51 protein-coding genes and 1 tRNA gene (2 of these 52 running past the window's edge) are annotated in these 57,671 nt (G+C 52.0%); 21 read left to right on the plus strand and 31 right to left on the minus strand.

Annotated features, from left to right (window positions below; genetic code table 11):
• From ABXS88_RS01115 to ABXS88_RS01130, 4 genes are all read left to right on the plus strand, one after another.
• Positions 1-780, plus strand: partial view of a ferritin-like domain-containing protein gene (locus tag ABXS88_RS01115; protein ID WP_353673363.1) — the 3' portion only. It extends 75 nt beyond the left edge of the window; 780 of the gene's 855 nt are visible here — the last part of the coding sequence; the start codon falls outside the window, past its left edge; the stop codon is at positions 778-780.
• A 12-nt stretch (positions 781-792) separates the two neighbouring features.
• A complete protein-coding gene (locus tag ABXS88_RS01120; RefSeq protein ID WP_353673364.1) occupies positions 793-1,689 on the plus strand; it encodes a hypothetical protein in 897 nt (298 codons plus the stop codon).
• 70 nt (positions 1,690-1,759) lie between these two features.
• A complete protein-coding gene (hpnI, locus tag ABXS88_RS01125; RefSeq protein WP_353673365.1) occupies positions 1,760-2,917 on the plus strand; it encodes a bacteriohopanetetrol glucosamine biosynthesis glycosyltransferase HpnI in 1,158 nt (385 codons plus the stop codon).
• Between the two features lie 28 nt (positions 2,918-2,945).
• Entirely contained in the window at positions 2,946-3,758 is an 813-nt protein-coding gene (locus ABXS88_RS01130; protein WP_353673366.1) for a creatininase family protein, read from the plus strand.
• Here the strand turns inward: ABXS88_RS01130 and recN are convergent.
• On the minus strand, positions 3,742-5,496 hold the full coding sequence (gene recN, locus ABXS88_RS01135; RefSeq protein WP_353673367.1) for a DNA repair protein RecN: 1,755 nt from the start codon (positions 5,494-5,496) through the stop codon (positions 3,742-3,744). The two genes, ABXS88_RS01130 and recN, sit on opposite strands and share 17 nt — an antisense overlap.
• 280 nt (positions 5,497-5,776) lie before the next feature.
• On the opposite strand from recN, the gene ftsY reads away from it, so the two are divergent.
• Genes ftsY through ABXS88_RS01150 form a run of 3 tightly spaced genes read left to right on the plus strand, consistent with a single transcriptional unit; the run spans position 5,777 to position 9,142 of the window.
• Entirely contained in the window at positions 5,777-7,165 is a 1,389-nt protein-coding gene (gene ftsY / locus ABXS88_RS01140) for a signal recognition particle-docking protein FtsY (protein ID WP_353673368.1), read from the plus strand.
• Positions 7,166-7,173: 8 nt separating this feature from the next.
• On the plus strand, positions 7,174-8,070 hold the full coding sequence (locus ABXS88_RS01145; protein WP_353673369.1) for a lysophospholipid acyltransferase family protein: 897 nt from the start codon (positions 7,174-7,176) through the stop codon (positions 8,068-8,070).
• A complete protein-coding gene (locus ABXS88_RS01150) occupies positions 8,063-9,142 on the plus strand; it encodes a RuBisCO accumulation factor 1 (protein WP_353673370.1) in 1,080 nt (359 codons plus the stop codon). The genes ABXS88_RS01145 and ABXS88_RS01150 overlap by 8 nt, the downstream gene beginning before the upstream one ends.
• Positions 9,143-9,177: 35 nt before the next feature.
• Here the strand turns inward: ABXS88_RS01150 and hpt are convergent, their stop codons facing one another.
• Complete coding sequence (gene hpt, locus ABXS88_RS01155) at positions 9,178-9,702, minus strand: hypoxanthine phosphoribosyltransferase (RefSeq protein WP_353673371.1); 525 nt, start codon at positions 9,700-9,702, stop codon at positions 9,178-9,180.
• A gap of 49 nt (positions 9,703-9,751) precedes the next feature.
• On the opposite strand from hpt, the gene ABXS88_RS01160 reads away from it, so the two are divergent.
• Positions 9,752-10,891 (plus strand): GTP-binding protein, encoded by a 1,140-nt coding sequence (locus ABXS88_RS01160; RefSeq protein WP_353673372.1) that lies wholly within the window; start codon positions 9,752-9,754, stop codon positions 10,889-10,891.
• Position 10,892: 1 nt separating this feature from the next.
• On the opposite strand, the gene ABXS88_RS01165 is transcribed toward ABXS88_RS01160, so the two are convergent.
• The 3 genes from ABXS88_RS01165 to gltB all read right to left on the minus strand — a co-directional run bounded on the left by ABXS88_RS01165 (position 10,893) and on the right by gltB (position 16,719).
• Positions 10,893-11,648 (minus strand): slipin family protein, encoded by a 756-nt coding sequence (locus tag ABXS88_RS01165; protein ID WP_353673373.1) that lies wholly within the window; start codon positions 11,646-11,648, stop codon positions 10,893-10,895.
• A gap of 74 nt (positions 11,649-11,722) precedes the next feature.
• Positions 11,723-12,025, minus strand: a complete 303-nt coding sequence (locus ABXS88_RS01170; protein WP_353673374.1) for a DUF29 domain-containing protein — start codon at positions 12,023-12,025, stop codon at positions 11,723-11,725.
• Between the two features lie 101 nt (positions 12,026-12,126).
• On the minus strand, positions 12,127-16,719 hold the full coding sequence (gene gltB / locus ABXS88_RS01175; RefSeq protein WP_353673375.1) for a glutamate synthase large subunit: 4,593 nt from the start codon (positions 16,717-16,719) through the stop codon (positions 12,127-12,129).
• 332 nt (positions 16,720-17,051) lie between these two features.
• On the opposite strand from gltB, the gene ABXS88_RS01180 reads away from it, so the two are divergent.
• On the plus strand, positions 17,052-17,792 hold the full coding sequence (locus ABXS88_RS01180; RefSeq protein WP_353673376.1) for a DUF561 domain-containing protein: 741 nt from the start codon (positions 17,052-17,054) through the stop codon (positions 17,790-17,792).
• An 86-nt stretch (positions 17,793-17,878) separates the two neighbouring features.
• Here ABXS88_RS01180 and queA read toward each other — a convergent pair whose 3' ends face one another.
• Positions 17,879-18,982, minus strand: a complete 1,104-nt coding sequence (queA, locus tag ABXS88_RS01185) for a tRNA preQ1(34) S-adenosylmethionine ribosyltransferase-isomerase QueA (protein WP_353673377.1) — start codon at positions 18,980-18,982, stop codon at positions 17,879-17,881.
• A gap of 135 nt (positions 18,983-19,117) precedes the next feature.
• Here queA and ABXS88_RS01190 point away from each other — a divergent pair, with 135 nt between their 5' ends.
• Positions 19,118-19,252 (plus strand): hypothetical protein, encoded by a 135-nt coding sequence (locus ABXS88_RS01190; protein WP_353673378.1) that lies wholly within the window; start codon positions 19,118-19,120, stop codon positions 19,250-19,252.
• A gap of 4 nt (positions 19,253-19,256) precedes the next feature.
• Positions 19,257-19,649 (plus strand): hypothetical protein, encoded by a 393-nt coding sequence (locus tag ABXS88_RS01195; protein ID WP_353673379.1) that lies wholly within the window; start codon positions 19,257-19,259, stop codon positions 19,647-19,649.
• 289 nt (positions 19,650-19,938) lie between these two features.
• Here the strand turns inward: ABXS88_RS01195 and ABXS88_RS01200 are convergent, their stop codons facing one another.
• Positions 19,939-20,724 (minus strand): PD-(D/E)XK nuclease family protein, encoded by a 786-nt coding sequence (locus ABXS88_RS01200; RefSeq protein ID WP_353673380.1) that lies wholly within the window; start codon positions 20,722-20,724, stop codon positions 19,939-19,941.
• Positions 20,725-20,845: 121 nt separating this feature from the next.
• Here ABXS88_RS01200 and ABXS88_RS01205 point away from each other — a divergent pair, with 121 nt between their 5' ends.
• Positions 20,846-21,100, plus strand: coding sequence for a hypothetical protein (locus tag ABXS88_RS01205; protein ID WP_353673381.1), 255 nt, complete (start codon positions 20,846-20,848; stop codon positions 21,098-21,100).
• 23 nt (positions 21,101-21,123) lie between these two features.
• On the opposite strand, the gene ABXS88_RS01210 is transcribed toward ABXS88_RS01205, so the two are convergent.
• Positions 21,124-21,195: transfer RNA gene (locus tag ABXS88_RS01210), tRNA-Gly, on the minus strand.
• Between the two features lie 125 nt (positions 21,196-21,320).
• Here ABXS88_RS01210 and rlmN point away from each other — a divergent pair.
• The gene (gene rlmN, locus ABXS88_RS01215) at positions 21,321-22,358 is read left to right on the plus strand and encodes a 23S rRNA (adenine(2503)-C(2))-methyltransferase RlmN (protein WP_353673382.1); all 1,038 of its coding nucleotides are present in this window, start codon (positions 21,321-21,323) and stop codon (positions 22,356-22,358) included.
• Between the two features lie 5 nt (positions 22,359-22,363).
• Here rlmN and ABXS88_RS01220 read toward each other — a convergent pair whose 3' ends face one another.
• Both ABXS88_RS01220 and ABXS88_RS01225 read right to left on the minus strand, forming a co-directional pair.
• Entirely contained in the window at positions 22,364-24,640 is a 2,277-nt protein-coding gene (locus ABXS88_RS01220) for a GspE/PulE family protein (protein ID WP_353673383.1), read from the minus strand.
• 97 nt (positions 24,641-24,737) lie between these two features.
• On the minus strand, positions 24,738-25,958 hold the full coding sequence (locus tag ABXS88_RS01225) for a peptidoglycan DD-metalloendopeptidase family protein (RefSeq protein WP_353673384.1): 1,221 nt from the start codon (positions 25,956-25,958) through the stop codon (positions 24,738-24,740).
• 197 nt (positions 25,959-26,155) lie between these two features.
• On the opposite strand from ABXS88_RS01225, the gene rpmG reads away from it, so the two are divergent.
• Both rpmG and rpsR read left to right on the plus strand, forming a co-directional pair.
• The gene (gene rpmG, locus ABXS88_RS01230; RefSeq protein WP_353673385.1) at positions 26,156-26,356 is read left to right on the plus strand and encodes a 50S ribosomal protein L33; all 201 of its coding nucleotides are present in this window, start codon (positions 26,156-26,158) and stop codon (positions 26,354-26,356) included.
• Positions 26,357-26,465: 109 nt separating this feature from the next.
• Entirely contained in the window at positions 26,466-26,681 is a 216-nt protein-coding gene (gene rpsR, locus ABXS88_RS01235; RefSeq protein WP_353673386.1) for a 30S ribosomal protein S18, read from the plus strand.
• Between the two features lie 154 nt (positions 26,682-26,835).
• On the opposite strand, the gene fusB is transcribed toward rpsR, so the two are convergent.
• The 6 genes from fusB to ABXS88_RS01265 all read right to left on the minus strand — a co-directional run bounded on the left by fusB (position 26,836) and on the right by ABXS88_RS01265 (position 33,355).
• Entirely contained in the window at positions 26,836-28,920 is a 2,085-nt protein-coding gene (fusB, locus tag ABXS88_RS01240; protein WP_353673387.1) for an elongation factor G variant FusB, read from the minus strand.
• Between the two features lie 314 nt (positions 28,921-29,234).
• Positions 29,235-30,626, minus strand: coding sequence for a 1-acyl-sn-glycerol-3-phosphate acyltransferase (locus ABXS88_RS01245; RefSeq protein WP_353673388.1), 1,392 nt, complete (start codon positions 30,624-30,626; stop codon positions 29,235-29,237).
• A gap of 83 nt (positions 30,627-30,709) precedes the next feature.
• Entirely contained in the window at positions 30,710-31,063 is a 354-nt protein-coding gene (gene rplT / locus ABXS88_RS01250) for a 50S ribosomal protein L20 (RefSeq protein ID WP_353673389.1), read from the minus strand.
• A gap of 48 nt (positions 31,064-31,111) precedes the next feature.
• Positions 31,112-31,315, minus strand: coding sequence for a 50S ribosomal protein L35 (gene rpmI / locus ABXS88_RS01255; RefSeq protein ID WP_353673390.1), 204 nt, complete (start codon positions 31,313-31,315; stop codon positions 31,112-31,114).
• A gap of 82 nt (positions 31,316-31,397) precedes the next feature.
• A complete protein-coding gene (locus tag ABXS88_RS01260; RefSeq protein ID WP_353673391.1) occupies positions 31,398-32,909 on the minus strand; it encodes a UbiD family decarboxylase in 1,512 nt (503 codons plus the stop codon).
• A gap of 71 nt (positions 32,910-32,980) precedes the next feature.
• On the minus strand, positions 32,981-33,355 hold the full coding sequence (locus ABXS88_RS01265) for a hypothetical protein (protein ID WP_353673392.1): 375 nt from the start codon (positions 33,353-33,355) through the stop codon (positions 32,981-32,983).
• A gap of 262 nt (positions 33,356-33,617) precedes the next feature.
• On the opposite strand from ABXS88_RS01265, the gene ABXS88_RS01270 reads away from it, so the two are divergent.
• Positions 33,618-34,019 (plus strand): fasciclin domain-containing protein, encoded by a 402-nt coding sequence (locus ABXS88_RS01270; RefSeq protein ID WP_353673393.1) that lies wholly within the window; start codon positions 33,618-33,620, stop codon positions 34,017-34,019.
• Between the two features lie 201 nt (positions 34,020-34,220).
• Here the strand turns inward: ABXS88_RS01270 and metH are convergent, their stop codons facing one another.
• The 4 genes from metH to ABXS88_RS01290 all read right to left on the minus strand — a co-directional run bounded on the left by metH (position 34,221) and on the right by ABXS88_RS01290 (position 41,195).
• On the minus strand, positions 34,221-37,811 hold the full coding sequence (metH, locus tag ABXS88_RS01275) for a methionine synthase (protein ID WP_353673394.1): 3,591 nt from the start codon (positions 37,809-37,811) through the stop codon (positions 34,221-34,223).
• Positions 37,812-37,918: 107 nt separating this feature from the next.
• Positions 37,919-38,392: a CRR6 family NdhI maturation factor gene (locus tag ABXS88_RS01280; RefSeq protein WP_353673395.1), complete on the minus strand. Its 474-nt coding sequence runs from the start codon at positions 38,390-38,392 to the stop codon at positions 37,919-37,921.
• 50 nt (positions 38,393-38,442) lie between these two features.
• Positions 38,443-39,237 carry an MlaE family lipid ABC transporter permease subunit gene (locus ABXS88_RS01285; RefSeq protein ID WP_353673396.1) on the minus strand — a complete coding sequence of 265 codons (795 nt, stop codon included), beginning with the start codon at positions 39,235-39,237 and terminating at the stop codon, positions 38,443-38,445.
• Positions 39,234-41,195: a mechanosensitive ion channel family protein gene (locus ABXS88_RS01290; protein ID WP_353673397.1), complete on the minus strand. Its 1,962-nt coding sequence runs from the start codon at positions 41,193-41,195 to the stop codon at positions 39,234-39,236. Before ABXS88_RS01290 ends, ABXS88_RS01285 begins: the two co-directional genes overlap by 4 nt.
• A 185-nt stretch (positions 41,196-41,380) precedes the next feature.
• Between ABXS88_RS01290 and prfA the strand changes: the two genes are divergently transcribed.
• Positions 41,381-42,475, plus strand: a complete 1,095-nt coding sequence (gene prfA, locus ABXS88_RS01295; protein WP_353673398.1) for a peptide chain release factor 1 — start codon at positions 41,381-41,383, stop codon at positions 42,473-42,475.
• A 372-nt stretch (positions 42,476-42,847) separates the two neighbouring features.
• On the opposite strand, the gene typA is transcribed toward prfA, so the two are convergent.
• The 5 genes from typA to ABXS88_RS01320 form a co-directional block, all read right to left on the minus strand.
• Positions 42,848-44,641, minus strand: coding sequence for a translational GTPase TypA (gene typA, locus ABXS88_RS01300; protein ID WP_353673399.1), 1,794 nt, complete (start codon positions 44,639-44,641; stop codon positions 42,848-42,850).
• 87 nt (positions 44,642-44,728) lie between these two features.
• Positions 44,729-45,511: a YdcF family protein gene (locus tag ABXS88_RS01305; protein WP_353673400.1), complete on the minus strand. Its 783-nt coding sequence runs from the start codon at positions 45,509-45,511 to the stop codon at positions 44,729-44,731.
• 17 nt (positions 45,512-45,528) lie between these two features.
• The gene (locus tag ABXS88_RS01310) at positions 45,529-45,849 is read right to left on the minus strand and encodes a hypothetical protein (RefSeq protein ID WP_353673401.1); all 321 of its coding nucleotides are present in this window, start codon (positions 45,847-45,849) and stop codon (positions 45,529-45,531) included.
• A 138-nt stretch (positions 45,850-45,987) separates the two neighbouring features.
• Positions 45,988-46,548, minus strand: coding sequence for a 5-formyltetrahydrofolate cyclo-ligase (locus tag ABXS88_RS01315; RefSeq protein ID WP_353673402.1), 561 nt, complete (start codon positions 46,546-46,548; stop codon positions 45,988-45,990).
• Between the two features lie 212 nt (positions 46,549-46,760).
• Complete coding sequence (locus tag ABXS88_RS01320; protein WP_353673403.1) at positions 46,761-47,258, minus strand: DUF427 domain-containing protein; 498 nt, start codon at positions 47,256-47,258, stop codon at positions 46,761-46,763.
• A gap of 148 nt (positions 47,259-47,406) precedes the next feature.
• On the opposite strand from ABXS88_RS01320, the gene ABXS88_RS01325 reads away from it, so the two are divergent.
• Entirely contained in the window at positions 47,407-48,324 is a 918-nt protein-coding gene (locus ABXS88_RS01325; protein ID WP_353673404.1) for a tetratricopeptide repeat protein, read from the plus strand.
• Here ABXS88_RS01325 and ABXS88_RS01330 read toward each other — a convergent pair.
• Both ABXS88_RS01330 and ABXS88_RS01335 read right to left on the minus strand, forming a co-directional pair.
• Complete coding sequence (locus ABXS88_RS01330; protein WP_353673405.1) at positions 48,259-48,711, minus strand: BLUF domain-containing protein; 453 nt, start codon at positions 48,709-48,711, stop codon at positions 48,259-48,261. The genes ABXS88_RS01325 and ABXS88_RS01330 overlap by 66 nt on opposite strands.
• A 138-nt stretch (positions 48,712-48,849) precedes the next feature.
• Entirely contained in the window at positions 48,850-50,529 is a 1,680-nt protein-coding gene (locus ABXS88_RS01335; RefSeq protein WP_353673406.1) for a phospholipase D-like domain-containing protein, read from the minus strand.
• Positions 50,530-50,595: 66 nt separating this feature from the next.
• On the opposite strand from ABXS88_RS01335, the gene ABXS88_RS01340 reads away from it, so the two are divergent.
• Both ABXS88_RS01340 and ABXS88_RS01345 read left to right on the plus strand, forming a co-directional pair.
• Positions 50,596-51,030: a hypothetical protein gene (locus ABXS88_RS01340; RefSeq protein ID WP_353673407.1), complete on the plus strand. Its 435-nt coding sequence runs from the start codon at positions 50,596-50,598 to the stop codon at positions 51,028-51,030.
• A 70-nt stretch (positions 51,031-51,100) separates the two neighbouring features.
• The gene (locus tag ABXS88_RS01345) at positions 51,101-52,546 is read left to right on the plus strand and encodes a phosphoglucomutase/phosphomannomutase family protein (RefSeq protein ID WP_353673408.1); all 1,446 of its coding nucleotides are present in this window, start codon (positions 51,101-51,103) and stop codon (positions 52,544-52,546) included.
• Here the strand turns inward: ABXS88_RS01345 and dnaG are convergent.
• The gene (dnaG, locus tag ABXS88_RS01350) at positions 52,543-54,435 is read right to left on the minus strand and encodes a DNA primase (protein WP_353673409.1); all 1,893 of its coding nucleotides are present in this window, start codon (positions 54,433-54,435) and stop codon (positions 52,543-52,545) included. The genes ABXS88_RS01345 and dnaG overlap by 4 nt on opposite strands.
• Positions 54,436-54,495: 60 nt before the next feature.
• Here dnaG and xth point away from each other — a divergent pair, with 60 nt between their 5' ends.
• Complete coding sequence (gene xth / locus ABXS88_RS01355) at positions 54,496-55,290, plus strand: exodeoxyribonuclease III (protein ID WP_353673410.1); 795 nt, start codon at positions 54,496-54,498, stop codon at positions 55,288-55,290.
• A gap of 49 nt (positions 55,291-55,339) precedes the next feature.
• Here the strand turns inward: xth and ABXS88_RS01360 are convergent, their stop codons facing one another.
• From ABXS88_RS01360 to ABXS88_RS01370, 3 genes are all read right to left on the minus strand, one after another.
• Entirely contained in the window at positions 55,340-56,227 is an 888-nt protein-coding gene (locus ABXS88_RS01360) for a hypothetical protein (protein ID WP_353673411.1), read from the minus strand.
• Positions 56,228-56,262: 35 nt separating this feature from the next.
• A complete protein-coding gene (locus tag ABXS88_RS01365; RefSeq protein WP_353673412.1) occupies positions 56,263-56,448 on the minus strand; it encodes a DUF433 domain-containing protein in 186 nt (61 codons plus the stop codon).
• A 113-nt stretch (positions 56,449-56,561) separates the two neighbouring features.
• Positions 56,562-57,671, minus strand: the 3' portion of a protein-coding gene (locus ABXS88_RS01370) for an AAA family ATPase (RefSeq protein WP_353673413.1). It continues 399 nt past the right edge of the window; 1,110 of the gene's 1,509 nt are visible here — the last part of the coding sequence; the start codon falls outside the window, past its right edge — the gene reads right to left on this strand; the stop codon is at positions 56,562-56,564.

Consider the following 57,671-nt stretch of genomic DNA (forward strand, 5'->3'; position numbering starts at 1 on the left):
GAAAACCTGCCTTGGCCCGACCTTAAGGGCCAGGATCTCGAAAAGCTCCGCAGTATTCCCTTCTGGCGAGAGGCTTTGGTAACAGAACAGAGAGCCGGGGCCATGGTGACAGCCTTTGCCCAAAGCCAAGTTGATCCTTGGCTACGCCAGGCTATTACCCTTCAGGGCCAAGAAGAACAACGCCACGCCCGTCTGGTGGCCTTTCTGATTGAGCATTACGGCATTGAAATTCCGCCTGTCCCTGAGTCTCCCGTCCCGGCCCCGGTAGAAACGGCTTTTATCGATTTTGGTTTTGAGGAATGCCTCGATTCCTTTTTTGCCTTCGGTATGTTTGGCATTGCTCGCCAGGCCCAGTATTTGCCGGAGGCTATGTTTCAGATTTTTGACCCAATCCTCGATGAAGAAGCCCGGCATATCGTCTTCTTTATCAACTGGTTAACCTATTGTCAGTGTCACCAGGGCCAGCCCGATTGGTTGCGGGGACTGAATAGTCTATGGCACTATGGCAGAGCTTTGAATAACTTAGCCAAAACCTTCGGCGGTGCCGCTACGGCGGGGGAAAGCACTTCCTTTACCGTTACCGAGGCCCGTCACTTCATGGATGACCTGACCTCCGAATTATTTTTTGAGATTTGTTTGCAGGAAAACCACCAGCGCATGGCCCGCTTTGATTCCCAGTTGTTACAACCTCGTTTGTTACCCCGCCTTTCCCAGATGGCTCTCTCTGTTTTGCGTCTGTTTAAGAAACGTCCGCCCCTGACCATTGCCCAAAAGTCCTAACCCTCTGAACCTGTGACCCCTACCTCGACCCTTAATCCCAAAACCCTAACCCTGTTGGCCCTAATTGTCATGACCCAAGTGTTAGGAGACATCTGGCTTAGTCGAGGCATGAAGTTATTTGGCCCTATCACCAGCTATCAAGGGCCGGCCCTCCTGGCCCTCTTGGCCTATCTGTTCACTAGTCCCTGGATTGTGCTGGGGGTCGCCACCTTGGCCTGTTCACTTCTGCTCTATCTGGTGGCTGTTTCCCGTCTGGATTTAAGCCTGGTTTTGCCCCTCTTGGCTTCTAGTTACCTCCTCAATGCCTGCTTGGCCTGGCTCATCCTTGGCGAACATGTGTCTGCTCTGCGCTGGGTTGCCACCCTCCTAATTGCCCTGGGCGTTTACGTGGTTTTCCAGAGTGAACGTCAGCGACAAAAACAGCAATCCCAAGCTCTGGGAATATCATCGGCCCCACCGCTAGTCGCCTCTACCCGTAAGTCCAACCGACCCCGTCCTAATTCCTGGCTCCTGGCTTTTCCCCTGGGTTTATCCCTGTCCAAGGTTTGGCTGGGGATTTTGCTGGTGGTCTTGGCGGATTCCTGCGGTGATCTCCTAGTAACTCAAGGAATGAAACGCATTGGCCCCTTGGCCCTGAATTCTCCCCGAGCCGTGCTAGGGTTTATCAGTCGTATCCTCCGTCATCCCTGGATTCTAGGCGGGATTAGTTGCCAGGCCATCGCTTTTGTTTGCTTTATTTCCCTACTCAGTTGGGCGGATATTAGCCTGGTGCGGCCAGCGACGGCCCTGGGCTACGGTGTCAGCCTATTGGGAGCCCGGTTTATCCTGCGGGAACACATTACCCCCGAACGGTGGCTGGGCAGTTCCATCATTGGCCTGGGGGTTTTTCTCATTGCACTTGATGTCTAAACTGCTGCGTCAGTTAGTACAATCTCTGGGTTTACTGAATCCTTGTGTCGTGTTTTAGGAGCTTGCCTCTTTGCTAAATCCCGTTGATGCCCTCTCCCTACTCTGTCTTCTGCCCATCCTGGGAGGAGGGGCCTATTCGTTGCTCACGCCCTTCACCACTCAACGGTTTTTGGCCCGCCCTTTGTCGGCATCAGATTTTCAGCCGCCGGTGACGGTACTGAAGCCCGTCCGGGGCCTAGAAAAGGATCTGAAGGTTAATCTCCGTTCCATGGCCCTGCAGGACTACCCCGACTATCAAATTATTTACGCTGTCCAAGACCCCCAGGATCCGGCCCTGCCGTTGTTACAGGAACTCCAGGCTGAATTTGGCCCAGAGAAAGTCACCGTCGTTGTTGAAAACATTCAGGCCGGGGCCAATGGCAAAGTGAATAATCTACTGGGGGCCCTGACCCAGGCCCGCCATGAGGTCTTGGTCATCAGTGATAGCGATACTGTTGTGCGTCCCGATTATCTCAAAACCATCGTGGCTCCCTTGGCCGACCTCCAGGTCGGTTGCGTTTGCACGCCCTTCAAATTAATTCAGGCCGAACGCTGGTTTGAAAAACTGGAACTCCTGGCTATTAATACCGACTTTATGCCCAGTGTTCTTTTTGCGGAAGTGACAGGGGCCTCTAAGGCCTGTTTGGGCCCGTCCCTGGCCCTGCGTTGTTCTACCCTGGAGGCACTAGGTGGCCTGGCTAGCTTAGCAGATTATCTAGTAGAGGATTTTGAACTGGGCCGCCGAGTTTGGACGAATGATCAACAGCTTGTGCTCCTACCCTATTTCATTGAAGCGGTGGTGGACTTGGCTAATAGCCGCGATTGGTGGCGCCATCAAGTCTACTGGGATCAAAATACCTATCTGGCCCGGCCCTGGGGCTTTGCCGCCACGATTATCATTAAAGCGGTTCCCTTTGCTCTGCTACTGGTAGCCCTGCGCCAAGGGGATGCTCTCAGTTGGACGATTTTGGCCGTGACCCTAGCCCTGCGAATCTTAAGCGCTCTAAGTGTGGCCTGGCAACTAAAGGACTGGGAAAGTATCCAGGCCCTGCCCTGGTTACCCCTGCGCGAGGCCCTGGCTATCATTTTTTGGGCCTTGGCCTTTTGTCAACGGACAGTGACTTGGCGAGGCGTTCAATTTAAATTGACGACCCACGGCAAAATGGTTCCCCTGAACCTAGACTCGTAAACTCGTTTTTTTATCGCTGGTCTTGACCATGTTTCACGGTTTTATTCCCCCAGAGCGTTACTTTGCCTACCTAACCTGGCCAAGGGTTCAAAATTTGCCCGATAAGGCCAATACGGTGATCATTCAACCCATTGGAGCCATTGAACAGCACGGCCCCCACCTTCCTTTAATCGTTGATGCGGCCATTAGTGGTGGTGTCCTTGGTCAGGCCCTGGCCCAGTTAGCCCCCGATATTCCGGCCTACGCGCTTCCCCTGTTGTACTATGGTAAATCTAACGAACACCACGGCTTTCCTGGCACCATCACCCTCTCGGCGTCAACACTCCTGGCTATCCTGGGAGATATTGCCGACAGTCTCTACCAATCGGGTTTTCGCAAGTGGATTTTAATGAACTCCCACGGTGGCCAGCCCCAGGTGTTGGAGATTGCAGCGCGGGATCTGCACCAAAAATATCCGGATTTTCAAATTTTCCCCTTCTTTACTTGGCAAGTCCCCCACTGTGCGGCCCAACGGCTTTCCCCCCTGGAGCTAGCGCAAGGCATCCATGCGGGAGATGCAGAAACCAGTCTGATGATGGCCCTCCTGCCCCACCAGGTTGATTCTGAGCAGTTAGTTAAAGAATATCCCCAGGGCCTGCCCGAGGGCCTGTTAAGTCTAGAGGGCCAACTGCCCTTTGCCTGGTTAACCCGCGAAATTAGCCGGAGTGGTGTGATCGGCGATGCAACCACGGCCACTGTTGAAAAAGGGGAGCAACTCCTGTCCTCCTTAGCGGCAGGCTGGGTACAGGCCATTACCGAGGTTTATCATTTTCGTCCCCTAGGGATTAAGGCGATAGACTAGACATCTTGCGACGGGCCGTAGCTTTTTTGAGTAACGAGGCCGCAAAGCTGAGGGCCTCCTGGGCGGAATGGCCCCCGGCGAGTTGGGCTAATTCTTCCTGGCGGCCCTGGGGACTATCAAGGGCCGTAATCCGAACGACGGTACGTAGTTCCGAGGCCAGGTCAATAGCACTCTCTGATGGGGCCGCTTCCAATAGGGTTTTATCCACCCGGAAGTGGACATCGGCTAAGGCGGCGACTAAGGGCTGGTGAGTCACACACAGTACCTGTTGGCTCTGGCTCAACTGGTGGAGTTTATCGGCAATGGCCTGGGCCACCTTCCCGGAAACCCCGACATCAATTTCATCAAAAACCAGAGTTTGCTGGGGGACCGTGGCGCTAAAACAGGCCTTCAGGGCCAGTAAAAAACGACTCATTTCTCCCCCCGATGCCGTGGCGGCCAAGGGTTGCATCTTTTCGCCAGGATTGGGACTAAAGTAAAAAACGACCAGGTCGGCCCCGTGAGCGGTGGGGGTAATGGCACTGAAGTGACAAGCAAACATCACTTTTTCCATGGCCAGGGGTTTGAGTTCCTTTACCAACTGGGTTTCCAATTGTTGGGCCGTTTTTCGCCGCAGGGCCGTTAACTGCTGACAGGCCCGGCCAAGGGCCTGCTGGGCTTGGTCGTAGGCCTGCTCTAGGGCCTCTAGGGACTGGGGGTCACTGGTCAGGTCTAGCCACTCCTGCTCGATCTGGTCTCGGTAGCTGATCACCTCGACTAAGCTGGGCCCGTATTTACGACAGAGGCGTTTGAGCAGTTGAACCCGTTCTTCTACCTCCCCTAAGCGCTGGGGGTCAGCCTCCAAGCGGTCACCGTAGGTATTGAGCTGTTGTCCTGCTTCTACCACCTGGGTCAAGGCCTCCTGCACCATAGTCAGGATGGCGTCTAGCTGGGGATCGTAGCGGCCCATTTCCTGCAAAATCGATTCGGCCTGGGCCAAAAGATCCGCTACCGCCGTTTCGCCCCGGTCATTTTGGTACAAGAGTTGATAGGCCTGGTAACTTAATTGCTGGAGTTCGACCACATGGGATAAGCGTTCCTGTTCCTGGGCCAGGTGTTCAGCTTCATCGGAGTCTACCAAGGCCGCCCCCTGGAGTTCCTGACGTTGGTAGGCTAACAGATCCAGCCGTTGCAGACGATTTTGCTCCGATTGACGACGTTCCGCCAGGGCCTGCTCCGCTTGGGCAAAGGCCCGGTAGGCTGCCTCAACCTGCTGACGTTGTTGAAATAGCGGGGATCCGCCGTACAAATCCAAAAGCTGACGTTGCACCGTACTATCCATCAGTTGGACGGTTTGGCCCTGGGCCGTTATTTCCACCAGTTTGGCCCGCAATTCTCCGAGCAATTGACGATTGACAATGGCCCCATTGACGCGGGAACGGGAGCGGAGACTATCCCCAACCCAGCTTAATTCCCGACTACAGACTAAGTCTTGGTCTTCTAGGGGTTCAATGGCCCGTTCTTGGAGCCAATGGTACAGAGACTCAGAAACATCAAAGCTCGCTTCCAGGAAGGCCCGTTGACAACCTTGACGAATGACTTGGCCCGTTGCCTTACCGCCCAACACCAGATCAATCGCATCTAGGATGATGGACTTACCCGCCCCAGTTTCGCCGGTCAGAACATTGAGCCCCGCCTGAAAGGTAATATCTAGACGGTCGATGAGGGCAAAATTTTCAATATGAAGGGAAGACAACATAGTGCGGTACCAGTACCCATCGTCATTCCATGGGGAGACTAGCCTCCTAGATTACCATGGCCCTCCTAAAGCCGCTGGCGAGCAGAGGATTTTTCTTCCCGTGATGCCTTTCTATCCCGACCCTGTGCTCAAGGCTTCTATCCCTGCTTGACCGGGTTTTTGGAGCGCTTGAATACCCTATCCGCTACACTCTACAGTATATCTACCCCGCGTTTTATCCCTGTACTAGAGTGACAGGGTCTTTTGGATGGCGCCGGGTAACCTCACCCTGTCAGATTCTATGTTTAATTGGTTCCGCCGCCAGTTTGGTAATGCTCCCAGTAGCGAAAACGATACCGCTCCCCCGCCCCCAGCAGCGGCCCCCAGCCCAACGGAGGAGGAGACTAGCCCAGCGGCGGCCACGGAGCCAGACGCCTATCTAACCTGGGCCAAGGAAGCCTATAAAAACATTCAAGAACGCAAGGCCCAGGAGGAAGCCCCTACCGAAACCGAAAGTCTAGAAGAAGCCGCTCCCTCAGAAGTCGCCATTCCTACAGAGGAAACCGCAACCCCAAGGGGCCCGGCTTGGCTCCAGCAGTCCGACCGATTAGAGGTACTGAAGGAAACCGCTGTGGAGGCCGCCACGATTGATGCGCCCCTCTTGGCAAATGCCGATGCCGTTGGTTTGGATGATGATTTTGTGTGGTCGGCTAAGGTGCTGGCGGCCCAGGGCCGTTCTGCCCAGGAGGTTTCCGAGGAGGAAATAAATTGGCTGAGTAAACTCCGTCAGGGCCTGAGCAAGACTCGGCGCAGTCTGGTTAATCAGCTTAAATCCGTCGTCGGCCAAGGCCCCCTCAACGAAGAGGCCGTCGAGGAAATTGAGGCCCTGTTGCTCCAGGCCGATGTGGGCGTCGAAGCGACGGAATACATTATCGAAATTCTGCAAAACAAACTCCGCCAGGAAACCCTGCCACCGGAACAGGCCATTGAATTTCTGAAGCAAATTCTGCGGAATATTTTAGACCAGCCCCTGCAAACCCTCACCAAGATTGACTTTGTTCCCGAACCCAATTGTCTCAATATCTGGCTCCTGACAGGGGTTAACGGGGCCGGTAAAACTACGACTATCGGTAAACTGGCCCACCTGGCCCAAAAATCCGGCTACAGCTGCTTAATTGCGGCAGCGGATACTTTCCGGGCAGCGGCAGTGGAACAGGTGAAGGTATGGGGAGAACGGAGCGGGGTGACGGTAATTGCCAATCCGGGTAAAAATAGCGATCCAGCGGCGGTTGTCTTTGACGGCATTACAGCGGCCCAATCCCGCAATATCAATTTATTACTCGTGGATACGGCGGGCCGTCTGCAAAATAAAAAGAATTTAATGGATGAATTAGCCAAGATTCGCCGCATTATCGATAAAAAAGCCCCCCAGGCCGAAGTAGAATCCCTGCTGGTACTGGATGCGACCTTGGGCCAAAATGGCCTGCGTCAGGCCGAGGTCTTCGCAGAGGCGGCTAAGTTGAGTGGCGTGGTTCTGACCAAACTCGATGGTACAGCCAAGGGAGGCGTGGCCCTGGCCGTTGCCAAGCAGTTAAACTTACCGATTCGCTTTATTGGCGCTGGGGAAGGCATTGAAGACCTCCGGCCCTTTTCCAGCTACGAATTTGTCGAAGCGCTCCTCAACGGCTAGAAGCAAGCATGATGCCTAAAAATCCAGTGCCCTACAGTGGCTGGTCTTTAACGGAGCGCGACCCCGAAACCATTGCGGCCCTGATGCCGGCCTGGGAATGGTTCTATCGTTACTATTTCCGGGTGCAGACCGGTGGCTGGGAGAATATTCCCGAGGGCCGAGTGCTGTTTGTTGGCTCCCACAATGGCGGCCTGACCGCTCCCGACATGGTGATGATGATCTATGACTGGTTTCGACACCAGGGCCTGGAACGGCCGATTTATGGTCTGATGCACCCCACGGTCTGGAAGATGAGTCCCAGTCTGGCGGAACTGGCGGTAAAGGTCGGGGCCATCCAAGCCCATCCCAAAATGGCCCTGGCCGCCCTGCACAAGGGGGCTAGTGTTTTGGTGTATCCTGGCGGAGCCCAAGATGTTTACCGGCCCTTTAGCCAGCGTCACCAGATTTACTTTGCTGGCCGTAAAGGCTTTATTAAAGTGGCCCTGCGCGAGGGAGTGCCCATTGTCCCGGCCATTTCCGTCGGCGCCCACGAAACCTTTTTTGTGATGACCGACTGTTACGAACAGGTCAAATTCCTCCACGAGTTGGGCATGCCTTGGCTGTTGGGGGTTGATCCGGTGGTCTTTCCGGTCTATCTCGGTCTACCCTGGGGCCTGGCCCTTGGCCCCCTGCCCCACTGGCCCTTGCCCCTCACCATGCACACTCGTATTGGCCGACCCATTTGCTTTGAACGCTACGGGATCCAGGCGGCCCACGACCGAGATTACGTTGATGCTTGTTATCGTTTGGTGGTGGCGCGGATGCAGGCGGATCTAGACCAACTGGTGGCCGAAACCCAAACTTGTCCCCTAGCGAACGGCTTCCCCCTATCGAGTCTCTTGAAAACTCCCATTACCCATGAATGAAGCTTCCTTAACGCCCACTGCTCCCCTATCCGATGAAGCGACTGCCGCGCTATTCCAGGCCCTGCTCCATAAGCAAGGGTCTTGGGTCGATTGGGGCCATGCTTGTCAGCAACTGCAACGGGCCGGCCTGAGTGCCGACCGGATTTTTGAAGAGACGGGTTTCCAGAAAGTCCAACAAAACTTGATCATCGTAGCCGCCCAAGTCTACGACAGCCTGGTAAAAGGGGCCGTTGAGGAAAGTGTTTTGGCCTATTACCTCGGCCCCAAAAGTGACGTGCTCTACGAGCTACGGATTCTCAACCAGGAACAACGGGTATTGGTGGCCATCGAGGCTCAACATCACAAACTAGAAGCAGACGGGGCCAAAGAACTAGCCCGGGCCTTCCAAGAATTTGCCTACCTTTCCCAATTACCGACGGGGTTTAGTCATCATCCTGGGGATGCCCTCGCTTACCAGTGCTGGAAACTGGCCCGCCAGAAACGAGACCTCGGAGAACGGACCCGACTGATCGCCAAGGGCCTCAAGTTTGCCCATTCCGCCTCGGCCCGGGCTGCTGTGGAACAACTACTCACGGATATGACCCAGGCCCCTACGGCCAAGGCCCCGCTGATTCCCCTCTACCGATTGGAACAGGATGAAGCGATACCCCGCCTCGTTCCTGTCGTAGGCACCTTGCCCCTCACGGCCGAGGCCCTGAAACAAGTGGCCCCCATCCAGTCTGAGGAACCCTTTGGAGTAGTTACCTATGAAGGGACTGGGGCCCTCGCCCCAATTCCCGGTTGGCAAGCGGTGTTGACGGCCACTGACCCCGTGGTGATTTTTTGTCAAAGTGGTGAAGTAGCAGAATCCCTCAGCCATCAATCGGAGTTGGTATTGGTTGTGGTTGACCGGGCCAAGACCGACTGGAATGACAGTAGCTATTTTGTGATCGATGGGGATGGCCAAGTGGCTATCCGTTGGGCCGCAACCCCTTTAGCAGAAACTATTCTGGGCCAGGTAATCGTTGTTCTGCGTCCAAAACGCATTTTTGATGAAAATAACCTGCGCGAACCCTGGCAAATGGATGATTAGGCCTGTTTTGGGATACCGGCCGCCTGGATCAGGGCCTAGGCCAAAGTATAAATTGCCGGTAACTGGCGGTATTGCTCATCAAAATCTAAACCATAGCCCACAACAAACCGATCGGGGATGGCCTGGCCAATGTAGTCGATGGGAACCGTCACTTGACGGCAACTTGGTTTGTCCAGTAGGACGCAAACCTTGAGGGAGCAGGGATGATGAGCCTGGAGTTGAGCCAACAGGTGGGCCAGAGAGCGTCCCGTGTCGATAATGTCCTCGATCACGAGCAGATGCTTACCTAGAATTTGCTCTGCGGACAGGGCCTGGATAGTTACCACCGTGCCGGAACTTTGCTTTCGAGGGCCATAGCTGGCCAGTTGCACAAACTCGATCCCGGCCACAGGGGTTTGCAGAGCCCGCAGGAGGTCGGCGGCAAAGAATACCGCCCCTTTTAGGACAACAACTGCCGTCAGGCTTTGGCTGTTGTAATCCTGGTCAATTGCTTGGGCGAGGCGTTGAATAATGGCGACAATTTCAAGAGTGCTGAGTAGGGGGGTCAGGGAAAGCGTCATTGGAAATTTTTGATAGGATGGAGATCATTTACCTAAAATGCTAGATCCTATGCAGACTGTTGCTCAAACCGTAGACACTCCTCTTCACACCCCTAAGCACGGGTTGCCCGTCACCATCATCACCGGGTTTTTAGGCAGTGGCAAGACAACACTTTTAAACTATATTCTCAGCAATCAACAGGGATTAAAGACGGCTGTTTTAGTTAATGAATTTGGTGAAATCGGCATCGACAATGAGCTGATTATTGCCACCGGAGACGACATGGTTGAACTCAGCAATGGCTGTGTCTGCTGTACGATTAACGAAGATTTAATTGCCGCTGTTTACAAAGTTCTAGAGCGGCCCGAAAAGGTTGATTACCTGGTGGTTGAAACAACAGGACTCGCCGATCCACTCCCCGTTGCCCTAACTTTTTTAGGAACGGAGTTAAGGGATATGACCCGTCTGGATTCCATCATTACTTTGGTAGATTGTGAAAATTTCAGCCTAGATTTATTCAATAGCCAAGCAGCCCAGAGTCAGATCACCTATGGTGACATCATTGTTCTCAATAAAACGGATTTAGTCGATGAAGCGGATGTAGATGCCCTAGAAGTCCGAATTCGGGATATGAAAGAATCTGCTAGAATTCTACGCACCCAGAAAGCCCAGGTTCCCTTACCCCTGATCCTCAGCGTTGGCCTGTTTGAATCGGATAAATACTATCAACCTAAAGCGGAAAATCATGCCCATGATCACCATAATCACGGGCATCATCACCACGACCATGAGTGTACAGCGGAGTGTAACCATGACCATGAGCATCACCATCATGACCATAGTCACCATGATCACGGGCATTCTACGACCGCTGGCAATAACCATCTAGAAATGGACGGCTTCACCTCCCTATCCATTGAAAGTGATAAACCCTTTTCGATTCGGAAGTTTCAGTATTTTCTTGATAATCAACTGCCAAGCACAGTCTTTCGGGCCAAAGGCATTCTTTGGTTTGAAGAAAGTCCTAAGCGCCATATTTTCCACCTCAGTGGCAAACGCTTTAGTCTGGAAGATGATGACTGGAAAGGCCAGCCGAAAAATCAACTAGTACTCATTGGTCAAAACCTTAACCATGAGCAACTCAAGCAACAAATTGAACACTGTTTCCTCATTCCTTCTCCCAAACGGGGTAAGGGCTTTGGCAAATAGGTCAAGATTTTTCTGACTTGAGATGGGAAAATGCCGTCACCAATTCCGAGGGAATCATAATAATGGTGGCGGTATTATTTTCGGTGCCGATTTCCGTTAGCATTTGTAATCGTCGGAGTTCCAAAGCGGTGGGATTGGCTGCCATAGTTTCCGCTGCTTCGGCTAGGTTTTGCGAGGCTTCGTTCTCAGCGGCCGCTTTGATTAATCTGGCCCGTTTTTCTCGAACCGCTTCGGCTTCCTTGGCCATGGCCCGTTGCATGGAGGAAGGAATTTCCACATCTTTCATTTCAACCCGTTCGATCTCAATGCCCCAGGGTTCAGTAATTTCATCCACAATCTGCTGAACGGTTTGGTTGATTTTGTCGCGATTCTGCAAAACATCATCGAGAATATTTTGGCCCACGACATTGCGGAGCGTAGTCATAGCAGTCTGATAAACCGCCAGACGATAATCTTCGACGCGATTGATGGCTTTAGAGGGGTCTAAAATACGATAGTAGAGAACCGCGTTGACCTTGATGGTGACACTATCGGCTGTAACCGTCTCCTGGGGGGCAATATCAACGGTTTTGGTACGAATATCAATTTTAATTTTTTGGTCAACGACTGGCATGATCCAATAAAGGCCTGGCCCTTGAAGACGACTTAAGCGGCCCAGGCGAAAGATAACCCCTCTTTCATATTCTCGGTCTACCTTGAGACCACTACAAAAAACGGCCAGAAAAGCGATTATCAACGAACTAAAAACTGGTTCCATGGCTCCCGCCTAAGACTTAGCTGAAGATCCCTCGCTAGGTTTAATTATAGAGGTTTCTTTTGGTGTGTTGACCGTCAGAATAGGGCAAATTTTAGGCCGGGATTCCGCCTTAGCAATTTGGCGAGGGCCGTTCGTTGGGCCCGAATCGTAGCCCGCCAACTATTGGTTTGTTTCCAGTGCTGGACTTGCCACTTCAGCAAATGAGCAATTAGTACTGTCAAACGTGATTCTAACTGGTCATAGTGGCGATTACCCAAATCTTGAATCTCCTCTACCAGGTGCTGTAAGTCCAATTGTTCAAATTGTTTTTGAGCTAGGAGTTCGGCCTGGTGCTGGGCCCAGGGATAAAAGTCTTGGTCATAGAGAGCACTAGTCATAAACTGTTCCACCGCCAGATATGGCTTTTGTTTTTTGTATTGCCTCCTGTCCCAGAATAAGGCCGGAGTATCACGAAGAGACCCCAGCCTGAATCTTGTATTTAACTGCCCCCAATGCGAGCCACGTCCTGAGCATTGGCTTCAAAGGCCACATTCAGGGCCTCATCCCCACTTAGGCCGGTTTCCAGGGCCTTTTTAATGGCCTGGAGTACCCGCTTATAATCTCGGGGCATGACTTTCACAAACTTGGCAAGATTGGCCTCCCAATGGTCTAGTACGGCTTTGCCTTTAACACTAGCGGTGCAATCAACGTGCTTCTGGATCAATTCCCGCAGATCGGCAATTTCCTCTGGGTCTTCTAGGGCTTCCAGCCCGACCATCGCTGGATTACAACGACTCGCAAAATCACCGCTTTCGTCCAGAATATAGGCCACGCCACCGCTCATGCCCGCCGCAAAGTTACGGCCCGTCGGGCCTAGGATCACGACCTGGCCACCAGTCATATACTCACAACCATGGTCACCCACGGCTTCCACCACGGCCTTGACACCGGAATTGCGGACACAGAAACGTTCACCGGCCATGCCGGAAATATAGGCCTCGCCACTGGTAGCCCCGTAAAGGGCGACGTTGCCGGCAATGATATTTTCGGCGGCGACAAAGGTGGATTCTTGAGGCGGATAGACGATCAGTTTGCCACCGCTCAGGCCCTTACCGAGATAATCGTTGGCATCGCCTTCCAGCTTGAGAGTTACGCCCTTGGGCACAAAGGCCCCAAAGCTCTGGCCCGCACTGCCTTGGAAATGGAGTTGGATGGTGTCTTCGGGCAGGCCCTCCCAATGACGCTTGGTGATTTCATGGCCGAGAATGGTGCCGACGACCCGGTTAATGTTTTTGATGGGTAGAGTCGCTGTAACTTTTTCTCCTTTTTCAATGGCCGGTTGGCACAAATCGAGAAGAACCGTCATATCTAGGGATTTTTCCAGGCCATGATCCTGAGGCATCTGACAATAGCGACCGACTTCTGGGCCAACTTCCGGCTGGTGCAGAATCGTTGAGAGGTCAATGCCCTTGGCTTTCCAGTGGTCAATGGCCTGTTTCGGCTCTAGGACATCGGTACGACCTACCATTTCATCCACGCTGCGGAAACCGAGTTGGGCCATAATTTCTCGCATTTCCTGGGCAATGAAGGTCATGAAATTGACGGTATGGGCCGGGTCGCCAGTAAATTTGGCCCGTAGTTCAGGGTTTTGGGTGGCAATGCCTACGGGACAGGTGTTGAGGTGGCAGGCCCGCATCATGATACAGCCCAAGGACACCAGGGGAGCGGTAGAAAAGCCAAATTCCTCTGCGCCTAGCAAGGCCCCGATCACCACATCCCGGCCGGTTTTCATCTGACCATCGGTTTCGACCACGATCCGAGAACGCAAATTGTTCAGTACCAAGGTTTGGTGGGTTTCTGCCAGGCCCAGCTCCCAGGGCAGGCCCGCGTGTTTAATCGAAGTCTGGGGAGAAGCGCCGGTGCCACCGTCATAGCCGGAAATCAGCACGACATCGGCATGGGCCTTGGCAACCCCCGTAGCAATGGTTCCCACCCCGACTTCTGAGACCAGTTTGACGTTAATACGGGCCGCTCGATTGGCATTTTTCAGGTCGTGGATCAGTTCCGCCAGGTCTTCAATGGAATAGATGTCGTGGTGGGGCGGTGGCGAAATCAAACCCACCCCAGGAGTCGAGTGACGCACCTTGGCAATCCAGGGATAGACCTTTTTGCCCGGCAGTTGGCCCCCTTCTCCCGGTTTGGCCCCCTGGGCCATTTTGATCTGGATTTCCTTGGCCTGGGAGAGGTACAAACTGGTCACTCCAAAGCGGCCCGAGGCTACTTGTTTGATAGCGCTATTTTTGGAGTCTCCCTGTTCATTGGTCCAGGTATAGCGTTCTGGGTCTTCGCCCCCTTCGCCCGTGTTGGATTTGCCGCCAATGCGATTCATGGCAATGGCCAGGGCCTCGTGGGCCTCCTTGGAAATTGAGCCGTAGCTCATGGCGCCGGTTTTGAAGCGCTTCATGATCACCTCAACGGGTTCGACCTCTGCCAAAGGAATGGGTTGCCGTTGTTTAAAGGCGAGCAGGCCTCGCAGGGTAAAGAATTTTTGGTTCTGTTCGTTGACCAGGCCTGCGTATTTTTTATAGAGGTCGTAGTTATTCTCCCGCACGGCCCGTTGCAGGGTATGGATGGTCTCAGGGTTAAAGAGGTGCTCTTCTCCATCCTTGCGCCACTGGTATTCGCCGCCCACCTCCAGGGTCTGGGTATCACCAGGACGCGGGGCAAAGGCATGGTGATGACGTAGCAGGGCCTCTTCGGTCAGGACGCCGAGGTCGGCCCCCTGGATACGAGAAGCGGTCCAGGTAAAGTACTGGTCAATCACGGATTTATTCAGGCCAATCGCCTCGAAAATCTGGGCACCGCGATAGCTCTGAATGGTGGAAATACCGATCTTGGAGGCGATCTTGATCACCCCCTTGGTGGCGGCCTTGATATAGTTTTGACAGGCTTTTTCTAGCTCTACTCCCGGTAATAACCCATCGGCGATCATGCCCGCAAAGGTATCAAAGACGAGGTAGGGATTAATGGCCCCGCAACCGTAACCCAGGAGTACTGCATGGTGATGCACTTCCCTGGGTTCCCCGGATTCTAGAATTAGACCGGCGCGGGTACGGGTTCCCTGACGAATCAGGTGGTGGTGCAGGCCAGCGACAGCCAACAGGGCCGGGATGGCCGCTTGCTCGGCATTGACTTGGCGATCACTCAAAATGATCAAATTAATACCTTGGGCAATGGCCTGATCTGCTTGGGCAAATAACTGGTTAAGGGCCGCTTCAAGGCCCGCCGCTCCGCTTTGGGGGTCAAATAAAATGGGCAGAGTGATGGCTTTGAAATGGTCTTGGTCTAGGGCCTTGAGCTTGGCTAGGTCTTCATTGCTGAGAATCGGGGTCTTGAGGCCGATCAGGCGGCAACTCTCGGGCTGGGGGTCAAGCAAATTACCTTCGGAGCCGATGGTTGTTTCGGGAGAGGTAATAATTTCTTCCCGGATAGAATCAATGGGAGGGTTCGTGACCTGGGCAAAGAGTTGTTGGAAATAGTTATAGAGTAATTTAGGTTTATCGGAAAGAACCGCTAGGGGGGTATCGGCCCCCATGGACCCCACTGCTTCCACCCCATCTCGGGCCATAGGGGTCAACAACAGCCGCAGTTCTTCAAAGGTGTAGCCAAAGGCCCGTTGTTGTTGCAGGAGGCTCAAGGAAGAGTCCGGGCCGGAGGCCGTAGGAGGAGCCGGCAGTTGGGCCAGAGATAGTAGATTATCCTGAACCCACTGGGCGTAGGGTTGGGCGCTGACAATCTCCTGTTTAATTTCTTCGTCGGCAATGATGCGGCCTTGATCCATATCCACTAAGAACATGCGGCCGGGTTGGAGGCGGCCTTTTTCGAGGACTCGCTCCGGCTCAATCGGTAAGACCCCAGCTTCCGAGGCCATGATCACCAGATCATCCTTAGTGACGTAGTAACGGGAAGGGCGCAGGCCATTACGGTCAAGGACGGCCCCCATGCGACGGCCATCGGTGAAGGCAATGGACGCCGGGCCATCCCAGGGTTCCATTAGGCAGGAATGGTATTGATAAAAAGCCTTTTTCTCAGGACTCATCGACTCGTGGGCCGCCCAGGGTTCGGGAATCATCATCATCACTGCGTGGGGCAGAGACCGGCCGGCTAGGTATAAAAGCTCTAGGGCATTGTCAAAAATGGTGGAATCACTGCCCTCCCGATTAATCACGGGTTGGACTTTCTGCATATCGGCTCCAAAGAGCGGCGATTCAAATAGGGATTGCCGGGCCTGCATCCAGTTAATATTGCCCCGCAGGGTATTAATCTCGCCGTTGTGGGCAATGTAGCGGTAGGGATGGGAGCGTTCCCAGCTGGGAAAGGTATTGGTACTAAAACGAGAATGCACCAGGGCCAGAGCGCTTTCCATGTCTGGGTCGTGCAGTTCGGGATAGTATTGCCCTACCTGGACTGGCATCAGCATCCCCTTATAAACCAGCGTCCGGGCAGAAAGGCTGGCCACGTACCAGTAGCGATCAATCTGGGGAACTCGAATGGCATTGTGGGCCAATTTGCGAATCACAAAAAGCTTACGTTCAAAGCCCAAATCATCCGTTAAATCCGAGGGCCGAGCGATAAACACCTGTTGCATAAAGGGTTCACTTTGTCTGGCCGTGGCCCCCAAGGAGCTATTATCCGTGGGAATATCCCGCCAGCCCAACACGGTCAGGCCTTCCTGCGCTACTACCCCCTCAAAGAGCCGACGGGCTTCCATTCTGGCCTGAGGATCAGGGGAGCCATAGAGATTGCCCACACCATACTGGCCAAGCTGGGGCAGCTCAATCCCCACGGCACCGGTGGCTTTCTCTAAAAAACGATGGGGAACTTGCATTAAAATCCCAGCCCCATCACCGGTATTGGCCTCACAGCCACAGGCCCCGCGGTGGTCGAGGTTCAACAAAATAGTCAGGCCCTGCTCAATAATCTCGTGGGAAGTCTTTCCCTTCATCTGGACGATGAACCCAACGCCGCAGGCATCATGCTCAAACTGCGGGTCGTAGAGTCCTTGGGCGGGGGGAAAGTGCTGATTATTCATAGGGCCAATTCAACAAAGTAAAGGAAGCGGTGGGGTTAGGATCTATTGAGGCGTGAAATGGAGCGTGCCATGGTGCAACCGTTGTTCTAACCCCTAGTTTTTGAATTGTAGCGGCGGTTCTGGATAAAGGCTTCCTTCCTTAATGAAAGTATTCAGTGTTAGTCAAAATTTCCTGAATTAGCGGGGAAATCGTTGCCTAGCAGACGAAATTTTGCGGTCTTGTCAGTTCCTAACAGGAGCAGTAAAGTTGCCGGTTTCAACCCAGGGACAGGGAACCCCCTCATCCGTCCCCTATAATGGGGGGTTATCCAGAATTTCGATACTAGTTAGCTATGAGTCTTCTTTCCCTACAGAACGCGCTCCGTCAGCGTCAGGCCCTTAAAGTCATTAGCGGCCTCAATAATTTTGATATTGAAAACGTGAGTGCCGTAGTACAAGCCGCCCAGGCCGGCGGGGCCACCTTCGTCGATATTGCAGCAGATCGCCAAGTAATTCGTCAGGTGCGTCAACGGATTGATCTACCCATCTGCGTTTCCGCCGTAGAACCGCAGGCCCTGGCCGATGCCGTTGATGCCGGTGCTGACTTGGTGGAAATTGGCAACTTTGATAGCTTCTATGCCCAGGGCCGTCAGTTTGAGGGCCCCGAAGTGTTGGCCCTGACCCAAGCCACCCGTCAACTATTGCCCAACACCCTCCTCTCCGTGACGGTTCCCCATATCTTGGCCCTGGATGAGCAGGTTAAACTGGCGGAGGCCCTGGTAGAAGCTGGTGCGAATATTATCCAAACCGAAGGCGGAACTAGCGCAGCTCCCAACCATGCGGGTATCCTCGGCTTGATCGAAAAAGCGGCTCCTACCTTAGCGGCGGCCCATGCTATTTCTCGGGCAGTGTCGGTGCCAGTTCTCTGTGCTTCGGGCCTCTCTGATGTCACGGTGCCCATGGCCATCGCCGCTGGGGCGGCTGGGGTCGGGGTTGGCTCGGCCATCCATCAACTCAATGATCCCGTGGCCATGGTGGCTGTTGTGCGGAGTTTAGTCGAGGCCCTGGTTCCCCAAGGGGTCGTTGTGCGCTAGACTATCTCCATTAGTATTGATCTCAATTTACTAGTGTAATAGTATTTCGATCCTCCCATTTCTTTCGAGAACTGGGGGGAATTTTATTAGAGGCCCCCGGTTGGGCGAGCTGCTGGCAGAATTAACATGGCATCGCCCAAGGAATAAAAGCGATAGTGGGCCTGAATCGCAGTTTGATAAAGGGCCAAGAGGCGCTCGCGGCCAATCAAAGCACTCACAAGCATCAATAAACTCGATTTGGGTAAATGAAAATTAGTAATTAGGCCATCGACCACCCGCCATTGATAACCCGGATAAATAAATAGCTCTGTTTTCCCGGTATAGGGGTCTAAGTAACGGTCAGCGGCACTTGGATTGGTCTGGGCGGCTCCCTCTAGGCTCCGCACCACTGTTGTTCCCACAGCAATGACTCTGCCCCCCCTGGCCTTAGTGGCCCGAATCGCTTCTACGGTCTCGAGGGGAACATCGATCCATTCCTGGTGCATCGTGTGCTCTAGGATATTGTCTGTTTCCACGGGCCGGAAAGTGCCCACGCCAACATGGAGGGTCACGGTGGCCTGCTGAATGCCCTTAGCCTGGAGCGTCGCTAGCAGGGACTCCGTAAAGTGCAAGCCGGCGGTAGGGGCGGCAACAGCCCCCGGTTGTTCAGCGTAAATCGTTTGGTATTGGTCTGGGTTGGCCTGACGCTCAGTCACGTAGGGAGGAAAGGGAATTTCGCCGTAGGCCGTGAGGCAATCCGTCAGGCGTTGGCCAGGAGAGAGAGCAAATTGCAAAACCCGTCCCCCGGTGTTTAGATCGAGGTCAAGAACTCGGGCCCGAAGCTCTGGCCAAGAAGCACAATCTGCCAAGGGAGGAAAGTAAAATTCGGTGCCGACTTGGAAATGTTTACCCGGTTTGACTAAGGCCAACCATTGGTCAGGGACTTGCTCTTCTAGCAGAAGGATTTCCACCTGAGCACCGCTGGCTTTCCGGCCGTAGAGTCGAGCCGGAAGTACTTGGGTGTTATTGAGAACCAATAGATCTCCCGGCTGGAGCCACTGGGGTAATTCCCGAAAAATACTATGCTGATGTTCTTGGGGAGAAGTGACTACCAGCAAGCGAGAACTATCCCTTGGCGTAACCGGAGCCTGGGCAATGAATTGAGGCGGTAATTCGTAATTGTAACTGGCGAGCTGTTGGTCGAGAGTCATCAGTAAATTGGAAAAAGGGCCGTCCTTTATTATCGGCTATGCCGTTAACTTGACTGGACTTGGGGGATCTCCCCTAGGTAGGTTCGCCAAAAATGGGGAAAATGACGCTAGGGTCAGCCCTTGTGCTAACCGATAATGGAATTGAATTGGCAACAGGCCTGTCTCGTCCAGAGAAAGAAATTGGTCTTGATTTTCCCTTCAGGGCCTGATGGTCGTAAGGTTCTGGCCAAGAGTAAAGATGTTGCGGTTCCCACCAGCGGAGGGACATAATCCTATGCAAGAGTATCTTTTCTGGCTAGCCAATGCCAGCCTAACCCTGAGAGTAATTCATTACCTTTGCCAGGCTAAGACCTTCCAAGTTGAGAGCTTGACGGTTATTCACCAAATTAATGGCTGGGTGATTCGCCTCAAGGTTACAGGATTGGCCTCGGCCCAAACGGCCGGTGATCTATGGGCCTTTTTGTCAGAGCATGGCGTTCCCTACCAACGAGATATCCGACTCCAATTGGCTTTCTGGAATCTGGATTTGGGGGAATCCCCCCTTATGGTGATGCGTCGCTACCAATTGGCCATTGTGTCCCATGGCTCGCCCGACTGGAATGATATTGAAATCTTTCGAGAAGAATTTAAACGGGGCCTGGGCTATTGCCCCGAAACCCTAGCCTAGCCGTTTGATAGCAAATCTCTGAAGTCCGACTATACAACTCACCCTAATTGGGAGGATGGGTATGGGCAACGTGTAGAATCTTCGCTAAAAAGAGAATACCAACCCCTTCAACCCCACATGTCCCAGTCCTCCGTGAAACCCCGGCTTCCCAAGCGCTTACTCTATGGCTTACTGCTGACTATTTTCAGTACTAGCGCCGTCGGATTATTGGCAGATTTAGAAACCTGGTATTTGCTCAAGGCTTATATCCTCTTGCTACTCCTACAAGGCGGCTTTTTTTTGATCTACATCAGCTTTTATCGCCTGCCCCGTCGCCGTTCCCTGTCGTTGTCAGGGCCAAAAAAGACTGGAGAACCTTAGCCTCAGGAGTTACAAATTGAGAGCGGTAGGGACAGTCGTGACACTGGGCTGAGTGGGGAAAATCAATTTTCTGACTATGCCACTGGCCTAGCCAATGCTGGAGTTGGGCCAAAAGCTGGGTGAGTTCCCGCCGAGCCTGCTGGTGTTGGGCCTGGCTATATTCAATGGTCAAGGATTGGGGACGCTGGGGCAGTTTGACAAACCAATACGTCATGGAGATCTCTTCTGGCGGGTAGGGTGTTGTCTCCGCCAAAACGTAAAGATAAAGTTTGGTTTGCCAGTTTTGGATGATCTGCTGGGGCTTTTTTTCGGGCAACGGATAGGTTTTCCAGTCTAAAATTTCCGCCCGCTGGGGTTCTAGGATTAGTAGATCGTAGACAACGGTCAACAGCACATCCGCCTCGGCTAACGTGCGGGAGTGTTCCGCGGCTCTCTGTTGCTCTGGAGGGGGTTGACTCAGTCTCGGGCAAGCCTCCAGAAGCGCACTTAAGGTCTGGGCCATCTCCGGATTATCTTGGAGAAGAGGATCTAACGGTAAACCCAGTTGCCACTGCTGAAGCAAGCGGTGGAATTGTTTTCCCCAGTCTAATCGGGCTTGCTGGGCCGGAGAGGGAAGATTATCCCACTGCTCCAGGTAACGGCGCTGAAATTGGGGGGGGCAGGTTGCCAAGAGTTGCAGGTGGCCCTGGGAAAGACGCAGACGTTTTGGGGTCATGGCTAGCAGGGATTGGCCATAAAAGTTTATTGAGAGCTTGCAAGAAGATTAAGGAATTTAGCTTAGCCCTTTCCCTATGCTAAACCAGAGGTAACAGGACTGTTCTAGAGGAGACGCGACCATGGAAGTTGACCGCCCCGATGCCCGCCCCCTGACCCCGGCTGAAATGGAGGAGTACGAACAACTCAAGGCCATTATTGAAAAAGCCATTGCTGATCAGGTGCTGACCCACGATGAGTTTACGCGCATTCGTGCCAAGGCCCTGGGCAGTAACCCCAGCCCGGAGCTACTCTACCAAGAATTCAATCTCTACCGGGAATTGGTGACGTCTCAAATCCAGGCCGGAAAAATCATCCGAGAAGGCGTAGGAGACTAGCTCCAGACTTGATACAAATTAAAAGCGGGCAACGCGATTCGAACGCGCGACATTCACCTTGGCAAGGTGACGCTCTACCACTGAGCTATGCCCGCTTGTTTGGGACGTTCTTAATATTGCCAAAAAAAAAAGGCTTTGTCAATATCCTGCAGGCAAAAGTTGGTTAGACGGATAGACTAGACTGGAGAAATGCTTCTTCTCCCCGACTTCCTTGTTGCTGATGGTGACCTCCCCTTTGCTGACCAAATCCCTTGCTGAATTAACGGACTGGGTCGAGGCCCAGGGACAACCCCGCTATCGCGGCAAGCAATTACACCAATGGCTCTACGAAAAAGGGATTCGTTCCCTAGCAGAGGTGTCGGTGTTTCCCAAGGCCTGGCGAGAAAGCCTCCAGGATTATCCCATTGGCCGCTCTAGTATTGATGTTTGCACAACGGCCCCAGACCTGACCCGCAAGTATCTGTTACGACTCCAGGACGGGCTGATCATCGAAACTGTGGGCATTCCCAGCGCCAAGCGCCTAACAGTGTGTGTTTCTTCCCAGGTGGGCTGTGCCATGGATTGTACCTTCTGTGCCACGGGCAAGGGAGGATTTTTCCGCAATCTGTCGGCCCACGAAATTGTCGATCAAGTTTTGACGGTACAAAATGAATTCCAGACTCGGGTGAGTAACGTCGTCTTTATGGGCATGGGGGAACCCTTACTCAACCTGCCCAATGTGGTTAAGGCCATCCATTGCTTGAATCAGGATGTGGGCATTGGCCAGCGCGGCTTAACCATTTCCACGGTGGGATTACCGCAGAAGATTCAACAACTGGCCCAGCATCATTTGCAGATCACCTTTGCGGTTAGTCTTCATGCCTCTAACCAGGCCCTGCGGGAGCAACTAATTCCCAGTGCGAAGCATTATCCCTTTGAACAATTGCTGGCGGATTGTCGCGATTACGTGGCCATAACCGGTCGTCGCGTGACCTTTGAATATATTTTGTTGGCCGGTGTCAATGACCACCCCCAGCAAGCCCAAGAACTAGCCCAGGCCCTGCGGGGTTTCCAAAGTCACGTTAATTTGATTCCCTATAATCCTATCTCTGAAGTGGACTATCAGCGTCCCAGTGAGGCCCGCATTCAGTCCTTTAGTGAGGCCCTAACCCTGCAACGAGTCGCCGTTTCTGTGCGCTATTCCCGAGGATTACAGGCCGATGCTGCCTGTGGCCAATTACGAGCTACCCGGGCCCCACAAGACCCCGTTTTGGCCTAGATGGCCTATTCCTTCCAGGGATCCATAATCGATTTAAAGGGATTAATCACGGTTGCATTGGGGTCAATCTCGGCCGTGGCTTCCTCACCAGCAACAATGGTCGCGGCCTTGGGGTCGATATGAGCCAAGTCTTCCCAATCCGGAGGTTGACCAATCAGGGTAGCCTGGGATAAATCAACTTCATCCTCCACTGCTCCCTGGGCCAGGTTTTCAAGGGCCAACAGTTCCGGCATCAGATCCAAATCGGCGGTTGTCGATGGAACGGACGGCTGGGCGGAGGCAGAGGGGAGGGCTGGATGGAGAGATTGTTTAAGACTGCTGACAGCTTGGGTGAGTTGGGCTAGCTTATCTTCGATGAGCTTGAGTTTTTCTTCAAAATCCGGTGGTAAGGTAACAGCCGGCTGATTTGTCCCCAAGGTTGTGAGGGCATTGGGAAAAACCCGCAAGAGTTCTTCTAAGGTGGTATTACCCCGCAAAACCTGAGCCAGGGCCCGCTGGGGAAGGGGCGTTGAGGCCGCCTGTTGGAGGAGCGGTCGTAGTGCCTCTGGTGAGGTGGTTTGGGCAATTGCCTGACGAAGGGCCGGGGTTAGCGGAATAAACTCATAGATGGCCACTTGGCCGTGATAACCAACCCCACTACATTGACGACAAAGACGACCTTTGAGGTGAAGTTGCTGAATGATATCGGGACTTAAGCTATTGGCCCGATAAAATTGGCTGCCCTGCAGTTGGGCCGGGCCCAGACCGAGTTGTTGCAACTCTTGAGCCTCAGGATGGTGTACCAAGCGACAGGTCGGGCAAACCTGCCGGAGTAGTTTCTGATGAACAATGGCTACCAAGGATTCAGCTAACAAGTGTGGCGAGAGCCATGCCTGACCTTGAGTAATGGCTGTGGCACTATCCTTGGCATTCACACAGGCAAACACCAAGCGGCCCTGTTGAGTAGCTGTAAAAGCGGCCTGGGCCACCTCAGCATCCTCGACCAAGTCAATGCCAATGACATCCATGGATTGCTCGGCTAGGGATTGCAGGGCATCGCCGTAGGTAAAGGGGCGCTGGGTGTCCACTTCCACTTGAGTAATGCCCGGAAAGGCCCGTCGAATCGGATCTTCAACAGTCCCGACCCGGAGATTGCGCTTAAGATATTGCCCCAGGAAGGCTTCCATCGTGGTTGATTTTCCTCCATGGGCCGGGCCAGTAATCAACACTAAGCCGGCGGTTTGGGTTACTATCGCCTTAAAATGCTCCTGGTCGTAGGGGTCGGCACTCAGGTCACTGAAGTCCGGAAGTTGGGGGAGGGACTCCACCACCCGCACTAGAATTTTTTCACCGTAGAAACTGGGCAGAGTGTGGATAAAAAAGTAAACGGGCCGGCCACTGTAGCTTTTTTTTAGGCGGGCTTTTTGGGGAAACTGGGTTTGCTCGACGTCCAGACCGGCCATGGCCTTCAGCCGTTTAATCACCGCTGGAATCATATCCTTGGGTAGGGGTTCCACTAAAGGCCGAAGACTTCCCCCTTGACGAATCTGTACCGTTAACTTGGTTTCTTGGGGGTCGAGGTGAATTTCTGTGGCCTTTTCCCGCAAGCCGAGAATCAGAATTTTATTCACCAGTGCTGTAATGGGATTTTCCTTTTCTGGAGCCGGACGATTTAATTCTTCGGCGGCAACTTTCGATGGGGAAGGCATGGGGGAGGGGATATCTTCCATAATCTCGGTAATATCAACGACGGTGGCGTTCTGGAGGCCAGGACTGTGGCCAGGGGAATGGTGCTCGAGGTATTGAGCCAAAAGGGCCTGATAATCTTCTACCGTAATCCCTAAGCGTTGATAGGTCATCGCCTTGGGATTTAGATAGGTCTCAAGCTGAGCCAAGGCTGCGGTATGTTCAGGATTGACCATTAACACCATAAGCCGTGACGGTTGCATCTGATGAAGACCGAGGGGCATCAGTTGATGTTGCTGACACACCGACCATGGCAGATAGCGGTCAATCAGTTTGGTTACCACCATCAAGTCAATAGGGTCACGGTCTAGATCAAAAAAATTGACCCCGTAGAGAACCTTCAGGGTAAAGCGATGTTGCTGCCGATACTGTCGCACAAGCTCCTGGGGCAGACTTTCTCCAATCATCCCTTCGACAACAATGGGAAGGGGACGACCCGACTGCCGGGCTTCCCTAGTAGCCTGCTGAAGTTGAGACAGAGACAGATAGCCCGCTTGGATAAGCTCCCGGCCAAAGGGAGATAGGCCCAAGTCTGAAGGATCAGCGGCAAAGGACATGGCATCGATGACGGAAAACGCTCCCTTCTAGAATGCCCTAAATTTTAGGAAAAGCACCATCTTTTTGATAACTAATGAAGTTTGCTTAGTAGAAAATTTACCGATTTGCCTGGGGCGTTGCCAAGGCAACCTGCTGAGCGCGCAGTAAATTGTCTAGGGCAAACTGTAAATGTTGGCCAGCATCTACGGCGACCCAACCGTCGTTGGTGAGATGACGCCACTCAAAGTGGAGGTGGGGGCCCGTCGAAAGACCGGTACTACCCACACGGCCAATAATCTCCCCTTGCTGTACCTGCTGGCCCGGCTGAACCAAAATTTCGGAGAGGTGAGCATAACGGGACTCTTGGGTTCCCTGGAGGTGGCGCAAAATCACCATCAGGCCATAGCCCCCAGACCAATCCGCTAGGGCCACTTCCCCGGCATAGGCGGCTAAAACAGGCGTGCCGAGGGGCGCCCCAATATCCGTACCTGAGTGCATCCGACCCTGGCCCGTGATGGGGTGAATCCGCCAACCAAAGGCCGAAGTAATGGGGGCAGCGCTAGCAACGGGAAAAAGTAAGTCGGTTCCCTGACCCGGCACGCTCGGGGCTGTCGGTGCATACAAACTAGTAGCGCGGTTATATTCAGGCATAGGGGCGAGGGCAATGGCTAGGCCACGACGAACAATCGGCTCTAGGCTGACGACCTGCTGAGGACTCACGGGTTGACCCACACCATAGGCCTGATAACGATGGGTTTCCCAGTTGAGGGGTTTGAGGGGAGTTGCTTGGGGAGCCCGACTAATCAAGCTACGAGCAGTCAGCGTCCGCTGGGACAAGCGTTGGTGTCGAGGAGGAATGTAGGCCTGGCTAGCCTCTGGCACGGAACGTCGCTGGGCCAGGGCCGGCGTGGAGGCGCCACAACCTCGACGGAGGGTGCCGTTTTGGACGACGGTCTGACAGCCGGATTTACGCTCGGTCAGAACGACGGCTGGAGCCGGCTGGGATTCCTGGGCCGCAGTGGTTCCTAAATCAACAGAATCAATGTAACTATTTTTGCTCGGTAAATTATTGCGAATCGCAGTAGGCGGGGCGGCCACGGGATTGGGCAATACTAGCGTCGGTGGAGAAAGACGGGGGGCCGCTTCTACTGGCGTGGTTGGCGTGGCGGGCTCCACGATATCCGCTTCAGTGGTTAGGGCCGGCGTTGACCAACCCAAAGTCCCCAACATCAGTAAACTACTCAGACCCCTGATGTAGCGTTGGGTCACAGTACGATGGGGCAGATTTAACAGGGATTGCATGGCCACGTCCTCGCTCACAACACAAATCGTCATCATTGTAGAGCACTCTTGGGGAAATTAGCATTTTTATTGTTAGCCTGAACACAAGTCCCGCCGTTCCAGACTCAGCGTTGGGGCTTGGGATCTTCCTCAATCAAGGAATGATCTATGCAGGAAAGCTCTTGTCAATCCGTAGGGCTATGTGAGATGATTAACGTTTGCGTATAATTTTGACTGTCGCTTTTTAAACCGCTATGGCCAGTAAAAAAGGAAAGGGGGCCCGACTCATCATCACCCTCGAATGTACCGAATGTCGCAGTAATCCCGCAAAGCGCTCGCCGGGGGTTTCTCGCTACACAACGACTAAAAACCGTCGCAATACTACTGCTCGTCTTGAACTCAAAAAGTTCTGTCCCCATTGCAACAAGCATACTGTGCATAAAGAAATTAAATAGATAATCGGCCGAATGCTGGCCCCACTGCTTCTGCTGGCCTTTGACCACCAGAGTTTCCCGTTGCTACCAGCAACAACGCCTCGCAGTCCTTTCCGTATTCTCTAAGGTTATGAATTACTATCGTAAACGCCTCTCTCCCCTGTCTCCCAACCAGCCCATCGATTACAAAGATACCGACCTGCTTCGTAAGTTTATTACCGAGCGAGGGAAGCTACTGCCTCGCCGTATTACAGGATTAACTGCTAAGCAACAGCGAGACCTGACAACCGCCGTTAAACGGGCCCGCTTAGTGGCCCTGTTACCCTTTGTCAATCAAGAGGCCTAGAGCTTGTCCTGGGGATAAATATCAGAGGAGGTTACCGCCTCCTTTTTTATTGGGCGCTAAAAAGAGGGGCCCCTGCCCACTCCACCGGCTTGGGGAGCGATACAGAGGCCAACGGTTGGTCAAAACTAATCAGAGGGAAGCTTCCCCGCTCAATCTAGGCGGCAGCCTGGCGTTCCTTTGCTTCTTTAATCACAGTTTCTGCCACATTAGCGGGACAGGGAGCATAGTGAGAGAAGCTCATGGAAAATTGGCCCCGACCGGAGGTCATTGTCCGTAGGTCACCAATGTAGCCAAACATTTCACTCAAAGGTACATCAGCCTTAATACGAGCCCCCATGAGGCCGGTTTCCTGGGATTTGATCATTCCCCGACGGCGGTTGAGATCACCGATCACATCGCCCATGTAGTCATCAGGAGTAAAGACGTCTACATTCATGATCGGCTCCAGCAGTTGAGGGCTAGCCTTGGGAACGCTTTGACGGTAAGCCGCCATAGCTGCAATTTCAAAGGCAATAGCCGAAGAGTCCACCGGGTGGAAGCCACCATCGGTGAGGGTAACTTTTAAGTCAACGCAGGGATAGCCCGCCAAGAGGCCCTTGACAATACTTTTCTCGAAGCCTTTTTGAACGGCCGGCCAGTATTCCCGAGGGACATTCCCACCGGTAACTTTGGACTCGAATTGGAAGCCTGTACCGGGTTCACCGGGTTCAATGGTGTAGTCAATTTTGGCGTATTGACCAGAACCACCAGACTGTTTCTTGTGGACATAACCATCGTTGATGGTTTTGGTAATGGATTCCCGATAGGCGACTTGGGGTTTACCCACTTCCACTTCCACACCATGGGTTCGTTTGAGGATATCCACTTTAATGTCGAGGTGGAGTTCTCCCATCCCTTTAATAATGGTTTCACCGCTTTCTTCATCAGTTTCCACATGGAAGGAAGGGTCTTCCTGTACCATTTTACTCAGGGCCATTCCCATTTTTTCGTCCATGCCTTTCTTCTTGGGCTTGATGGCGATGGAGATAACCGGATCGGGGAAGACCATCGGTTCTAGGGTGGCGGGATTTTTGGGGTCACAGAGGGTATGGCCCGTTTGCACGTTCTTCATGCCCACAATGGCAATAATATCCCCAGCTTGGGCCGATTCGATTTCTTCCCGGTCATTGGCATGCATTTCCACCAGTCGGCCAATGCGTTCCGTTTTGCCAGTGGCCGTGTTGAGGATGGTATCCCCTTTGCTTAGCTTGCCGGAGTAAATACGAGTAAAGGTCAAGGCCCCGAAGCGGTCATCCATGATCTTGAAGGCCAGGGCCCGCAGGGGTTTTTCTGGGTCAACAATGGCGAAGGTTCCCGTTTCGTTTCCTTCTAGATCCACCTCCGGTTGGGGATTGACTTCCATGGGGTTGGGCAGGTAGTCCACCACCGCATCTAGGACAAGTTGTACCCCTTTATTTTTGAAGGAAGAACCGCAGTAGGTGGGGAAGAATGCCAGATCTCTGGTGCCTTTGCGAATACAACGCTTAATCTCGTCAATGGACAACTCTTCACCTTCTAGGTATTTTTCCATTAACTCATCGTCCTGCTCAACGGCAATTTCGATCAGTTTTTCCCGGTATTCTTCCACCTTATCCACCATGTCCGCTGGCACGTCTTCAATGGTATATTTATCGGGTTCTCCCGAGTCATCCCAAATCCAGGCCTTACGAGTCAGTAGGTCAACCATCCCCGTAAATTGATCTTCGACGCCAATGGGAAGCACCATCACTAAGGGTTTAGCCCCAAGGACATCCTCAACTTGTTTGACGACTCGGTAAAAATCTGCCCCCGTCCGGTCGAGTTTGTTGACATAGATGAGACGAGCTACTTTGGAGTCGTTAGCATAGCGCCAGTTGGTTTCCGACTGCGGTTCTACCCCACCAGAACCACAAAAGACCCCAATCCCCCCATCGAGGACTTTGAGGGAGCGGTACACTTCAATGGTGAAGTCAACGTGACCAGGGGTATCAATAATATTGAATTGATGACCTTTCCAGAAACAACTGGTGGCAGCGGACTGAATGGTAATACCGCGCTCCTGCTCCTGCTCCATGAAGTCTGTGGTGGCGGCACCTTCGTGAACCTCACCGATTTTGTGGATTTTTCCCGTCAACTTCAAAATACGTTCGGTGGTGGTGGTTTTGCCCGCATCTACGTGGGCGAAAATGCCAATGTTTCTGTATAACGTCAGGTCTTTCATATTTACTTTCGAGTTAAGAGAGTGAGTCCTTAAGATTTAGGAGCAACCCCTTGCCAAGCTGGATCGGGGGACGGATAGACAGTCCTAGTACCTTGTATGGTTAGCCCCACAAGGTCTGCTAGGCCATTCATTTCCCTTCGATGTTTAGGGCGACGGCAGTGAGCGCGATAATGTGCTAAACAATTGTAAAATATTTTTGCGCGACAACAGAGCAAGGCCAGATTAAGTGCTACTCACCGACAGTCTAGAACGACTTTGGTTAATCTACCTTATTTCTCTTTGAGCCGGGAAACCGAGCAAAGTCTGCAAAATATTTAGAGGATAAGTTGAGACAAGGTTGCCTCTAAATCTTGGGTCAAAGCGGCAACCGCTTGACGACGATTTTCTTGGTAGGCCGGAAAGCGTTCAGTCACAGAAATTGGCTTGGCAATGGTCAATTGGGCCCGTTGTTTACCCAGGGCCGGGCGGAAAAAACTGTTATTTCCTTTAATGCGGGCCACCACATCCCACAACAGCAGGAGAGTATCGGCAAAGCGTTCGACTGTGGGCTTTTCCTTGACGTAGTAGCCCGTAACCGCCACAAAGGTTTCCACCAGACGCATATGCCACAACCGTAAATTGGCCTCCTCCGCCACGATATCCGCCAGGCCCTGTTGCATGGCGGGCAGGGTTTGGCCGTTCTTAAGTTCTTCACGATAAATGTAGTCCCAGCCGGCTTGCTCTAGGCGACGACAACGGTCTGGCAAGGAACCTTTGGGCGTCAATTTAAAGTACTGTTCCGCCACCTTTAGGGCCACCTGGAGCAAGTTCTGCAAACGCAGGCCCAGTAGTTGATTTTCCTGATTTTGTACTGTTACTAAATTTTCCGCCAGATTTTTTTCCAGAGTGGCTCGGTCTGGTAACTCCTGGTGGTAGAAACGCCGATAAAAGGTTTCCATTTCCCCTAGAATCACATCGCCTAAGCGATAGAGTCGTTGATATAGCTGACCTTCGTCCAAGCTATGGCTAGGATCCGGGATTAACCCGCAATCCTTTTCTAAATTGCTCAACAGGGCCTCAATTTCTGGCCAAGGTGCCTTGAGATAAAAATACTGAATGCCGACGGGAATAATCAGAACCTGCTCGGAACGCTGGGCCTTATGCAAGTCTTCCACGGCCCAAAACCCTAACTGAGCAATGCCGGGTTCCAGGGGACTGATGATTTCATTGTGGCCATTGGTGGCACCTTCGGGGGCCGCGGCCAGAGGATGGGCTCCATCCGTCAATAACTGTCGCGCAGAGCGGAGGCCAGGCAAGTCTAACTTACCCCGCTGGATTGGTGTTCCCCCCAAACGGGAATAAAGCCAACCAACAAGGGAACCTGCCCACAGGGGAATTCCCCGGTCGTAGATGAAGTGGGCGTGGGTAGGGGATTTTAGAGAAATCTTGAGATCCCGAGCGGCCTGGGGCAGTAATTGCCAACAAAGATAACCCAGGCAAAAAGGGTCGTTAACACTGGGGTGACGGAAAGCTAATATTAATCTGACTTGGCCGGATTGAAACCGTTGATAAGCCGTCACTAAGGTTTCTAGATTAGTCCCAATGATTTCTACTAGGGGGGTTCGCCAGCGCAACCACCAAGGTAGCAATAATTGGGTACTTTTTAATACCCAAGGACTAAGCTGGGGGGGGATAAACGCGAGAGCAGGCTGGGCAGAGGTAGACATAGGCAGTTCAAGCAGTATGGCCACCCTATTCTAGACCCAGCCTTCCGGAAAAACGTCCTGATTGTTCCGGTCTGCTATCAGGCCTACTGGGCCTGGGCCGCTAGTTTAGCCACTTCGCTAAAGGCTTGGGGGTCGAGGATAGCCAGTTGGGCCAGCATTTTGCGGTTTAGCTCGATATTGGCTTTTTTGAGCTGTCCGGTCATTTTGCTGTAGCTCATGCCTTCTGCTCTAGCCGCCGCGTTAATACGAGTAATCCAGAGACGACGAAAATCCCGTTTCCGTTTACGACGGTCACGATAGGCATTCCGCAGGGCCTTCATCACCTGTTGGTTAGCGGTGCGGAACAGTTTGGAGTGGGAGCCGCGAAAGCCCTTGGCCAACTTAAGGATTTTTTTACGACGCTTGCGGGCAACATTGCCCCGTTTGACCCTAGTCATGGTAGTTTTCTATGGTTTTAAATGAAGAGTTGGGATCTTTTTTAGAATTTACAAATACGGCAGCATTAAGCGGACGTTTTTTTCATCGGCTTCGTGTACTAGGGCCGAATTGGACAGACGACGGCGCTTCTGCTCAGAACTCTTGTGCTCTAGTAAATGGTTTTTGAACGCTTTGCGACGCACAATTTTCTTTCCACTTCCCGTCGGACGAAAACGCTTGGCGGCCGCTTTGCGGGTTTTTAGTTTAGGCATAGGGACTGCATGGATTTTACACAGTCTTCTAGCATATCACTGCAGAATCGTTTTACACAAGTTTATCGCTAGATCGTCAAGGCTACGGTCTCATATCGTACCCAAAGAGATTAGCATTGACTTCATTCAGATTAATATCCCCCAGGCCATACTCCCGCCAACGTCGGGACACTTGCTCGGCCATGGTGGGATCGGATTCCAGGACTTCGCCCCAATCATGGTCGGTTTCAGGATAGATTTTGGTGGTGGCATCAATGCCCATGCGGCCCCCTAGGCCAATCTTCTCGCTGGCGAAGTCGAGGCTATCGAAGGGGGTTTCCGGCAAAATGAACACATCTCGCACCGGATCAACCTTGGAGCTAATGGCCCAGACCACCTGCCGAGGATCACGGATGTTAATACTTTTATCGACGACGATCACAAATTTGGTGTAGGTAAATTGGGGCAGGGCACTCCAAAAGGCAAGGGCGGCCCGCCGAGCCTGGCCGGGATAGGCTTTGTCAATGGAAATAATCGCCGCCTTGTAGCTCAGGGCCTCCATGGGTAAGAAGAAATCGGTAATTTCGGAAACCTGTTGGCGCAGGATTGGCGTATAGATGCGATTGAGGGCAATGGCCATCATTGCCTCTTCCTTGGGCGGCCGGCCGCTAAAGGTGGTGAGGTATACCGGATCTTTGCGATGGGTCAGACATTGGAAACGAATCAACGGTGAATCTTCGACGCCACCGTAGTACCCCATGTGATCACCAAAGGGGCCATCGGGCAGAACTTCGCCGGGGGTAATAGTCCCTTCTAACACAAACTCCGCGTCGGCTGGGACCTCTAAATCCACGGTTTTACATTTCGCCAGGGTGACACCGGAGCCACCATAGAGGCCCGCAAAGAGCCATTCCGACAAATCGACGGGAATGGGGGTGGCCGCGGCCATAATGATCAGGGGATCAACCCCCAGAGCAATGGCTACTTCTAACTTTTGGCCCCGTTCAGCGGCCTTGCGCAGATGCCGAGCCCCGCCCCGCACCGACAGCCAATGTACCGTCATCGTGTTTTGGGATTGCAATTGCAGACGGTAAACCCCCACATTGGGCGTTCCTGTCTCACAATCCTTGGTAATCACCAGGCCCAGGGTAATAATGCGGCCCGCGTCACCAGGATAGGGACGGATCAGAGGAAGCTGGTTTAGGTCAAGCTTCTCGCCCTCAATCACAACCTGTTGGCAGGGGGGAAAAAAACTGTGGCCCGGTTTGGCCTTGAGCACATCAAATAGAACTTTACCGAAATCAATGGCCTGGGAAATTTTCTTGGGAGGTTTAGGCTGTTGCAGGAGGGCCAATTTTTTGCCCAATTCCTCTAGCTCCTGGGGCTGTTCCATGTTCATGGCCCAGCAGATACGCTCTACGGTTCCCATGGCGTTGACCAGTACCGGAAAAGCCGCATTCTTCACATTTTCAAAAAGTAGGGCTGGCCCGCCGGCCTGGAGCATACGATTAGAGATCTCTGCAATTTCTAGGTCGGCATTAACTTCTGCCGTAATCCGTCGTAGCTGTCCCCGTTGTTCCAGGAGTTGGATAAATCCCCGCAGGTCTCTGGCCATGATTGTAAAACTTTGTAAAGAATTGCCTCCTACGATCTTAACCCAGAGATTGTTCGCCGTCTGGCAAAAATTTAGTTCCCAGCAGGGCTGAGCGTATTTAGACAATCCTGAAGAATACGGCGATCATTATCGCTGACTTCGGCCAAACGCTGGTAGCCTTCGAGGCGGAGTTGGCCTCCAGCAGTTAAAGGCCCTGCAACGGGAGACGGCGGCAAAACAGTAATGCTGTAGGGGTAGACCGTATTTTCATAGCTGTCTTTTATAGCCAAGGTCATTTTAGTGCCATTTATCTGGCCGGAAACGCAATTATATTCAGAGCGAGGCAGATACAGCGCCCCTTTCACGCTACCGTTTTTCAGTTGGAATACAAAATATTCCTGGCCAATTTGCTCGGCCTGGGCTGACTGGCCATAAAGATAAATGCCATCTTGGAGGGGAGCCGCCATGACTTTTGAAGCTCCTCCCACCAAGGCCATAACCGTAAAGAGCCCCCAGGGAAGGGAGTGAGATAGAAGCCGGGATAAGAAGAGAGAAAACATGACCAGTGGGCAACCAATGCCAGTGATTTATCCTTACACCTTGACCTTAACAAAGGCCAGCCGAGCCACGATTCGCCCAAGCGGGTGACTCCCCTTCCCTCAATCGACAGAGTCGGGCCCTGATCCCCGATAATCGTTTACAGTCCTTTACCTTTAGCAGAGAGACGTTATGGCAGACATTGTGGATATTGCTGTTAGCAACGAAAATTTTTCTACCCTTGTCGCGGCCGTTCAAGCCGCTGGCCTGGTGGATACCCTAAAAGGCCCAGGCCCTTTCACGGTCTTTGCACCGACCAATGATGCCTTTGCCAAGCTCCCGCCGGGAACGATTACTACTCTCCTTCAAAATATTCCCCAACTAACCCGAATTCTCTGTTACCACGTAGTCGCTGGGAAGTTAATGCAGGCCGACCTCGAAAAATTAACCACTGTAACGTCGGTAGAAGGTTCTCCCATTACCCTAGACTTTACCGAGGCCTTTGAAGTCAAAAATGCTACGGTGATTAGCGCCGATATTGAAGCGGATAATGGGGTGATCCACGTTATTGACAACGTTATTTTGATGGGTTAAAAGATTTCACCAAAGAATTAGGGGCTACGCATCTATACAGCTCCTAATGCGTCATAGAAAGAGGCCATTCTAGTATCACTCGCTAGAGCTTTCCCCACAGTTGGAAAGTTGAGGTGTGTTTAACAATTTACCCAATGGCCTCTTGATTTAATGACGAAGCCCTCGAAACCACTATCAACCAGTGCGTTAGTGACAGTCATCCTAGGTACTAAAATATTTAGCCGCAGGATGGTAAGCAATAATTGCCGTGGTGGATTGTTCGGGGTAAACCTGCTCACTTTCATCCATGTACAGGCCAATACGGTCGGTTTTCAATAGCGCCAACTGGGTATATTGATCTTGCATATTAGGGCAGGCAGGATAACCAAAACTGTAACGAGAACCCTGGTAACGTTGTTGCAAGATATCGCGGATGTTGTCAGGATCTAAGTCACCAAAACCGAGTTCTCGTCGGATACGAGCATGGGCCCATTCGGCTAAGGCTTCGGCCATTTGTACCGCCATGCCATGGAAGTAGAGATAATCAGTGTAATTATCTCCCTCAAAGAGTTTTTTTGCGTATTGGGTGGCAATTTCTCCCACTGTTACGGCCTGAAGAGGAAAGACATCCGTTAAACCGGATTCTTTGGAGGCAAAAAAGTCAGCAATGCAAAGTCGTCGGCCTGATTTTTGGCGTGGGAAGGCAAAGGTCGCGATGGGGTCTGCGGTCGCAGGAATTTGGTTATTATTTTGGGCCACTAGATCGGGATCATAAATCAGTAACGTATTGCTTTCTGATTGACAGGGAAAATAGCCATAAACCACCGTGGGATGGAGTAGATTTTCCTCGATAACTTGAGATTTCCACTTATCTAAAATAGGATAAACTTTTTCGGCTAAAAATCGATCGTATTGCTCACGGGATTGATCCTTTGGCTTACGAAACTGCCACTGGCCAACAAACAAGGCCTGTAAATCTAAATAGGGAAAGACTTCTGCCAGAGAAATCTCGGAGGCGTTTAAAATACGGGTTCCCCAAAAGGGCGGCAAGGGCCGGGGAATATCGGCATCAACGGCTTCGGAGCGGCGGGTATCAACTACGGCTTCGGCTTCTGGTTTACCCTCTTGGGCATCAATTAGTTTTTCGGCTTCAATACCAAAATTGGTTGCTTGGCCGTGCTCCTGAGTTTTCGCTTTGCCATTTTGGTCGGCGTATTCACCCAGAAACCCCTGAAGATCATCCCAGCTGTTGGCGCCCTTGGCGGGCATGAGTTTATCCATAAAATGCAGATCAGCAAAGGCATCTTTACCATAGATAACCTGACCTTTGTAGGTATTTTGGCAATCCTCATGGACAAATTTAGGGGTAAGGGCCGCTCCCCCTAAAATCACCGGGACGGTAATCCCTTCCTGATTAAAAACCTCTAGATTTTCCTTCATAAAGGCCGTGGATTTCACCAACAGGCCGCTCATGGCAATACAATCCGGCTGGTGTTCTCGATAGGCCTCGATGATATTTTCTACTGGTTGCTTAATACCGAGGTTAATCACTTTATAGCCATTATTGGACAGGATAATATCGACTAAATTTTTGCCAATATCATGGACATCCCCCTTAACTGTGGCAATCACGAAGGTTCCCTTAGCATTACCATCACTCTCGGACTTTTCCATGTAGGGCTCTAGATAAGCCACCGCCGCTTTCATAGTCTGGGCCGATTGCAAAACGAAGGGCAGTTGCATTTGCCCCGAGCCAAACAATTCTCCCACCACCTTCATGCCATCCAGCAAAAAGACATTGATAATCTCCAAGGGTGGATGACTTTTCAGGGCCTGCTCTAGGGCCGCTTCTAAGCCGAGCCGTTCGCCATCAATAATGTGTTGTTTGAGCCGTTCCTCAATAGGCAAATTGGCATTTTCAGATTTTTCTTTTTTCGTCGTTTTTCCTTCAAAAAGTGTCGTTAGCTGGGTTAGAGGGTCGTAGGTACAAATTTCCCCATTAAATTGGCGACGGTCGTAGATGAGATCCAGGCAGACCTGTTGCTGTTCTGGATCAATTTTGGCTAGGGGCAGAATTTTGTTGGCACTGACAATGGCCGCATCCAGGCCCACGGCCATACATTCATGGAGAAAGATGGAGTTGAGTACCTGACGAGCCGCTGGATTTAGGCCAAAGGAAACATTGGAAATCCCTAACAGAATATGACAACCCGGCAGTTCCTGGCGAATGCGTTGAATGGCCTCTACCGTTGCTTTGCCGTTTTCGCGGTCTTCTTCAATCCCAGTGGAAATCGGCAGGGCCAGGGGATCAAAAAAGATTTCGGTCGCCGGAATTCCATAGGCCACCGCTGCTTCGTAGGCTCGTTTCGCAATGGCGAATTTTTTCTCGGCCGTGCGGCCCATGCCGTCTTCGTCAATGGTGCCAATGACAATCCCTGCGCCGTATTCCTTGGCAATATCTAAGACTTTGTAGAAACGTTCTTCGCCATCTTCGTAGTTAGTGGAGTTGAGGATACATTTTCCACCCGCTACCTTCAGGCCAGCCTCCATCTTTTGCCATTCAGTGGAGTCCAGCATTAGGGGCAGAGTGACATTATTCACCAGACGGGCGGCTAACTCCCGCATATCCCGCACGCCATCCCGGCCCACGTAGTCCACGTTGACATCGAGAATATGGGCCCCTTCCTTTACTTGGGCCTTGGCCAAGGACACTAAACTATCCCAATCTTCGGCATTGAGGAGATCTCGGCATTTCTTGGAGCCACTGGCATTGAGGCGTTCACCAATGATCAGGAAGGAATTATCCTGCAAATAGGCCTGGGTGGAGTAGATTGAAGCCGCACTGGGTTCGTAGTGGGGCCGGCGTTCTTTGGGCGTAAGGGTTTTGGCAATGTCCGCCAGGGCCTGAATATGATCGGGGCGCGTGCCACAACAGCCACCAATCACTTGTACGCCCAGATCTTCAATGAAGTGCATCAGGGCCATCTGCAATTCCACCGGAGTCAGACGGTAAAAGGCCTGGCCCCCGACGTTTTCTGGTAGGCCCGCATTGGGAATACAGGACACCACAAAAGGAGAATGCTCCGACAGGTACTTGATATACTCCTTCATTTTGTCGGGGCCGGTGGCACAGTTCAGCCCCAGAATGTCGATCTTGTAGGGCTCCAGAATAGCCAGGGCCGCACTAATTTCAGTTCCCACTAGCATGGTTCCCATCACTTCCATGGTGACAGAGACCATAATCGGCAAGCGCGCTCCTTTTTCGGCAAACACGGCTTCAATGGCGTTCAGGGCCGCCTTAATTTGCAGAACATCCTGACAGGTTTCTACTAAGAGCAAATCGACACCGCCGTCGTAGAGACCCCGGACTTGCTCGATGTAGGCCTGTTTGAGGGTGTCGTAGTCCACATGGCCCAGCGTGGGTAATTTCGTTCCGGGCCCCATGGAACCGGCCACAAAGCGGGGCTTGTCAGGTGTCGAAAATTCCTGGGCCACTGCTTTTGCCAATTCCGCCGCTGTTTTATTGAGGTAGTAGGCCTGGTCAGCCAAATCATACTCCGCCAGTACCAGGGGAGTGCCGCCAAAGGTATCGGTTTCCACCACATCGGCCCCGGCCGCAAAAAAGGCCCGATGCACCTGGGCCACCGCCTCCGGTTTGGTGTGTACTAAATATTCATTACAACCTTCGTATTCTGGCCCGCCGAAATCCGCCGCCGTTAAGTTTTGCACCTGGAGATTCGTTCCCATGGCCCCATCAAAGACTAACACCGGACGTTCGGGACTATGGAGACGGTCAAGAAAAGCGCTTTTCATAGGGTCTGGGGAGAATTCGGGAGGAATCGAAGTATGAAATATTATACGACGAGCCAGAAAACCCCGCCCCGCTTAGCCGGGGATGGTGAGCCGACTGGCCGGCTTGACTAAGCTAGGCCGGCGAGAAAGTTATCCTCCAGGTCGTAACCCAACATCTGGGCCAGGGACTTTAAGCGAAAAGCGCTAGGGAGGTTTTGCGTAGGCAGCCAATGGGCTAAAACAAACACCTTTTGCATCATCAAGAGTTCCAGCGCCTCAGGATTGTACTGAATGCCTTCCGTGCGGTGAAATTGGTGGGGAACCAGCATCGCGACATATCGCGCCAGTTCACCGGCCTTCCAGTCCAAGAGAAACGGAAACCAAGGATAGGTCGCATCCAGGCGTAAAAACCAGAGGCGAACCTCGGGAATTTCGGAGAGTTCCCTGGGGTCATCGGCGGGCCGAGGAAAGTCGATCTGGAATTGAATACTGTGTTCCTGGGGGGCAATGGTTCCTGCGGCTAGCCAGGGAGCCACCAGATTGGTAACGGGGGATAAATCTAAACTGAGAATTTGGGCCTGGGAAACGGAGACTAAAACCATGGCACGGTCGTAACGGAGAATTGCTCCTATTATCCGGGTAAAGTTGGCCCCTAGCCCAGAATTGAGCCAGAACCACTGCCCTTAAACATGAGCCAAGACAGGATAAAGTCGGCCACAAAGATAGCCAGGAGGGCCGTTACCACGGAGGCTGTTGTGGAAGACCCCACCCCCTTGGCCCCGCCGCGGGTAGTCAGGCCCCAATTACAACCGATTAGAGCAATCAAGGCCCCGAAGACGACCCCCTTAATGGGGCCGCAGAGAATATCCCAGGGCGTTGCCAGGGATTTAATGGAGTCCCAAAACACCGAATCAGCAATGTTATAGAAATGGTGGGCAATCACCACGCCGCCTAGTAGGCCCATCAGCAGGGCCAAAATACTCAGGGCCGGTACCATCACACAGCAAGCAATCAGGCGAGGAATGACCAGATACTCAATGGGATTGGTATTGAGCATATAGAGCGCATCAATCTGTTCCGTCACCCGCATCGTGCCAATTTCCGCGGCAAAGGCCGACCCCACCCGCCCGGCCACCACCACCGCCGTCATAATCGGGGAGAGTTCCCGGCTCAGGGCCAGGGCCAGAATCCCCCCGACCACACTACTGGCCCCCAGGGCCAAAAATTCTCGGGCCACCTGGATGGTAAAAATCATGCCGATCACCGTGGCGGTAATCAGAGTAATCACGAGGGACGCCGGCCCCACCGTCACCATTTGCTCAATCGTATTGCGATAATCGACCTTGCCTTGAAGCAGTTGGTAAAAGACCTGGCCGGTCAACAAAATCGCTTTCCCAGAACGCTGGAGCCACGATTGAAGTTCTGCAAGAATAATGCCATTGCTCATGGGTCGGGGGGGGAGAAGGGGTCATTGTCAGCATTCTGCAGTAAAAAGGCTTGTTTGGGAATGCCGATGGCGATCCCCTCCTGTTCAAAGGCGACCTTAATGCGGAGACGAAGTTCACGGCCCACATCCCACTGGGCCCCCGGCTTGGTTTTCAGCCAAATGCGGAGGGTAATACCTTGATGGGAAATATTTTCAATACCCTTGAGGTCGGGTTGATCCAGAATCACGGGATGCCACTGGGGGTCGTGATAAAGCTGGTCTGCAATCTCTTTTAGAAGGTTTAAGGCCTGTTTGATATCGGCATCGTAGGATACTTGAATGGAATAATCTACCCGCGACCAATCCTTGGTTTGATTGCAGACGGTGGTAATGGCCCCGTTGGGAATGGTGATCAGATCCCCATTCGCACTGCGAAGCCGCGTGACAAACAGGTTCATATCTTCGATCAGACCTTCATGGAGGCCTAGGATCACGTAGTCGCCGGTGGCGTAGGAATCGTTGATCAGGGCCGTCAGGCCAGCAATCAGGTCTTTAATTAGGTTCTGGGAGCCGAAGGAAATGGCAAAACCAATGATCCCGGCCCCGGTCAGAATGGGGGTAATGGGAATTTCAAAGACTGTGAGGGATAAAATCACCCCAACACTGACGTAAAAAAAACTACTGACTCCCTTGAGAGCACTGGCAATGGTGGGCAAACGCAGGGCCTGGCGGGAATTTTTCGAGGCCTGGAGCAATTTCAAATCCTCTCCCCAGGCCAATAAACTTTTGTCGATCAGTAGTTCTGTCACCTTCGCCAGGATCAGGATACTCAACCAGATCAGTACTAGGGTCAACGGCACTCCAGCTAATTGGGCACCCCAGGGCCGACTGTAGGGAAAAAGCAAGAGCAGGGTCGCGGAACCCCTTAGCCAAACGAAGGATTGGAGTAGAAGCAGGAGACGCCGTAAAAAGATCAAGATGCGGATGCGCTGGGTTGTCAGGGTCTTGAGTTCTTCAAAGCGGATGGCCTGATGGTCGGGGTATAGTAGTTGGTCTAGTCCAAAAATATTGTCGGTCTTGCCCTGGAGATTGGTCGATAGAAAACGGCCCCGTAGGCGAATGAGAAAAAAGTAAATGGCCAGGGCCAGACGGTCGCCTAATTTGAGTAGAAAGGATTGATTCGTGAGTTGGGGCGAAAAGGTAGAGGGGACGATCGATTCATCATCTGCCACGACTTTGGCCTGGCTCAGCAGAGTTTTGAGCACCTGGACACGATGGCCCAGCCATTGGTAAATCCAACTAATGACACAACTGATCACCGTAATCAACGCTAAAATTCGCAGGGCCAAGAGCGCACTATCCCAAAGGGCCTGGGGTTGTCGCTCTGCCTGGGCCTTGATTAACGCCTGGCGGGTAATCTCTGCGGCCTGATTAGCCAAATCTTCAACCGACTGAGCATGAAGTTCTGCATCTGCTTCGGTAACGGTTCCCAATATACGAGGTTGGAGGGTTTTATCATCAGCGGCCAGGATTACGGTTTGGCCATTTAATACTGAGGGGTAAACCCGTAGGCTCTGGGGGTCAAAGCCCCGTTTAAGTACCTCTTGTAGTTTATTTTCAATGCGTTTAACGCGACTCCGGATCGGCTGAAACTCATCTTTCTTGGCAGGAGCCATGGTAGAAGCCGGCAGGGCCACCAGGAACAGGGGGACGCCATCCAGGCGCACGGAATCGTAGTTCAGATTGCCAATCTGACCCGATTGATTACGGTTAATATTCCAGAGCAAAGATTGGACATCACTAGAAAGGCCAGGCAGTTGTGCCTGACTGGGGACTCCCCAAGCGAGACTCAAACCAAGGAACCATAGGCCCATCAGGAGTATCAACCCGAGGCGTTTCTGTCGTCGTCCCCAGGATCGTTTCGGCAATAGACAGGGCCAGCGGAGGGCCGTCGCAGGATTCACGGAAAAAATCGGCATCGTGGGCAGGGAAAACAGGCCATGGCCTTCAGCATAGCGGGGAGCAGATCAAAGCGCTTTTGAATCTCTTTAGGTACATTCCTTGCCCCTTAGGACGAAACAGCCGGGCGAGGAAAGAACCAGCATCCCTCCAGGCCTGGGTTAAAATAAAGGACTAAGCGTATTTTCAAGTAAAATAGACGACCATGGCTGAAACCTATCTTTTGGACAAATTGCAATCCGTTGAGCAAACGTTTCAAGAACTGACTCGTTTACTCGCTGACCCGGATATTGCAACCAATCCGGAAGAACTGCAACGGGTGGCCAAGGCCCGCTCTTCCCTCGAAGATACCGTCACGACCTACGAAATCTGGAAAAAAACCCAGGATGACCTGAAGGGAGCCCGCCAAATCCTCAAGGAAGCCAACGCCGACCCCGATATGCGAGAAATGGCCAGCCTAGAGGTCGAGGAACTAGAAACAAAATTAGGGGAGCTAGAACAACAACTGACGATTCTGCTTCTACCCCGCGACCCCAACGACGATAAAAACATCATGCTAGAAGTCCGGGCTGGCACCGGCGGCGATGAGGCCAGTATCTGGGCCGGGGATTTGGTCAGAATGTACTCTCGTTATGCCGAAACCCAGGGCTGGAAAGTGAGCCTGTTAAGCGAATCCCTGGCGGATATGGGGGGCTTTAAGGAAGCCATTTTGGAAATTACTGGCGACCGTGTCTATAGCAAACTCAAATTTGAAGCCGGCGTCCATCGCGTCCAGCGGGTTCCTGTCACCGAAGCAGGGGGCCGGGTGCATACTTCGACTGCAACCGTGGCAATTATGCCGGAAGTGGATGACGTGGAAGTACAGATTGACCCCAAGGATATTGAACTCACCACAGCCCGGTCGGGGGGCGCCGGGGGCCAAAACGTCAACAAGGTAGAAACCGCCGTGGATCTCTTCCACAAACCCACAGGCATCCGTATTTTCTGCACCGAAGAGCGTTCCCAACTCCAGAACCGGGAACGGGCCATGCAAATTTTGCGAGCCAAACTCTACGACATTAAACTGCGGGAACAACAGGAAGCCGTCAGTTCGATGCGACGCTCCCAGGTCGGCACCGGCTCCCGCTCCGAAAAAATTCGCACCTACAACTACAAAGACAACCGCGTCACGGATCATCGCCTGGGTAAAAACTTCGTCCTGGCCACGGCCCTGGAGGGAGATATTGAGGACATGATTCAATCCTGTATTAGCCAAGACCAACAAGAAAAACTCGCCGAATTAGCCGCCAACAATAACTAAATTTTTAACTAAACTGCGGCTACGTTGAAGACCGTGACGTGAATGGGGCGAAGAACATCCTCCAGCGAGGGCTAGAGAAAATAGGTCGGGGCGCGGCCGAATCTACAAGGAGTTTGACTCTCTAGCATCGTTGGAGCAATCCTGCGGCGTTACAGTTGGACTTTGAATGAAGAATCCCCGTCCTTTAGGATGGAGAGAGCGTCAAATACTTCTTTCTCAGACCAGTGCCCACTTCAGCAAGGGGAGGATGTCAAGTTCTGCTCCCGTTAATTTGAGCGGTGATCTTAGCCCCCAAAAATATACGGCGATCATCCCTTGAAACGCTCCCAAGGACAACCACCGCAACCTAACTAGTACAATAAATCGAAACAGTTAGCGTTTAGCCAGTTTCTGAGTTTTCATTTTCCGCAGACGGATGGATTCCGGGGTAATTTCCACCAGTTCATCAGGGCCAATATACTCTAGGGCCCGTTCCAGGCTCATTTCCACCGGGGCCTGGAGTTGAACTAATTCATCTCCGGTAGCGGAACGGTGGTTGGTTAATTGCTTGGTTTTACAAACGTTTAGCTCTAGATCCTGGGGCCGGTTATGTTCCCCAACGATCATACCTTTGTAAACCTTGGTTCCCGGCTTGATGAAGAATACTCCCCGGTCTTCGGCGTTTTTCAGTGCATAGAAAGTAGCCACTCCTTCCTCAAAAACCGTAATCACCCCGTTGTAACGGGTTTCCAGATCGCCGCAGAGGGCCCGATACTCTAGGAAGCTATGGTTCATGATCCCTTCCCCCCGAGTCAGACGGATAAACTCACCCCGGAAGCCAATTAGGCCCCGAGCTGGAATCACAAATTCCAACTGAGTGCGACCATTGGCTCCAGTTTGCATATCCTGCATTTCCCCCCGCCGTTGCCCCAGGCGCTCAATACAGGCGCCGACCGCCGCTTCAGGTACATCTAGAACCAGGTATTCGTAGGGTTCACAGGGTTGGCCATTCACTTCCCGATAAATTACTTGGGGCTGGGATACCTGGAATTCGTAGCCTTCCCGCCGCATGGTTTCGATCAAAATACCCAGGTGGAGTTCTCCCCGACCAGAGACGAGGAATTTTTCAGCACTGTCGCCTTCTTCCACCCGCAGGGCCACGTTGGTTTCCAACTCGCGGAAAAGTCGGTCACGCAGTTGGCGAGAGGTGACAAATTTACCTTCCTGGCCGGCAAAGGGCGAGTCATTCACCGAAAAGGTCATCTGGAGGGTCGGCTCATCCACTTTAATTAGGGGCAGGGCCATGGGTTCATCGGGGCAGGTCAAAGTTTCGCCAATATTAGCATCGGCAAAACCCGCCACGGCCACAATGTAGCCAGCAGTTGCTTCCGGGAGTTCAATGCGTTTTAGGCCCTCAAAGCCTAGGAGCTTCGTTACTTTGCCCTTGGCAATACTGCCATCTTCTTTAACCAGGGCGGCCTGTTGGCCCGCCTTAATCACCCCATTGTGGATGCGGCCGATAATGATCCGGCCCAAGTATTCAGAATAGTCGAGGGACGTCACTTGCAATTGCAGAGGTTTGCTGACATCCCCGGCTGGGGGCGGTACATGGTGCAAAATCGCCTCGAACAGGGGTTTCATGTCCTCCGCTGGGTCTTCGAGTTTTTCCTTGGCAAAGCCTGACAATCCGGAGGCAAATAGAGTTGTGAAATCACACTGGTCATCATCGGCCCCCAATTCCACAAACAGGTCAAAAACTTTATCCACGGCGGTATTGGGGTCAGCGCGGGGCCGGTCAATCTTGTTGACCACCACCAAGGGCCGTAGGCCTTTTTCCAAGGCCTTTTTCAGTACGAAGCGGGTTTGGGGCATCGGGCCTTCGTTGGCATCCACGATCAAAATACAACCATCGACCATGCCGAGAACTCGTTCTACCTCACCACCAAAATCGGCGTGACCTGGGGTATCGACGATATTGATCAGCGTCTCTTTATATTTAACTGCCGTATTTTTAGAAAGAATGGTAATGCCGCGTTCCCGTTCCAAGTCATTGGAGTCCATCACACAGTCTGGGATATCTTCTCCCTCCCGAAAGATACCGGACTGGCGTAGCAGGGCATCAACCAGGGTTGTTTTACCGTGGTCAACGTGGGCAATGATAGCAACGTTGCGAATGGGGAGGGACATACGATCAGGACTTGCTTGAGCAAGAAAAGAGTAACAATTTGTAATAATACTAGCTTAGGGGGCCTGTAACTGACCATGGTCAGATTTCTATAGCCAGCCCCGCAATTTATAGATGCCAAGACCCAAGTATTCCTTGAGGGCCAAAGTCGTATTTTCTAGGTATTTAGCATCGGGGAAGAGACCCAAAAGCATGGCCCCCAAGGGAGGATTCGCTTTAAGGCTAGGGGTGCGAAAATCTGTAGGGGTTGGAATCACGGTTAGACCGAGCTTTTCAAAAATCAATTTCGCGCGGGGCATGTGGAATGCTGAGGTGATCAGCAGGAACGTTTTAATTTGCTGTTCTTGCAGAATTTTTTTGCTAAATAAGGCGTTTTCGTAGGTATTCAGGGCCTGGGGTTCTAACAGTAGGGCCGTTTTAGGAATACCGAACAATTGCAGTAGGGTTGCCATATCCTCTGCTTCGGAACGTCCTCCCCCTAGCCACGGAATTCTCCCTCCCGTTAGCAGTAGCCGAGGAATCTTCCCTTGTTGATAGAGTTGGGCAGCGTAAATCAGGCGATCACCGGCTTCGTTGACCTCTGGAACCCGTTGGGAATCATTGGAGCCATAGACAGCCCCTCCCAAAACAACAGCGGCCTCTGCGGAAGGGATGGGCTCAGGAGCCAGAACCCCATATTCCAAGGAACCCAAGAGTGCATCACTGACCCAGACATTCCCCCCAAAATAAAGGACAACGAATCCCACCAAGGCCGGCCCTTGCAACCAAGAACGCTGTTTCCAACTCCAAACCGCTATCAGGCCTAGCAGCAGAGTAGCGAGGCCAAGAGGATAGAAGAAGAGGGGTAATAATTTTGATAAAAAGAGAAACATGGGCGCTCTGCCGCCGCTTAAATCTCTTCAACTTCTAAACGGCCAGCCGTAACAGCCCCGAAGGCAAAGGCCAGGACAATGGGCATGGGAGACTGCATAAAGTAGGTGGAGAAAACTCCTGTAACGGCAACAAGGGCTGCGGCCAATAGCCAGTAGCGCTCCTCGGGACACAGGCCCTTTTCAAGCTTAATGCAACGAAGAATCTTTCCGGGAATAGGCTCTGGCATTACGGCCCCAGGAGGAAAGGCCCAGTAGTGATTGAGACGTTCCATAAACAGATCCGTCCAGCCATTGGCATCACACCATTCCTGAATCCACTCGTCGCAAAAATGTCTCATTACAGCTACAAATTAAGTATTAATAAACGCCTAATTGTTCCAGTTTGTGCCCTGGAATCTTTGCTTTTCGTCATCCTAGCAAAGGGCTTCCCGGCCCTTTTTAAACTTGATAAAACTTATTTTTACTCGTGATAAAACTTAATTGTTGTCTCCCATCACAATCCCCTCTTCCGTCACCAGAACCGTCAGGGGAATATCCCAGGGATCCGTAGGCAAGTGGGGAACCCGAGCCGACGCAAACAGCACCCCCAACGTTCTAATCTTGTGCCAATCGGGTTGAGCTAGGAGGCGGTCGTAGTAGCCACCACCATATCCCAAGCGATAACCTCGGTCATCCACCGCCAGGGCTGGAATGAGAAGCAAATCCACTGTGGAGGGCAAAATCAAATCGGCCTCGGCTAAGGGTTCCAGAATACCGTAGGCTCCCTGTTGGAGCGGCTCTCCCGGTTGCCATCGATGCCAGGTGAGGTGCAGGCCCTGACACCGGGGAAAGCCCCAAACCTTCGGTAAAGCAAAGAGGGAGGTCAGGTCAGGCTCTTGGCGAATACTGAAATAGGCCAATACCGTTTGGGCCTGTTGAAACTGTGGCCATTGGCAGAGGTGATGGCAGAGCCGTTGACTGTTTGCCTGCCAGAGGGATTTTGCCAAGGTGCGTCGAGCCTGGCTGAATTGTTGACGCAAGCGTTGTTTTTCTTTCAATGTTTAACCCACTCCCATCAGGGCCAATATTTTCAGCTTATGCCACCGCCAGAGTTGTGCCAATTTTATAAGTGTCACAACTTGGGGTGTCTGGGCTCAAAACTTTATCTATCATCTACTTGTGTGTGAGGAGTAAGAGTAATAAAGGAAGCGCATAGAGGGTCGAAACACGGCAAGACTCCTTTGATGCCTTCCTTTTTTATTGTCTGAGCTTACCAGCCCCAGGTGCCAAGGCCACCCTTGAAGGGACCAAAGATATTTGACGTAATCCAACCACCATAGAAGTCTCCCGGTTGGGCCTGTACCAGCTCTCCATCCACGTAGCAGGCTTCCATACGGCTAGGATAGAAGGCTACATGGTTTTGTAACCCTTGGAAGGCAGGGGTTGGCTCGGAATAGCCCCAAGCACTATTTTCGGCTTGCTGGGAACCCACCTGAATGGTGTAGTAATGGGCCTGGCCCTTCCATTCACAGTAGGTACGCCGTTGCGTTCGGCTCAAGTACTGAGTCTGGATATCCTCTAGAGGAATATAGTAAACCGGCGGATGACTAGTTTCTAGAACCCGTTGACTACGATAGCTATCGGCAATCAGCACCTGATTAAACATCACTTGAATGTGTTTGGTATAGGCCTCTAGACGGGGCGGGCGAGGATAATCCCAGACGGATTCTTGGCCGGGTTGGGGGGGAATGGGTTGGGGAAAAGCCATGGTGAATTCGTTCAAGGTCTAGGGTTATTGTAGCCTCCTCCTCTGAGCAGTAATCTTCCCTCGGCGATCACGGTCAGGGCCAGACAATGCCGTAGAATAGGAGCTACTTTGGGTTAATTCCCCGCGCAGTCAGCGGTCAAGGGCTACCATGCAACGATTTTTACAACGAATTTGGCAAACCGTTCAAAGATTTTGGCAACAATTACTGGGCGGCGGCCTTCGGACGAGTTATTCTGGCCGACGAGGCCAGTCAGCAGGTGCGGTAGCCGTACTTTCGGATACGGACTACGAATTTCTCTTCAGTCAATTGCTGGAAGGCATTGCCCATGGTTGGCATGAGGGCCGGATTCTCAAGTTTTTTGAACAATTGGGAGAGCGGGGACGCACCAAAGCCTGGGTGAGTTGGCTAGACCGCTTTTCTGAGAAAGTTTTGGCCTCGCCTTCACCGAACTTAGTCCTAGCCGCCCGGCTGATGCGCCTGGGGGAATTGGCCCAATCCTTTCCCCGTATTGAACCCATTGGCCAAGCCGCCTATCAACTGGCCCATCAACTCTATGCTCGTCAGGCCCCAGAAACGACCATCTGGGAATACGAAGGCCCAGAAGCTGGCCCGCCCGAGTTACCCACCACACCGGAGGGCTGGTTAACCTTGGGCCTCCAACAGGCTAATGCAGGCGACTTAGGCTCCGCCATCCATAGCTGGGAGCAAGCCATTTTGCTTGACCCAAACCTGGCAGTGGCCTGGCATAATCGTGGCAGTGCCCTGGGTAATCTGGGCCAATTGGAAGAGGCCCTGGCCAGCTTTGAACAGGCGGTTAAATTAAACCCGGAAGACCCCGGTGCTTGGTTCCATCGGGGGGCCATCCTCGAGGCCCTGGAACAACCGGAAGCGGCCCGGCCTTGTTACGAGCAGGTGCTAGCGTTAGATCCCCAGAGTGAGGCCGCCCAACAACGTCTTCAACATCTCCAGGCCCTTAGCATGACCTCAATAAACTCACCATCAGAGATCAAGGATAATGTCGTCGGAGACTTGGAAGAGAATCCCGATATCCTTCATGAAGGCTAGGGCCTGGCGGGGATTCATGCGGTTGGGTTGGAAAATCGCTGAACCCGAATGACGCAGGGTTAACGTTTTAACCTGTTCCTTGTTCAAATCCGTGAGACGAATGGCCTGCATTGACCAAATTTCAAAGGCCCGGGTTGTAATCGGCTCACAACTAATAAGCATGGGTGTATGATGTCGTGAGTCTTGGACAATCCGATGATAGGTTTGATTGACCTTGTCCTGGTAGCCTTCGAGAACCTGTAAAAACATCCCATCTGCATGGCAAAGGAGGCCGGTAATTCCGTCCGTCTGATTATTTTTAATCGAGCTCTCCATAATATTTTTCAAGTCGGCCAAGCCCAGATCGGGATTTGCATGACTGCTGTAAATTAAGCGGTATAGGTTCATAAAAAGGCTTGTCCTAAATGATTCCGGCAGGTAATTAGAATAAGAATATTGCTTGAGCTTTCCCAAAATGCTTTCATAATCTAGCATTTTGTCTGACTCGAAACCAAGTAATTCCTGAAAACCGGCCGATCTTTCATCCTACCAGATCACCTGGCCGCGCAGGGCGTTAATTTTCTTAGCCTTGAGCCCCGGTACCCGTTCCAAGTCTTCTAGGCCGGTAAAAGGTTGATTTTGGCGAGCGGTAATAATCTTCTTCGCCAGACTCGGGCCAATGCCGGGTAGGCTTTCTAGTTCCGTCTGAGTTGCGGTGTTGAGATTAACCAGGGGCGCTGTCGTTGCAATGGCTAAAGGACTGGGCTGGGGAGTTACATTCTGGCCACAGGCCCTTTCTTGGGCCTTAATTTTTCGTTTTAATCCCTCTGGGAGACCCCACTGGGCATTGGCCTGGAGGCGTTCCAGTTCCCGCTGATAATGGGCCGCAATTTTAGGATTTTGCAAGATTAGGAGGGTCTCGTCGTTTTGCAGATTGGCACTGGGAGACCAGTTGTGGGAGCCAGTAATGACAGTCTGGACATCAATTACTGCCAACTTATGGTGGAGTTTATCTCCCTCTACTAGGGTTGGAATTCCCACAAAGGAAGCGGCCAAGGGCCAGGGCCGGTTGCCAGCTTCGACACGGCATTGTTCCCGCAGGCTTACCCCCAATAGATCCAGTCCCTCACTGTAGGAGCGAAAGGCAAAACCAGGATCAATCAAGGTTTTAATTTCGACTCCCCGTTGAAAGGGCTGTTGCAGAACATCCACTAAGGGCTGTTCACTAAACACAAATAGGGCAAGATCTATCGATTTTTGAGCTGTATTGAGGTAGCGAGCGATTAAGCCATTACTGGTTTCTGACCAGGGCAATTGTCGAGAATCGGGGGAAAATTTGACGGTAACGGTACTCTGACCGACAGTAACAGTTTGGGCCGACCGGTGCGGTTTCTTCAAGCCAAAACGACTGTCTGCCCGGCCACCAGGGCCATCCCCCCACATCAAATTAAATTCCTCTGAGAAAATGTCCGCTAGGGCCGGCGATTGGATCACCAGGAGGTTATTCGCATTGCCGCGAGTAGCTGGGCGGCTGTAATCCCCGTGCTGATCGCTGAGGGTGAAGTTAGCAGAGGTGACGATCACCGTCTGGCCGTCCACGACCAAAAATTTATGGTGCATCAGACCCGTTCCCTTGGAGCCATCTTCCGTATCGTCAATGAGGGGGACTCCTCCCTGGCGTAGGATTTGAATGGCATCGCGCTCTGCACTTTCTGACTCACTAATCTGGCCATCCCTGTTTTGATCCAGAAAGGCCTGGTAATCCTCCAGACGGTCATCCGCTTGGTCACCGTCTTGATCCGAAGTGGCAGAGGTGGCCCCTGAGCCTATTTTTTCCGCCACTACAAAATTGTACTGATTTTCTAAAATTACCCGCACCTGACGGCCTTTTTGTTTCTGGGCCACCAAGGCCTGGGCAATACGGGGCAATCGTAATTCTTGAACCGCCAGGTCTATGCGACTTTGGGCATTGTTAATGGCCTGGAGAATAATCGCTTCAAGATTATCCCCTGGCCGTTGGATTTGGCGGTAGGGGTCTCGATAATCGGCCCCCTGGGCCTGGTTATGGTTGAAATACACTTGGATCTGGGGATCTTGGGGCAGGGGTGGTAAGCGGCCCCCGTCTCGCAGATAGGCCCCGATGATAATAGCGGCCGCTACAACTAGGGCCAGGGCCACCAGTAGCCAGCCGCGATAGGCTTTTAACCATTTTCCTGTTGAATTCACCCTCTTCCCCCCAGTCGCGTCTCCCCTAGAATAGAGCGATAGGATTCCCGCATTTTCCTGTTCCCCATGGCCCTACTTCGTTACTGCTGTCTTATTCTTTGCTGTTGCTGGCTCATGGCCTGTCAATCGGCCCCGGCGACGGTTCCCCTGGAATTTGCCCCTGAGGGGGATATTGTGCAGAGGGCCTTGACCTACCAATTAACCCAGAGCCAGACTCGGCTCAGTGACCAACTCCAGACTAGCCCACCCGCGTTAGCAATTAGTAATATTCAGGTTAAGCAGATCGAACCGATTGTGGTGGCAGATCTACCCGCCTATCATCTTACGGGCCAATATAATGTCACCTTAACGCTGCCCCGCCAGACCGTAACCCAAAAGCAAAATCCCTTCGAGATTTATCTCCAGCGTCAAAGTGAGGGCAAAAGTTGGCGACTACTCCAGCGGGAGGTAAGCAATGATCAGGGCCTGCAGTGGAAAAGTTATCTGATCGAAACAGATTAGGCCAGAACGCCGGGAGGACTGGCCCTCGGCGGGTAAAATAGGGGCAGTTTTTGTGGATTGACGGCGCACCATGGTTTTTTCTCCTCCCCCGATTAAGTTTGGTACCGACGGTTGGCGTGGTGTTTTGGGGGCCGATTTTACCTTTGAGCGGGTGGCCCTGGTGGCGGGAATTGCGGCGCAGGTTTTGCGGGCCACCTTTGCCGGCCCCGGTAGAAAAGACCGGATTATTGTCGGTTATGATCGTCGCTTTATGGCGGAGGACTTTGCCCAGTTGGTAGCAGAAACCGTCGCCGAGCAGGGATTTGAAGTCTGGTTATCCCAAAGCTATGCTCCCACCCCAGCCTTTAGTTGGGCCGCTCACCAGGAACAGGCCCTGGGGGCCTTAGTGCTAACGGCTAGCCATAACCCAGCCCGTTATCTCGGTCTAAAGGTCAAAGGGGCCTTTGGCGGTTCCGTTGGGCCAGAAATTACCAGCCAAATCGAAGCCCAGTTAAGCCAGGGCCTGAAGCCCGCTCCCCAAGCCGGAGAAATTTTGACCTTTGACTCCTGGCCCAGCTATTGCCAGGCCCTGCAAGCCAAGGTGGACATCACGGCCATTCGTCGGGTGGTGGAACAGGGCCAATTACAGATTTTTGTCGATGTCATGCACGGAGCCGCCGCCGGGGGCCTGGCCCGTCTGCTCGGTTGTGAGGTGCGGGAACTTAACAGTGAGCGCGACCCCCTCTTTGGCGGGGCCTCTCCTGAACCCCTGGCCCGCTATGTGCCGGAATTGTTGCAAACCATTCAAACCGCTGCTCAACAAGATCAAGAAAGACTGCGAGTCGGTCTAGTATTTGACGGCGATGCCGACCGAATTGCCGCCGTTGATGGCCAGGGCCAGTTTCTCAGTTCCCAGGGATTGATTCCCATTCTGATCGACCATTTGGCCCGTCATCGGGGTTTAGGGGGAGAAATTGTTAAAACCATTAGTGGCTCCGATTTGATTCCCCGTTTGGCCCAGTTGTACGACCGCCCGCTCCAGGAAACTGCCATTGGCTATAAGTACATTGCTGACCGGATGCTCGGTCATGAGGTTTTGATCGGTGGCGAAGAATCCGGCGGCATTGGCTACGGTTCCCACATTCCTGAACGGGATGCCCTACTCTCGGCACTTTATGTGTTGGAGGCCGTTGTGGAATCCCAACGGGATATTAGCCAGCTTTACCAAGACCTCCAGGCCAAAACCCATTTCTATGCGGAGTACGACCGCATTGACCTGCCCCTAGCCAGTATGGCCGTGCGGGGCCAACTTCTGGATTATCTGGCCCAAACTCCGTTCCCGCAGATTGCGGGTTCCCCCGTCACCGACTGCTTAAACATTGATGGCTATAAATTCCGCCTCCAGAGCGGCGGTTGGCTGTTGATTCGTTTCAGTGGCACCGAACCTGTTCTGCGCCTCTACTGTGAAGCCCCGACCCTAGAACGAGTGCAAGCCGTTCTGCAATGGGCCAAGGATTGGGCTCTATCTTTTGCCTAGGGGCTGGCTTGGCATCTCTGCTGGTCAAAACTGTGAATTTTTTGCTTGGCCTTGAGCATTTCTTTGTAGTAGTAATGCCCGGTCTGGGCCGGCATTTGTTGAAAGCGCTGGGAGCAATAGTCATAGTACTTTTGCCAAGTAACCCGCTCCAGGGCCGCAATGGCCTCCGGGATGCGTAGCTCCGGCCGAAAAATATCCGCCTGGGTTTTTTCCGTCAAGTGTAGTAGGGCCTCAATCGGCCCTGTGTCTTGGCCAAGGTTAAGGTAGGCATCGGCAAGACGAGAAACCAGGGTATCCGCTGGGACTAAATCGGTAGGGCCTTGGCCCTCTAGCCAGAGGAGCGTCTGCCAAAGGAGCCGGTGGTGGGCAAAGCTAAACAACAGGTCTTTGTCTTCTAGTTCCTGCTTGATGGTGTTACGAAAATCAGGACAGTGGAGATAGATCAGCAAAAGTAGGCTTTCGGCCTCGGCCAAGAGACTGCTGTCAGGATTTTTCACCCGTCGCGGGGATCGTTTTTGAGTCGAACGGGCCTGGGGTTGGCGAATTTGCTGACTTAATAGGCCTGTCTGGAGGGGAATCAGGCGGACATCCCCCTGACAGAGAATCTCGGCACAATACTGAAGATAATAGGCCTGTTTATTGGGGTCTTGAAATTGTCGTAACAGTTGAACCATACCCTGGGAAACCCGGTCAAATTGTTCAGCCTGTTTGAGACTATTCTGGGCTAATAATTGCTGGACTTGCCATTCAAACCAGGAAGGGGCCGTAGCCAATAACTGTTGGTATTCCGGTTGTGCTTCAAGCTGACTTCCTAGAAATTCATCGGCATCTTTCCCTGCTGGCAGGTTCAAAATTTTGAGATTCACCTGGCCACTATAAACCAACGGTTCAATTTCTTGAATGGCCCGCTGGGTGGCCTTAATACCGGCTTTATCGGCATCAAAATTAAAGATAATTTGTTTCGAGTCCGTATAGCGCAACAGTAATTTAATTTGGTCTTGACTCAGGGCCGTCCCCAGGGCCGCTACGGCATGATTAAACCCATGACGATGCAGGGCAATCACATCAAAATAACCCTCCACCACCAGGGCCTGGTCGCGCTGTTGAATCGCTTTTTTCGCCTGATCGAGACCAAAGAGGGTTTTGCCTTTGTTAAATAATTCCGTTTCCGGCGAATTGAGGTATTTCGGTTCCTCCGAGCCAAGACTGCGACTGCCAAAGGCAATTACTCGGCCCTGGGCATCGGTAATGGGAATCATCAAACGGTCACGGAATTGATCGTAATGGCCACTACCCGACTGACGGGCCTTGATTAAACCCGCTTGTTCCACCAGGGCCAGGGGATAATGTTTCTGTTCGATCAGATAACGGTAGAGGGTTTCCCAGCCGGCGGGCGCATAACCCAACTGGAATTGCTGAATGGTTTCCTCCGACAGATGGCGCTGGGAGAGGAGGTAATCCAGGGCCTTTTCTCCCTGGGGTTGGTAGAGGGTATGGTGGTAAAAATGGGCCGCCACGACCAAAATTTCGTAGAGCTGTTCCTTGAGGGACAGTTGGCGCTGAAATTCCTTGCGTTGCTCGGGCTCTAGGGTTTTAATCGGGACTTGGTAGCGTCGGGCCAGGTCGAAGACGACTTCCTGAAACGAGGCTTTGCCCAACTCCATTAAAAACTTATAGACATTGCCCCCGGCCCCACAGCCAAAACAATAATACATTTGCTTGGCAGGACTGACGGTAAAGCTGGGGCTTTTCTCCTGATGAAAGGGGCATAGGCCCTGGTAATCCTTGCCTTTTTTTTTCAGCAGAACTACTTCGCCAATCACATCAACAATATCAACTTTTTGTTTGACTTCTTCAATGGTTTCTGGATGCAGGCGCGGCGCGTCCATAGGCAGGCGTTAAAAGCGAATTATGCTAAGGTAATGAGGCTTGAACGTGAGATTTTGAGAATGAAAATTGCTACTTGGAATGTCAATTCCATTCGGTCTCGTCTGACCCATCTGCAGGCCTGGTTAACGGACAATACTGTCGATGTTCTGTGTTTACAAGAAACCAAGGTAGTGGATGCAGACTTTCCCCGCCAGGCCCTGGAGGAAATGGGCTATATTTGTACCTTTTCGGGCCAGAAATCCTACAATGGCGTTGCTATTCTAACGCGCCAGCCCCTAGAAAACGTCTGGATCGGTTTTACTCCTCTGCTGGGGCCAGGGCCAGCGGCAACCTTCGATGAACAAAAACGAGTCATAGCCGGAATCTACCAAGGGGTGATGGTGATTAACCTCTACGTTCCCAATGGGTCTGCCATTGGCTCAGAGAAATACGATTATAAGCTGGCCTGGTTCGGTCAACTCAAGCAATATCTCCAGGCCTTCCAGGCCCAAGGCTACTCAGACTTTTGTCTCTGTGGCGACTTCAACATTGCCCTCGAAGACCGGGATATTTACGACCCCAAGGGCAAAGAAACTCACATCATGGCTTCTCCCGTGGAACGTCAGGCCCTGCAGGGCATTCTAGACCTGGGTTTGCAGGATGTCTTTCGGCACTTTAACTCCGAACCCGGCCACTTCAGTTGGTGGGACTACCGCACCGGCGGTTTTCAGCGTAATCGGGGTTGGCGCATTGACCATATTTACCTCACCCCTGGTCTGTTGGCCCAGGCCAAAAGCTGTCTGATTGACAAGGCCCCCAGGGCCTGGGAAAAACCCAGTGACCATACGCCGGTAGTACTGGAGTTGGAGGATTAGGCGGCCCAGTCGCTATGTCCCTTTGCTATGCAGGGAAAGCCTGGGTCGCTTATGCAAGGCCAAACTGTTGACCAAGCAGACGGATGAGGGTACCGCAGACAAAATAAGTCATGAAGACTGCAGGGACAACCAGATAAATGCGAAATGAGGGAGTCAAATCGGACGGAAGCTGATCGCAGACGGCCAAATACGGCAGGATGTTCATGGCATGATAATTAGACATTGGGTAGGGAAGGAAGAAGAACATGGCAGGGGAGCTAACGAAGTAGAATAGCCCGCCGTCCCCTAATACCTGTGCAAAGCCGACAACGAGAACATAGTGCCAGAGGGGAAAGTAAAGACGTTTGATGAAAAGCCAGATTACTAAGAAAATGACGAGATAGGCAGGGAGAGTGAAGAGAAGATCAAGCCCGTAGCGGTATAGACCCAGAGCTAGGGGAGTATCTGGAGAAACGCGCAGGGAGGAAAAAACGGGCTTCGAGAACATATGACAACCCTCAACGACGACGGCCAAAGCAATGCCTATGACAATAAAACGAGTTCTGGGTGAGATGAGGGGAAGGACTCGCGGCAGCAATGACCGAGCTAGCAGTTGTGCAAAAAGGAAGAGCAGTACGAGGATGCGAGTAAGGCTATCGGGAGAAAGACCGGCAAAAACAAGGGCGATAAGAATCGAGACGATGGCCCAAATGCAGTAAAGAAAGGGGCCTAGCGGAAGGCGAGGTATCACAAAGAAGGAGGATATAATACGGGATAATTGATTATAGGGAAAGTTTTCAGCTATCGCGCCAAATACGCATTTTCTAAAAATATTTCTGCATACAAATGCACCTCGTAGACCAAGATCCCGTAACGCTAACGCTGTAATTCCAAAGGTATTTGTAATCCAGATTGCTATTGCCAGAGACAGATGTGCATCGATCCAAATAGTTGTCATGCCACCAATACAGGATGGTTCAGTTTACGTGCTGCCTATATTAAAGAAGCTCGTATATTATCCATTTCTAAATCTGGTAAGTCTTCTAAAATTTCTTCAGCGCTTAAACCGACTGCGAACAAATCTAAAACATCAGACACTCGAATTCTCATGCCACGAATACAGGGACGACCCCCACATTGTTTAGGATTTACTGTAATTCGTTCAAGTAGCTTTGACATTTGAAGAAACCTCCATAAAATCAGCATCTATCGAAAAGCTCGTTCATTCATTTCCTCAAAAAACTACTACGCCGCCTCTGTCTATGGCTTGTCAAATTCATTGTCATGAAGTGTTAGACTTCATAAGCTACAGCCTCCTGCACTAATGGTACTTGCAAAACTAACCAGTCTCGTACATCTGACACATAAGTATTCCATTCTTGAGTAGAACTGACTAAATCAATTATTTTTGACAAACCAGTGTCTCTATTCCAGTCGAGTCTACTTATAATATCGTCTACATATTTATGACTATTGTCAACAACTACAATTTGCTTCGCAATATCAATTATTTCAATTGACTCAGCATCATTAATTGTTTCCAAGTTTATAATAAGGTTATGAATATATTTTTCTGGCTTAACATTTTCTGGTAGCTTTAAGCACTTGATTTTTTCAAGACTAGAATTCCGAAGAGATACTGAATGATTATCATCTCCAGTCAAAACAGCTTTCAATCTAATTTCTTGCTCTTCTCTAGTTGCGTAAACGTCACCATCAAGAACAAAAATGCTATTTCTACAATCTTCGCCTCGAAGACGCAAGCCAGCTAAAACCGTAAAACAATTGATAGCTGCGCCATATCGCTGAACAGAGACATGTCTCGAAATACTTAATTGACCAGCTATTTTTTTGATTATGGTTACCGCAAGATCATCTTCGACAAAAACTTCAATAAACCTTGGCTGAACACCTGTTAAACGGTTGATTGCATCTGGCTTTGTATCATTGAAGCAAAGAGTTTGTTCTGGCGTGCCAAAAATATGTCGTATGTTCATCGAATCTGACATATTAAGAATAGATTCTCGATGAGTTGTAAAAACTACCTGGAGATTATAGTTTTGTGCTCTTTCGGATATAACTTTAATTAGATTTTTCATGGCTGAGTCATGCAACAAAAGATCTAGCTCATCTATTAATACGAGACTATATTTAGGTGCCCTATAAATCTTTTCAAGTAATAGAAATAATTTTTGCTCTCCGGCACTCATACTGAGAGCTGAATATCTTATTCCTTCAGCTTCAACACCTATAAATTTACGTCCTTTTCCATCATCATGGATGTTATAAGCAGTATATCGTCTATTCAGGCAATACGAAGCTTTCTCTAGTATTGTATTTATAATTTCTTCACTCACATTACTAGTCGAATAGTTGATTTTTACTTTTCGTTTTTCTGCCTC

Origin of the sequence: Synechocystis sp. LKSZ1, assembly GCF_040436315.1 — a bacterium.
Classification (GTDB): domain Bacteria; phylum Cyanobacteriota; class Cyanobacteriia; order Cyanobacteriales; family Microcystaceae; genus Synechocystis.

Excerpts from the sequence above, each read along its gene's own strand:
- ABXS88_RS01130 (WP_353673366.1), top strand. The coding sequence starts at position 2,946 with ATGTTTCACGGTTTTATTCCCCCAGAGCGTTACTTTGCCTACCTAACC.
- recN (WP_353673367.1), bottom strand. The coding sequence starts at position 5,496 with ATGTTGTCTTCCCTTCATATTGAAAATTTTGCCCTCATCGACCGTCTA.
- ftsY (WP_353673368.1), top strand. The coding sequence starts at position 5,777 with ATGTTTAATTGGTTCCGCCGCCAGTTTGGTAATGCTCCCAGTAGCGAA.
- ABXS88_RS01145 (WP_353673369.1), top strand. The coding sequence starts at position 7,174 with ATGATGCCTAAAAATCCAGTGCCCTACAGTGGCTGGTCTTTAACGGAG.
- ABXS88_RS01150 (WP_353673370.1), top strand. The coding sequence starts at position 8,063 with ATGAATGAAGCTTCCTTAACGCCCACTGCTCCCCTATCCGATGAAGCG.
- hpt (WP_353673371.1), bottom strand. The coding sequence starts at position 9,702 with ATGACGCTTTCCCTGACCCCCCTACTCAGCACTCTTGAAATTGTCGCC.
- ABXS88_RS01160 (WP_353673372.1), top strand. The coding sequence starts at position 9,752 with ATGCAGACTGTTGCTCAAACCGTAGACACTCCTCTTCACACCCCTAAG.
- ABXS88_RS01165 (WP_353673373.1), bottom strand. The coding sequence starts at position 11,648 with ATGGAACCAGTTTTTAGTTCGTTGATAATCGCTTTTCTGGCCGTTTTT.
- ABXS88_RS01170 (WP_353673374.1), bottom strand. The coding sequence starts at position 12,025 with ATGACTAGTGCTCTCTATGACCAAGACTTTTATCCCTGGGCCCAGCAC.
- gltB (WP_353673375.1), bottom strand. The coding sequence starts at position 16,719 with ATGAATAATCAGCACTTTCCCCCCGCCCAAGGACTCTACGACCCGCAG.
- ABXS88_RS01180 (WP_353673376.1), top strand. The coding sequence starts at position 17,052 with ATGAGTCTTCTTTCCCTACAGAACGCGCTCCGTCAGCGTCAGGCCCTT.
- queA (WP_353673377.1), bottom strand. The coding sequence starts at position 18,982 with ATGACTCTCGACCAACAGCTCGCCAGTTACAATTACGAATTACCGCCT.
- ABXS88_RS01190 (WP_353673378.1), top strand. The coding sequence starts at position 19,118 with ATGGAATTGAATTGGCAACAGGCCTGTCTCGTCCAGAGAAAGAAATTG.
- ABXS88_RS01195 (WP_353673379.1), top strand. The coding sequence starts at position 19,257 with ATGCAAGAGTATCTTTTCTGGCTAGCCAATGCCAGCCTAACCCTGAGA.
- ABXS88_RS01200 (WP_353673380.1), bottom strand. The coding sequence starts at position 20,724 with ATGACCCCAAAACGTCTGCGTCTTTCCCAGGGCCACCTGCAACTCTTG.
- ABXS88_RS01205 (WP_353673381.1), top strand. The coding sequence starts at position 20,846 with ATGGAAGTTGACCGCCCCGATGCCCGCCCCCTGACCCCGGCTGAAATG.
- rlmN (WP_353673382.1), top strand. The coding sequence starts at position 21,321 with ATGGTGACCTCCCCTTTGCTGACCAAATCCCTTGCTGAATTAACGGAC.
- ABXS88_RS01220 (WP_353673383.1), bottom strand. The coding sequence starts at position 24,640 with ATGTCCTTTGCCGCTGATCCTTCAGACTTGGGCCTATCTCCCTTTGGC.
- ABXS88_RS01225 (WP_353673384.1), bottom strand. The coding sequence starts at position 25,958 with ATGATGACGATTTGTGTTGTGAGCGAGGACGTGGCCATGCAATCCCTG.
- rpmG (WP_353673385.1), top strand. The coding sequence starts at position 26,156 with ATGGCCAGTAAAAAAGGAAAGGGGGCCCGACTCATCATCACCCTCGAA.
- rpsR (WP_353673386.1), top strand. The coding sequence starts at position 26,466 with ATGAATTACTATCGTAAACGCCTCTCTCCCCTGTCTCCCAACCAGCCC.
- fusB (WP_353673387.1), bottom strand. The coding sequence starts at position 28,920 with ATGAAAGACCTGACGTTATACAGAAACATTGGCATTTTCGCCCACGTA.
- ABXS88_RS01245 (WP_353673388.1), bottom strand. The coding sequence starts at position 30,626 with ATGTCTACCTCTGCCCAGCCTGCTCTCGCGTTTATCCCCCCCCAGCTT.
- rplT (WP_353673389.1), bottom strand. The coding sequence starts at position 31,063 with ATGACTAGGGTCAAACGGGGCAATGTTGCCCGCAAGCGTCGTAAAAAA.
- rpmI (WP_353673390.1), bottom strand. The coding sequence starts at position 31,315 with ATGCCTAAACTAAAAACCCGCAAAGCGGCCGCCAAGCGTTTTCGTCCG.
- ABXS88_RS01260 (WP_353673391.1), bottom strand. The coding sequence starts at position 32,909 with ATGGCCAGAGACCTGCGGGGATTTATCCAACTCCTGGAACAACGGGGA.
- ABXS88_RS01265 (WP_353673392.1), bottom strand. The coding sequence starts at position 33,355 with ATGGCGGCTCCCCTCCAAGATGGCATTTATCTTTATGGCCAGTCAGCC.
- ABXS88_RS01270 (WP_353673393.1), top strand. The coding sequence starts at position 33,618 with ATGGCAGACATTGTGGATATTGCTGTTAGCAACGAAAATTTTTCTACC.
- metH (WP_353673394.1), bottom strand. The coding sequence starts at position 37,811 with ATGAAAAGCGCTTTTCTTGACCGTCTCCATAGTCCCGAACGTCCGGTG.
- ABXS88_RS01280 (WP_353673395.1), bottom strand. The coding sequence starts at position 38,392 with ATGGTTTTAGTCTCCGTTTCCCAGGCCCAAATTCTCAGTTTAGATTTA.
- ABXS88_RS01285 (WP_353673396.1), bottom strand. The coding sequence starts at position 39,237 with ATGAGCAATGGCATTATTCTTGCAGAACTTCAATCGTGGCTCCAGCGT.
- ABXS88_RS01290 (WP_353673397.1), bottom strand. The coding sequence starts at position 41,195 with ATGCCGATTTTTTCCGTGAATCCTGCGACGGCCCTCCGCTGGCCCTGT.
- prfA (WP_353673398.1), top strand. The coding sequence starts at position 41,381 with ATGGCTGAAACCTATCTTTTGGACAAATTGCAATCCGTTGAGCAAACG.
- typA (WP_353673399.1), bottom strand. The coding sequence starts at position 44,641 with ATGTCCCTCCCCATTCGCAACGTTGCTATCATTGCCCACGTTGACCAC.
- ABXS88_RS01305 (WP_353673400.1), bottom strand. The coding sequence starts at position 45,511 with ATGTTTCTCTTTTTATCAAAATTATTACCCCTCTTCTTCTATCCTCTT.
- ABXS88_RS01310 (WP_353673401.1), bottom strand. The coding sequence starts at position 45,849 with ATGAGACATTTTTGCGACGAGTGGATTCAGGAATGGTGTGATGCCAAT.
- ABXS88_RS01320 (WP_353673403.1), bottom strand. The coding sequence starts at position 47,258 with ATGGCTTTTCCCCAACCCATTCCCCCCCAACCCGGCCAAGAATCCGTC.
- ABXS88_RS01325 (WP_353673404.1), top strand. The coding sequence starts at position 47,407 with ATGCAACGATTTTTACAACGAATTTGGCAAACCGTTCAAAGATTTTGG.
- ABXS88_RS01330 (WP_353673405.1), bottom strand. The coding sequence starts at position 48,711 with ATGAACCTATACCGCTTAATTTACAGCAGTCATGCAAATCCCGATCTG.
- ABXS88_RS01340 (WP_353673407.1), top strand. The coding sequence starts at position 50,596 with ATGGCCCTACTTCGTTACTGCTGTCTTATTCTTTGCTGTTGCTGGCTC.
- ABXS88_RS01345 (WP_353673408.1), top strand. The coding sequence starts at position 51,101 with ATGGTTTTTTCTCCTCCCCCGATTAAGTTTGGTACCGACGGTTGGCGT.
- dnaG (WP_353673409.1), bottom strand. The coding sequence starts at position 54,435 with ATGGACGCGCCGCGCCTGCATCCAGAAACCATTGAAGAAGTCAAACAA.
- xth (WP_353673410.1), top strand. The coding sequence starts at position 54,496 with ATGAAAATTGCTACTTGGAATGTCAATTCCATTCGGTCTCGTCTGACC.
- ABXS88_RS01360 (WP_353673411.1), bottom strand. The coding sequence starts at position 56,227 with ATGACAACTATTTGGATCGATGCACATCTGTCTCTGGCAATAGCAATC.
- ABXS88_RS01365 (WP_353673412.1), bottom strand. The coding sequence starts at position 56,448 with ATGTCAAAGCTACTTGAACGAATTACAGTAAATCCTAAACAATGTGGG.